We start from the raw sequence: 45157 nt of genomic DNA on the forward strand, positions 1-45157 counted from the left end.
CTGCGCGTGCAGTTCGGCCATCCGCCACTGGTTGAGGAACTTCCCGCCGCGCATGGTGTCGCGGAAGTGGACCTGCCAGTTGTCCCCGGCGTTCACATTGCCCATCGAGGCGGCGATGCCGCCCTCCGCCATCACGGTGTGGGCCTTGCCGAAGAGGGACTTGCAGATCACGGCGGTGCGGGCGCCCTGCTCACGCGCCTCGATGGCGGCGCGCAGGCCGGCGCCCCCCGCACCGACCACGACGACGTCCCATTGCTGGCGTTCGAGTTGCGGCATGTCAGAAGAACCTCGGATCGTCGATGGCGCCGGACGCGAGTAGGTACACGTAGAAGTCGGCGACGGCGACGCTGATCAGCGAGGCCCACGCCAGCAGCATGTGCCGGCCGTTCAACCGGCTCACCCAGCCCCACATGCGGTAGCGGACCGGATGCTTGGAGAAGTGCTTGAGCCGTCCGCCGACGATGTGCCGACAGGAGTGGCAGGACAGGGTGTACGCCCAGATCAGCACGATGTTGACGAGGAAGATCAGGGTCCCGAGGCCCATGTGGCCCCAGTCGTACTCCTCGTCGCGGAAGGTCAGCACGGTGTCGTAGGTGAGCACCCCGGCGACCAGCAGCGCCGCGTAGAAGAAGTACCGGTGGAGGTTCTGGAGGATCAGCGGGAAACGGGTCTCACCGGAGTACGCGCGGTGCGGCTCGGCCACCGCGCAGGCGGGCGGCGAGGCCCAGAATCCCCGGTAGTACGCCTTGCGGTAGTAGTAGCAGGTCAGCCGGAAGCCCAGGGGGAAGATCAGGATCAGCAGTGCGGGCGACAGGCCCCACCAGCTGCCGACGATCCCCCAGTCCGTGCCGGCCTTCATGGGGACGCAGTCCTCGGCCAGGCAGGGGGAGTAGAAGGGCGACACGTACGGCGCGGAGTAGTAGTCGGCGCCGGAGAACGCCCGCCACGACGAGTAGACGACGAAGGCGAGCAGCCCCGCCGCGGTCGCCGCGGGGGAGAGCCACCAGCGGTCGGTCCGCAGGTGGCGCGGGGCGATGGCGGCGCGCGACGGGCCGTGCACACCCGTTCGCGCGCCACCTTTCGGGCCCGAGGGCCCGTCCGTATGGACTTGTGATGGTTCGGTACCAGTGGCCAACGAAGGTCTCCTAGGGAGTGTCGTCAAAGTGGCGTCGTCCGCCCGTGAGGGCGGGCCCGGCGGGGTCTGGTGCGTGCGATCGCCAGGCGGAGGAAGGAGCCACTGCGGTGGGGGTACCTCCCGTGCCCGCAGGGCACAGGGGGCCATTGGTGACTGACGACAACGCCGCGTGGGGGTACCTCCCGCGCGTAGCTGCGGGGGAGGGCGTGCCAGGGCACGCCGGGCAGACGAGACTTTGACGACGCGACCTAGGGAGCGCGGCGGTCTCGGACGCCCAGCCCCTCGTCGTCGGAGTCCGTCCACAGCGCGGAGTCGTACGGCGCGTCCGGGATGGTCACCAGCTCCTGGCGGTCCCCGGCCCGGTCGGTGAGGCCGGTGCCGCGGGGCCGTCCACTCACGCCGCTGAGTCGGTCGACGGTGCGTTCCAGCTCTCCGACGCGCTGGACGAGGTCGTCGAGACGGCGCGAAATCGCGGTCAGGTCTTCCTGCTGGGACATGACGTGTCCTCACTTCCGCAGGGTGCGGTGGCGTCGCTCATGCGCCAGCGAGTGTTGCGCGTCACATCCCCGCTTGTGAAGGGACGTGCCGTGATTGCTGACGTACGGGCTACGAGTGCGCCCCTGGTTGTCTGGATCTCACTCCCTCCATTTTGTCGCTTCGTGAGCGTTTCGTTACGTATGTCGGTGGGCCGGCTGGGTGACCTTGTGCGCCGGTAGCGCCGTGTCGACGCCACCGTGTGCGCTGCGTCCACTTCAGTGGACCGGAATCGGTGTGATCGGTGTGATGATCGTGAAAGGTGGACCCATGGCCCAGGCCCGGACCTCCCAGACCTTCCGGTCCCGGACGCTGCGCTCCGTGGCCCTGCTGACCAGCTCGGTCCTCGCCGTGCCAGCACTCGCCGGGTGCGGCGCCGACGAGGAGGAGCTGACGGGGCGGGCCGCGGCCCAGGACATCGCGCAGACCGTGCGCCAGAAGGTCGGCGAAGGCGGCACCCTGCGCTGGGCCGTCGACGCCATGCCGACCACGCTGAACGCCTTCCAGGCCGACGCGGACGCCGCCACCGCCCGGGTCGCGCAGGCCGTGCTCCCGGCGCTGTTCACGCTGGACCCCAAGGGCCGCCCGCAGCGCAACCCCGACTTCCTGGAGTCCGCCGAGGTCATCGAGCGCGAGCCCAAGCAGGTGGTGCTCTACAAGCTCAACCAGAAGGCGGTGTGGAGCGACGGCCGGGAGATCGGCGCACCCGACTTCGTCTCCCAGTGGCGGGCGCTCAGCGGCCAGAACACCGCCTTCTGGACCGCGCGCAACGCGGGGTACGACCGGATCGAGGAGATCCAGAAGGGCGCCAACGACCTGGAGGTCCGGGTCACCTTCAAGAAGCCGTACGCCGACTGGCGCTCCCTCTTCACCCCGCTGTACCCCAAGGACGTCACCGGCGCCCCGAACGCCTTCAACGACGGCGCGCGCAACACCATCAAGGCCACCGCGGGCCCCTTCATCCTGGGCGCGGTGGACCGTAAGAAGAAGGACGTCACCCTGGTCCGCAACCCCCGCTGGTGGGGCGACCAGCCCAAGCTGGACGCGCTGGTGCTCAGCGCGGTGCCCCGCGACAAGCGGGCCGGCGCGCTGGCCAGCGGAAAGGTCGACGTGGCCGAGGTCGACCGGGCCACCGCGGACCGCATCGCGCTGGCCGTGCGGAACAAGTCCACCGGCGGCCAGCTGCCCGGGCACGGCCCCGCCGCGGCCCAGACCCCCGCCAAGGCGCTGAAGTCCTGGGCGCTCGCCAACGGCTCCGACGAGGAGGCCGCGGAGATCGCCCAGGCCGCGCGCGAACAGACCGCCGAGGCCATCGAGCGGTACGCGGTCGAGCAGGCCGGGCTGCGCGGCTTCGCCGTCCGCAAGACCCTGGAGCCCGCGTACACCCAACTCGCCCTCAACGGCGAATCCGGGCCGCTCGCCGACGACCGGGTGCGACGGGCGGTGGCGCGGGCGCTCGACCGCAAGGAATTGGCCGAGATCGTCCTGCGCCCGCTGGGACTGCCGGCGACCCCGCCCGGCAGCCACCTCGCACTGGAGGGCCAGCGCGCGTACACCGACAACAGCGGCGCGCTCGGCGAGCAGAACACCCAGGAGGCGCAGGCGCTGCTCGCGGACGCGGGCTGGACGCCCGGGGGCGCGGTCAAGAAGCCCGCACCGGCGAAGGCGGGGCCGAGCGGGTCCGCGTCGGCGTCGCCCTCCGAAGGGGCGGAGGACTCGTCGGACGGGAAGGCCCCCGGACCGGAGGCGGCGGCCGGCGCGGCGAAGAAGCGGCAGGACGGAGCCTCCCAGGACGGCCTGTACATCGTCGGCGACGAGGGCGCCGACGGGACGCGCGTCCTGGCGCCCGCGCCCGTGTCGTACGAGGACCTGTCCGTGCAGAGCCGGGTCATGGCGGCAGACGCCGAGGACGGCAAGGACGAGAAGGACGAGAAGAAGGCCCCGGGCAAGGGCGCCGCCGGTGCGTACGCCCCGGCCGGCACCGCAGCGCCCGTCGCCGCGGGCGGACGCGTCGGCAAGGACGGCAAGGCGCTCTCGCTGCGCTTCGTGCTGCCGTCGGGGCCGGGGTCCGAGTCGCTGCGGGCGGTCGGCGAGCGGATCGCGCAGATGCTGAAGCGGATCGGCGTCCAGACGCAGATCACCAAGGTCTCCGACGAGAGCTACTTCCGCGACCACATCGCCTCGGGCCAGTACGACCTCGCCCTGTACTCCTGGCCGGCCACCGCGTACCCCGCGACGGACGCCCGCCCCATCTACGCCAAGCCGGAGCCCGCGAGCGACGGCTCGCTGCTGGTGGAGCAGAACTACACCCGCGTCGGTACGGACTACATCGACCAGCTCTTCGACCAGGCGGCGGGGGAGCTGGACGAGGACGAGGCGCGCGACCTGGTGCGCCGCGCGGACGCGCGGATCTGGGCCGCGGCGGGCTCGATCCCGCTGTACCAGCGGCCCGAGCTGGTGGCGACGCGGCCGGCCGTGTTGAACGCGGGGGCGTTCGGCTTCGCGACGCCGCGGTTCCAGGACATCGGGTTCACCGTGGCGGCGGCGAAGAAGGCGGGTCCGCCGCCGGTGCTTCCGAAGCCGTCGCCCACGGGCGAGGCGGGCGCGGAGTCCGAGGACGCGTCCTCGGAAGAGGACGAGTAGCTTCCCGACCCGGCCGTGCGCCGCGCCCTGGGGGTGTGCCCCCAGGGCCCCCTGGACGTTTTCGCCGTTCCCCTGCGGAAGCCTGGTCGCTGCGGCCGGCGGCTGGCTCGCCCACGCCTGCGGCCCCAGCACCCTGGACACCCGCGCCGTTCCCCTGCGGCGGCGTTGGTCTCTGCGGCCCGGTGGCTGGCTTCGTAGGGGACGCCCGTCCGCGGTCCGCAGGTGCCCGACGAGGGAGGCGAACCGGGGGCGCTGGGCCCTGTGCCGCACGGCACAGCGCGGTGAGCTGGGCCAGCATGGGCCACCCCGTAGGGAGACCGTGAGGAAACCCCCGGGATACCCCAGGTAACGCATCGTGACCTCGGGGAAGCTCAGATGTCGCTCAAAAGTACTTGCTCGACTCAGGGGTGGCCGCAAGGATCGGAGACGGCCCCTTGACCCGGGCTCAGTGCCCACCCCACACCGCCTCGAAAACCTCCCGCTCCGGGCCTGGCGGCGCACCGGGAGGCCCCGGATCCCGCGGGCCCGTACCATGGGACGAGCCGTGGGCGTTCGCCCCGGCGGGCGTCAGAGGAAGCGCAGCCCTTCACGAACGCCGCATCCCACGATCGAGAGAAGCGCTAGCCAGCATGCCCACCCGCTCCGATATCCGCAACGTCGCCATCGTCGCCCACGTCGACCACGGCAAGACCACGCTCGTCGACGCCATGCTGAAGCAGGCCGGCGCCTTCGCCGCGCACCAGCAGGTCGACGACCGGGTCATGGACTCGAACGACCTGGAGCGTGAGAAGGGCATCACGATCCTCGCCAAGAACACGGCGGTGAAGTACCACCCGAAGGCCGGCGGCGCCCCCGTCACGATCAACATCATCGACACCCCCGGCCACGCCGACTTCGGCGGCGAGGTCGAGCGCGGCCTGTCCATGGTCGACGCCGTCGTGCTGCTCGTGGACGCCTCCGAGGGCCCCCTCCCGCAGACCCGGTTCGTCCTGCGCAAGGCCCTCCAGGCCCGGATGCCGGTCATCCTCTGCATCAACAAGACCGACCGCCCGGACTCCCGCATCGACGAGGTCGTCAACGAGACGTACGACCTCTTCCTCGACCTGGACGCCGACGAGGACCAGATCGAGTTCCCGATCGTCTACGCGTGCGCCCGTGACGGCGTCGCCTCGCTCACCAAGCCCGCCGACGGCACGGTTCCGACCGACAGCGAGAGCCTGGAGCCCTTCTTCTCCACCCTGCTGGAGTACGTCCCGGCTCCCGAGTTCGACGAGTCCGCCCCGCTCCAGGCGCACGTCACCAACCTGGACGCGGACAACTTCCTCGGCCGCATCGCCCTCCTGCGGGTCGAGCAGGGCGAGCTGCGCAAGGGCCAGAACGTGGCGTGGATCAAGCGCGACGGCTCCATCTCCAACGTCCGCATCAGCGAGCTGATGATGACCGAGGCGCTCACCCGCAAGCCCGCCGAGGTCGCGGGCCCCGGTGACATCTGCGCGGTGGCCGGCATCCCGGACATCATGATCGGCGAGACCCTGGCCGACCCGGAGAACCCGGTCGCGCTGCCGCTGATCACGGTGGACGAGCCGGCGATCTCCATGACCGTCGGTACGAACACCTCGCCGCTGGTCGGCCGCGGAGGCACCGGCAAGGGCGCCGACAACAAGGCCGCGGTCAAGGACCGCAAGGTCACCGCGCGCCAGGTCAAGGACCGCCTCGACCGCGAGCTGGTCGGCAACGTCTCCCTCCGTGTCCTGGACACCGAGCGCCCGGACGCCTGGGAGGTGCAGGGCCGCGGTGAGCTGGCGCTGGCGATCCTGGTCGAGCAGATGCGCCGGGAGGGCTTCGAGCTGACCATCGGCAAGCCCCAGGTCGTCACCAAGGAGGTCGACGGCAAGGTCCACGAGCCCGTCGAGCGGATGACGATCGACGTGCCCGAGGAGCACATGGGTGCGGTCACCCAGCTCATGGGCGTCCGCAAGGGCCGGATGGACAACATGTCGAACCACGGCTCCGGCTGGGTGCGCATGGAGTTCGTCGTGCCGTCCCGCGGTCTGATCGGGTTCCGCACGGAGTTCCTCACGAACACCCGCGGCACCGGCATCGCCCACTCCATCCACGAGGGCCACGAGCCCTGGTTCGGCACCCTCACGACCCGCAACAACGGTTCGCTGGTTGCCGACCGCTCAGGCGCGGTGACGGCCTTCGCGATGACCAACCTCCAGGAGCGCGGCGTCCTGTTCACGGAGCCTGGCACCGAGGTGTACGAGGGCATGATCGTCGGTGAGAACTCGCGCTCCGACGACATGGACGTGAACATCACCAAGGAGAAGAAGCTCACCAACATGCGCTCCTCCTCGGCCGACTCCTTCGAGGCGATCGTTCCGCCGCGCAAGCTCTCGCTGGAGCAGTCGCTGGAGTTCTGCCGGGACGACGAGTGCGTCGAGGTGACCCCGGAGGCCGTCCGCATCCGCAAGGTGAACCTGGACGCCCGGGAGCGCGCCCGCGCGGCCTCCCGCGCCAAGCACGGCTGATTTTCGCCCCTGCCGGCCACTCCGCCGGGTCCGCTCGCGGCCCGGCGGAACGGACACAAGCTGCCTAACGGGCATATAGCAACAAAGCAAACGGCTCGGGCGACCCCACAGGTTGGGGTCGCCCGAGCCGTTTGCTGATGTCCGGGCGGTGGAAGACTGGGTGACTGAAGCCCGATCAGGGGGTGGACGTCAAGGGGTTTTCCTACCGCGACCGTCCGACTATCGGGCGTAGCTCACCGGAAACCTGTATTAACAGTCCGTTTCGGGGGTGTCTGTCTGCGATCCCTTTGTCCGAATTTTGGGCCTCAAGGGCTGACTGATGTTGCCAAAACGAGATGCTTTAAGTGTGGTTTACGGCGTGAACTTACCCAATAGTTGGCTTCACTGAGCTCGGGTCAACGGGTCATGCGCTGTGGGGAGCGCCGACTCACGAGCACACTCGGGGCACTTGAGTGCGATCGCCGTCAGGGGTGTCGGCGCACCGCGTAACTCGACGTGTCCCTTATGCAGTGACAAGTGAACTCATGAGGAGGACCCCATGCGTGGTGCCATAAGCGCCGAATGGGTCGTGCGTGCGATAGTGATCCCCATGGGGGCTGAGCGATCGTGACGAGCTCAGCGCACACCAAGGACGCACAGACGTCCGTGGTCCTGGACGACGCGGAGATCGAGCCCAAGAGCCCGGCACCGCAGGCCAAGGACCCTGTCGGGCTCTCTCCCGGCCAGCTCATGTGGCGACGGTTCAAGCGCGACCGCGTCGGAGTCACCTCCGCGTGCATCGTGATCTTCTTCTTCGTGATCGCCGCCCTCGCGCCCGTGATCGCCAAGGTGTACGGCAAGAACCCGTACGAGCTCTACGGGCAGGACAACCCCGAGCTGCTCGACGAGTTCAGCATCCCGACCGGCACCTTCGGCGGGGTCACCGGCGACCACTGGTTCGGCATCGAGCCCATCCTGGGCCGCGACGTGTTCACCCAGCTGCTGTACGGCATGCGCACCTCGATCTACACCGCGCTCGCGGCGACGATCGTGATGGTGACGGTCGGCGTGCTGATCGGCCTGGTCGGCGGATACTTCGGCGGGAAGATCGACTACTGGCTCGGCCGGTTCACCGACTTCCTGCTGGGCTTCCCCAGCCAGCTGTTCTTCATCGCCTCCATGCCCGTCATCACGGCTGCGTTCGTCAGCCCCGAGGACGCCACCCCCACCTGGTTGCGTGCCACCGCGATCATCGTGGTGCTCTCGTTCCTCGGCTGGATGGGTCTGTCCCGTCTGATCCGCGCCGCGTCCCTCTCCCTGCGCGAGCGGGAGTTCGTGGAGGCGGCCAAGGTCGCAGGGGCTTCGCCCTGGCGGATCATCCGCAAGGAACTGCTGCCCAACCTGGTCACACCGATTCTCGTGCAGGCCACCCTGATGCTGCCCGCCACGATTCTCTCGGTGGCCTTCCTCTCCTACGTGGGTGTCGGGTTCGTCGAGCCCACCCCCGACTGGGGCCGGATGTTCGCCAACGGTGCGGACGTCTACGAGCAGGACCCGGCGTACATGTTCTTCCCGGGTATCGCGATGGTCGTCTTCGTCGTGTCCTTCAACCTGCTGGGCGACTCGGTACGGGACGCCTTCGACCCCAAGTCGGGACGCTGACCCTCCCACTGCGGACAGTTTGCCGCTCAGGCTCCGGTGCCGACCGGTCGAACGGCCGGCGCTGTTGGATCACTACGGACAGATAGGTCTCATCACCATGAGCATCTTTGGCACGCGCAAGGCGCGCGCTGTCGTCGTCGCCCTGGCGGCGGGCTCGCTGGCCCTCACCGGCTGCGGCAGCAACGACGGCGGCGACTCCAAGGACAAGGGCAAGAGCAAGGACGACGCGGCCAAGCAGTCCGCGGCCGTCAGCTTCGGCGACGCCAAGGCGTCCACCGGCCCCGCGACCCCCATCCCGGGCGCCAAGCCCGGTGGCACCATCGCCATCTACCAGGCGGACGACTTCTCCCACCTCGACCCGGCGCAGAGCTACGTCAGCGACGCGCGTCTGCTGGGCCGTCTGATGCACCGCGGTCTGACCCAGTACCAGGAGGACGAGAACGGCAAGCTGACGGTCGTCGGCGACATCGCCACCGACTCCGGTGTCTCCACCGACGGCGGCAAGACCTGGAAGTACACGCTGAAGGACGGCGTCAAGGACTCCGCCGGCAACGTCATCACCTCCGAGGACGTCCGCCACACCATCGAGCGCATGTACGCGCCGTTCATCACCGACGGCCCGCTCTACATCCAGCAGTGGCTCTCCGGCGAGGGCACCACCTACCGCAAGGCGCTCCCGGACGGCCCGTACAAGGGCGCGAAGCTGCCGAACGACGTCCTGGAGACCCCGGACGCCAAGACGGTCATCTTCAAGTTCAAGGACGCGCAGCCGGACCTCCCGCAGGCGCTGGCGATGACCGGCTACTCCATCGTCCCCAAGAAGGCGGACACCAAGGAGAAGTACGACACCGCGCCGGTCTCCCTCGGCCCGTACACCTTCGACGTCGCCAACTTCAAGCCGGGCAAGTCGGCGAAGCTGGTCAAGAACCCGAACTGGGACCCGAAGACCGACTCGGTCCGCCACCAGTACGTGGACGGCTTCAACGTCTCCTTCAACCAGGACGACGAGGCCCAGACCAAGGCGATCCACTCCGACCGCGGCGAGGCGGCCAACGCCATCCAGCTGACCGGCACGGTCGCCACGACCCAGGTCCGCAACGTCATGTCGGACGCCAAGGCCAAGGCCCGCACGATCCAGGGCTACCAGCCCTACGTCTGGCAGCTGAACTTCAACCTCGACCGGATGAAGGACAAGAAGGTCCGCGACGCCATCACCCTGGCGATGCCGAACCAGAACATCTTCCAGCCGGACGGCGGTGCCTACGGCGGCGAGGTCGCCACCGGTCTGCTCGCCCCGACGCTGCCGGGCTTCGAGAAGGACTACGACCCGTTCGGCAAGGCCAAGAAGCCCAACGGTGACATCGAGGCCGCCAAGAAGCTGATCAAGGAGGCGAACGCCGAGGGCCTGAAGGTCACCTACGCGTACGCCAACACCCCCAAGCGTCAGCAGCAGTCGGTCGTCATCGAGAACGCGCTGAAGAAGATCGGCCTGAACGTCCAGAAGAAGGAGATCGACGGCGCCACCTGGTACGAGCAGGTCGGCAAGGTCAACAACGGTCTCGACCTCTACATGACCGGATGGGGCCAGGACTGGCCGTCGCCGTCCACCGTCATCCCGCCGCTGTACGACGGCAAGCAGCTGCAGGACGGCTCCTCGGTCTACTCGCACATCAACGACCCCAAGGTCAACGACGAGATCGCCCGGATCAAGAAGATCACGGACCCGGCCGAGGCCCAGAAGGCGTGGACCGCGCTGCACCACGACATCGTGGAGCGCATCAACCCGGCGGCGCCGCTCTACTTCACCCGGTCGCTGCAGATCCAGGGTTCGAACGTCGGCGGAGCGCGCTACTCCAACGAGCTGAGCGCGATCGACGTGACGCGTCTCTTCCTCAAGAAGTAGTCACCGCCCAGCGCGCGGGCCGGCTCCGGGGGGTGCACACAACAGTGCGGCACCCCCCGGAGCCCGGGCCGTCCCGTTCGTCCCCCTAAGCCGCCGTCCTGAGAGCAGCGACCAGCCATGCTTCAATTCATCATTCGTCGGACGCTTGGCGCTGGCCTGATCCTCTTTCTGATCAGCGCGTTCACGTTCTTCATGTTCTTCGCCATCCCACAGGATCCAGCTCTGCTGGCGTGCGGAAAGAACTGCACCCCCGACGCCCTTGAGGTCATCCACAAGAATCTCGGCCTCGACGACCCGGTGCCCGTGCAGTTCTGGAACTACGTGGTCGGGATCTTCGCCGGTCGTGACTTCGCCGTCGGTCACTGCTCGGCCCCCTGCTTCGGCGTCTCCTTCGACAACCAGCAGATGGTCTGGGACACGATCCTCGACCGCCTCCCGCTGACCATCTCGCTCTCGGCCGGTGGCCTCCTGGTCTTCCTGACCGTCGGCCTGGGCGCCGGCATGATCGCCGCCGCGCGCCGCGGCACCGCGGTCGACAAGTTCTTCAGCGGCAGCTCGCTCGTCCTGTCGTCGCTGCAGATCTACTTCCTCGGCCCCGTCGTGATGGGCATCTTCGTCTACAGCAGCGGCCTGCTGGACAAGCCCGCGTACGTGCCGTTCTCCGAGGACATCGGCGGCTGGTTCATGGGCCTGCTGATCCCCTGGTGCGTGATGTCGGTCATCTTCACCGCCAACTACACGCGTATGTCCCGCTCGACGATGATCGAGCAGCTCCAGGAGGAGCACGTGCGCGCCGCCCGGGCCAAGGGCATGTCGAGCAAGTACGTCTTCTTCCGCTACGCCTGGCGCGGATCGCTCACCCCGATCGTCACCATCCTCGGCATCGACCTCGGCGCGCTCTTCGGCGGCGCCATGGTCACCGAACTCACCTTCGGCCTCGCCGGCCTCGGACGACTGGCGCGCGACTCGGTCATCGACAAGGACCTGCCGCTCACCATGGGCGTGATGATCTTCAGCGCCGCCCTGATCCTCTTCTTCAACATCATCGTGGACGCCCTGTACGCCCTCATCGACCCGCGCGTGCGCCTGTCCTAGGAGAACGACCGTGACCACTCTCACCAAGACCGAAGGTGCTCCGGCTCCGAACGACTCGAAGCCGTTCCTCTCGGTGCGCGACCTGAGTGTCCAGTTCTCCACCGAGGACGGCGTCGTCAAGGCGGTGGACGGGCTCTCGTTCGACCTCCAGCGCGGCAAGACGCTCGGCATCGTCGGCGAGTCCGGCTCCGGCAAGTCGGTGACCAACCTGACGATCCTGGGCCTGCACAACCGGAAGAACACCACCATCGGCGGCTCCATCGAGCTGGACGGCCAGGATCTGACGAACGCGTCGGAGAAGCAGCTCGAAACGCTGCGCGGCAACAAGATGGCGATGATCTTCCAGGACGCGTTGACCGCCCTGTCGCCGTACTACACGATCGGCCGGCAGATCTCGGAGCCGTTCCGCAAGCACACCGGCGCGAGCAAGAAGGAGGCCCGGGACCGGGCCATCGAGATGCTCGGCAAGGTCGGCATCCCCGACCCCAAGGCCCGGGTGGACGACTACCCGCACCAGTTCTCCGGCGGCATGCGCCAGCGCGCGATGATCGCCATGTCCCTGGTGTGCAACCCGCAGCTGCTGATCGCCGACGAGCCGACCACCGCGCTCGACGTGACGGTCCAAGCGCAGATCCTCGACCTGCTCAAGGACCTCCAGCAGGAGTTCGGCTCCGCGATCATCCTGATCACCCACGACCTGGGCGTGGTCGCGAACACCGCTGACGACCTGCTGGTGATGTACGCCGGGCGGGCCGTGGAACGGGGCACCGTGCGCGAGGTGCTCAAGGAGCCCCAGCACCCCTACACCTGGGGTCTGCTCGGGTCGATGCCGCGGCTGTCGGCAGGGGTGGACGAGCCGCTCCAGCCCATCCCGGGCTCGCCGCCGAGCCTGCTCAACCCGCCGACCGGCTGCCCGTTCAATCCGCGGTGCGCCCACGTCGACCTGGTGAGCGGCGGCCGGTGCACGAGCGAGCGCCCGCCGCTGCCGGACGGGCGCGCCGCTGCGTGCCACATTCCGGCGGACGCGCGGCAGCAGGTTTTCATCGAGAGGATTCAGCCCCGCCTGGGCTGACGGACCCGGCGACTGGGGTATGACCATGAGTGAGCACACCAAGACCACGGCGGCGACCGATGCGGCCCCGCAGCAGCGCGATCGGACGTCGTCCGAGCCGCTGATGCAGGTGCAGGGTCTGACCAAGCACTTCCCGATCAAGGGCGGATTCCCGATCAAGCGGGTCGTGGGCGCGGTCCAGGCCGTCGACGACGTCGACCTGGACATCTACCCGGGCGAGAGCCTCGGCCTGGTGGGCGAGTCCGGCTGCGGCAAGTCGACCACCGGTCGACTGCTGACCCGGCTCCTTGAGCCCACCGGCGGCAGGATCAGCTACCTGGGCCGGGACATCACGCACGCGAGCCGCAAGCAGCTCGCGCCGATCCGGTCCGAGATCCAGATGATCTTCCAGGACCCGTACGCCTCGCTGAACCCGCGGCAGACGGTCGGCACGATCATCTCCAGCCCGATGGAGATCAACGGGATCAACCCGACCGGCGGTCGGGAGAAGCGGGTCCGCGAACTCATGGAGTTCGTCGGGCTCAACCCGGAGCACTTCAACCGCTTCCCGCACGAGTTCTCCGGCGGTCAGCGGCAGCGCATCGGGGTTGCCCGGGCGCTGGCCCTGCAGCCGAAGCTGATCGTGGCGGACGAGCCCGTCTCGGCGCTGGACGTCTCCATCCAGGCGCAGGTGGTGAACCTGCTCCAGGACCTCCAGCGGGACCTGGGCATCGCGTTCGTGTTCATCGCGCACGACCTGGCCGTCGTGCGGCACTTCTCGCAGCGCGTCGCGGTGATGTACCTCGGCAAGGTGGTGGAGGTCGCCGACCGCGACTCCCTCTACAACCGGCCGCGTCACCCCTACACGCACGCGCTGCTGTCGGCGGTGCCGGAGGTGGACGTCGACGGGGACAAGAAGGAGCGCATCCGCCTCGCCGGCGACGTGCCCTCGCCGATCGCGCCGCCGTCCGGCTGCCGGTTCCGCACGCGGTGCTGGAAGGCGCAGGACAAGTGCGCGACGGAGGCGCCGCCGCTGGTGCAGCTCGACGGCAACCGGGACGGTCACCTGACGGCGTGCCACTTCCCGGAGGACCCGTCGACGGAGGCGCGCGCGGAGGACATCGTGCTGGACCCGGCGCTTGCGGCGCTGGAGGACGAGCAGAAGTAGCTCGCCGACGCGGTTCGGCCCGGCCCCGGTTGCGATGCGTCGCGCCGGGGCCGTTTGCCCTCCCGGCAGGTCGGCGAACTCACTGCGGGTGCGTCGCTTTCCGCGGCCCCAACCCCTCGCCGTAGCCCCGCGGGAGCGCTGTCCCCTGCGGCCCGGTGGGTGGCTTGTCGCGCAGTTCCCCGCGCCCCTGTTTCGCTCCGCCCGTCTGTCCCCTGCGGGATGTGTACGCGGTTTGCCCCTACGCCCGCAGGGCGTGGGCAATGTGGGGGCGCGGGGAACTGCGCGAGGACCACCCACCGGGCCGCAGGGGACAGCGCTCCCGCGGGGCTACGGCGGGTATGTCAGGGGCGCCGGGGAAAACCGGTTGAGGGGGCTCGTGGGGGCGCCCACAGTGGGGGGATGGACGCGCATAACGTACGGCCCGCCACGCTCGACGACGTCGCGGTCGTCACCGACCTCCTCAACGCCGTCGACGTGCTCGAAGTCGGGCGGCCCGAGACCGACCTCGTCTCCGTGCGGGCCGACTTGTCGCACCCGGACGCCGACCTGCCGCGCAATTCCTGGCTCGGCTTCGTCGGTGACGAGCTGGTGGTCTACGGGCTGCTGTGGGACGACTCCGGTGCCGAGCGCATCGACATGGACCAGTACGGGCTGCCGGAGCACCAGGACCTCGCCGAGGAGGTCATGGGGCTCATGGAGGCGCGGGCCGTCGAGAAGGCGGGGGAGAACGGGGCCGACCGGGCCGTGGTGCACCTCAGTGTGAACGTGAATCCGACCATGGACCTCGCCATGCTCGACCGGCGCGGTTGGAAGCCCGTCCGTCGCTACTACGTCATGACCCGCCAGCTCGACGCCGGCGCCGACGGCGCCCCCGTACCGCCGTCCGGGCTGACCCTGCGGGACTGCCAGGACGAGGCCGACCGCCGGATCGCGCACGCGCTGCTCCAGGAGACGTTCGCCGACCACTACGACCACCAGGACCGCTCGTACGCGCAGTGGCTGGACGACCTCGGCGAGCTGGTCGACTGGTCGAAGATGTGGATCGTCGCGCTGGACGGCGAGGACACCGCCGCCATGGTCACCTCGAACCACCGCAAGGCCCACGCCTGGGTCAACGCACTCGGCGTCCGCCGGCAGGCCCGCGGCAGGGGCGTCGGGGGCTTCCTGCTGCGTCACGCGTTCGCGACGTACGCCGCACTCGGCCGCGACCAGATCGGCCTCGGCGTGGACACCGCCAACGAGAGCGGTGCGCTGCGGCTGTACGAGGCGAACGGCATGGGCCAGCACTTCGCGGTGGACACCTGGGAGGTCACTCTGCCGGCTCCGCGCCCCGCCTCCGAGGGGTGACACCTCCACCGTTCGGGTGAGCTGACATGCGGTACGCACCGTTATGCGGTGATATTCGGTCCTAGGGCCTGTCTGGAGTTCCAGCGCGGGAGAAGGAGCGGCGACTGACGACAACGCCGGAGGTGGCGGTGCCGGGCGTCGCGACGCCGCGGGGGAACTCCAGACAGGCCCTGGATGACGGAGGGATCCAGGACCGAGGAGGCACCGGATGCGGGAAGCCGCGCACGCCAGCAGGATCGTCGCCGCGGCGGTCGTCACCCTTGCGGCGGCGACGCTGACGGCCTGCGGCGGCGGTGGCGAAGACCTCGGCAGCGGCCCCGACGGCGTCGTCCGCTCCTCCTGGGGCGACCCGCAGAACCCCCTGGAGCCCGCCAACACCAACGAGGTGCAGGGCGGCAAGGCCCTCGACCTGCTCTTCCGCGGCCTCAAGCGGTACGACCCGAAGACCGGTCGCGCCGACGACATGCTCGCCGAGAAGATCGAGACGACCGACTCGACGACCTTCTTCGTCACCGTGAAGGACGGCTGGACCTTCAGCAACGGCGAGAAGGTCACCGCCCGCTCCTTCGTGGACGCCTGGAACTACGGCGCGTACCTCAGGAACAACCAGAAGAACGCGTACTTCTTCGGCTACATCGAGGGGTACGACCAGGTCCACCCGGACAGCGGCGAACCCACCGCCACCACCCTGTCCGGGCTGACCGTCACCGGTGAGCGCACCTTCACCGTCAAGCTCAGCCAGAAGTTCTCCACCTGGCCCGACACCCTCGGCTACAACGCCTTCGTCCCGCTGCCCAGGACCTTCTACGACGACCACGCCGGCTGGCTCGCCAAACCCGTCGGCAACGGCCCGTACGCCGTGAAGTCGTACGTCCGCGGCTCCCAGATGTCCCTGCGCCGCTGGGACGGCTACCCCGGCCCCGACAAGGCCGTCAACGGCGGTGTCGACCTACGGGTCTACACCGACAACAACACCGCCTACACCGACCTCGTCGCCGGCAACCTCGACCTCGTCGACGACGTCCCCGCCGCCCAGTTGCGCAACGTCAAGAAGGACCTCGGGGACCGCTACATCAACACCCCGGCCGGCATCATCCAGACCCTGGCCTTCCCCTTCTACGACAAGCGGTGGAACACCCCGCAGGGGAACAAGATGCGCACCGGCCTGTCCATGGCCATCAACCGCGACGAGATCACCTCCCGGATCTTCCGTGGCACCCGCACCCCCGCCAAGGACTGGACGTCGCCCGTCCTCGGCGTCGAGGGCGGCTTCAGCGAGACCCTCTGCGGCGACGCCTGCACCTACGACCCCGCCCGGGCCAAGCAACTGGTCGCCGAGGGCGGCGGCATCCCCGGCGGCACGATGAAGATCTCGTACAACGCCGACACCGGCTCCCACAAGGAGTGGGTCGACGCCGTCTGCAACAGCATCAACAACGCGCTGGGCACCGACCGCGCCTGCGTCGGCAACCCCATCGGCACCTTCGCCGACTTCCGCAACCAGATCACCCAGTCCAAGATGAGCGGCCCCTTCCGCGCGGGCTGGCAGATGGACTACCCCCTCATCCAGAACTTCCTCCAGCCGCTCTACTACACCGGCGCATCCTCCAACGACGGCAAGTGGAGCAACGAGGACTTCGACCGGCTGGTGGACGAGGCGAACGCCGAGTCCGACACGGCCCGGGCCGTCCAGACCTTCCAGCGCGCCGAGGAGGTCGTCCGCGACCAGATGGGCGCCATCCCGCTCTGGTACCAGAACGGCAGCGCCGGCTACTCCCCGCGCGTCTCGAACGTCGCGCTCAACCCCTTCAGTGTCCCGGTCTACAACCAGATCAAGGTCGCCTGACGGCGCCGCCTCGGGAGCCCCCATGGGACGTTACGTGATCCGGCGTCTGCTCCAGATGATCCCGGTCTTCTTCGGCACCACCCTGCTGATCTTCCTCATGGTCAACGTGATGGGCGACCCCATCGCCGGACTCTGCGGCCAGATCCAGTGCGACCCGGCGACCACCGCCCAGCTCCGCGCCCAGTACGGCCTCGACAAGCCCCTGTGGCAGCAGTACCTGAGCTACATGGGCGACGTCTTCACCGGGGACTTCGGGACCGCCTTCAACGGACAGCCCGTCACCGAACTGATGAGGAACGCCTTCCCCGTCACCATCCGGCTCACCCTGGTCGCCATCGCCTTCGAGATCGTCATCGGCATCACCCTCGGCGTGCTCACCGGACTGCGCCGCGGCCGGCCCGTGGACACCGGGGTGCTGCTGCTCACCCTCGTGGTGATCTCCGTGCCGACCTTCGTCACCGGACTGCTCCTGCAACTCCTGCTGGGCGTCGAGTGGGGCGTCATCAAGCCCGCCGTCTCGCCCGGGGCGCCGCTCGACGAGCTCATCGTCCCCGGCCTGGTGCTCGCCTCCGTCTCCCTCGCGTACGTCACCCGGCTCACCCGCACCTCGATCGCCGAGAACGCCCGCTCCGACTACGTGCGCACCGCCAAGGCCAAGGGGCTGCCGCGGCACCGGGTCGTCACCCGCCACCTGCTGCGCAACTCCCTCATCCCGGTCGTCACCTTCATCGGCACCGACATCGGCGCCCTGATGGGCGGCGCCATCGTCACCGAGCGCATCTTCAACATCCACGGCGTCGGCTACCAGCTCTACCAGGGCATCGTGCGCCAGAACACCCAGACCGTGGTCGGCTTCGTGACCGTGCTGGTGCTGGTCTTCCTGCTCGCCAACCTGCTCGTCGACCTGCTGTACGCCGTACTCGACCCGAGGATCCGCTATGCCTGAGCAGCCCCCCGAGCGGTTCGACGAAGGCGGGGCCATCGCGCCGACCGGCGCGGGCGGCACCATGGACCTCGCCACCGCCGAAGGCGCCACGCTGGAGAAGACTCCCGGCGGGCCCCTCGGCACCGGTCCCGTCGGCAAGCCGCGCAGCCTGTGGTCCGACGCCTGGCGCGACCTGCGCCGCAACCCCGTCTTCATCGTCTCCGCGCTGATCATCCTCTTCCTGGTCGTGATCGCGATCTGGCCGCAGGCCATCACCACCGGCAGCCCCCTCGACTGCGACCTCGCCAAGTCCCAGGAGGGCTCCCAGCCCGGCCACCCCTTCGGCTTCGACGGCCAGGGCTGCGACGTCTACACCCGCACCGTGTACGGCGCCCGGGCCTCCGTCACCGTGGGCGTCTGCGCCACCCTCGGCGTCGCCCTCCTCGGCTCCGTCCTCGGCGGCCTCGCCGGCTACTTCGGCGGCGCCGGCGACGCCCTGCTGTCCCGGCTCACCGACATCTTCTTCGGCATCCCGGTGATCCTCGGCGGCCTCGTCCTGCTCTCCGTCGTCACCAGCACCACCGTCTGGCCCGTGATCGGCTTCATGGTCCTGCTCGGCTGGCCGCAGATCTCCCGCATCGCCCGCGGCTCCGTCATCACCGCCAAGCAGAACGACTACGTGCAGGCCGCCCGCGCCCTCGGCGCCGCCGACTCCCGCATCCTGCTGCGCCACATCGCGCCCAACGCCGTCGCGCCCGTCATCGTCGTCGCCACCATCGCCCTGGGCACGTTCATCTCCCTGGAGGCGACCCTGTCCTACCTGGGCGTCGGCCTCAAACCGCCCACCGTCTCCTGGGGCATCGACATCTCGGCCGCCTCCCCCTACATCCGCAACGCCCCGCACATGCTGCTGTGGCCCGCCGGCGCGCTGGCGATCACCGTGCTGGCGTTCATCATGCTCGGCGACGCGGTGCGCGACGCCCTCGACCCCAAGCTGCGCTGAGGAGTGCCGGCATGCTGCTCGAAGTACGCGACCTGCGCGTGGAGTTCCGCACCCGCGACGGCGTCGCCCGGGCCGTCAACGGGGTGAGCTACCACGTCGACGAGGGCGAGACGCTGGCGGTGCTCGGCGAGTCCGGCTCCGGCAAGTCGGTGACCGCCCAGGCCGTCCTCGGCATCCTCGACACCCCGCCCGGCCGGATCACCGCGGGCCGGGTCCTCTTCCGCGGCCGGGACCTGCTGGCGCTCGACGAGGCCGAACGCCGCAAGGTCCGCGGCGCCGAGATCGCCATGATCTTCCAGGACGCGCTCTCCGCCCTGAACCCGGTGCTCAGCGTCGGCGCCCAACTCGCCGAGATGTTCACCGTCCACCGCGGCCTGAAGAAGAAGGAGGCGCGGGCGAAGGCCGTGGAGCTGATGGAGCGCGTCGGCATCCCCGCCGCGGCCGAACGCGTCGGCGACTACCCGCACCAGTTCTCCGGCGGCATGCGCCAACGCATCATGATCGCCATGGCGCTGGCCCTCCAGCCGGCCCTGATCATCGCCGACGAACCCACCACCGCGCTCGACGTCACCGTCCAGGCCCAGGTCATGGACCTGCTCGCGGAGCTGCGCGACGAGTACGCCATGGGCCTGATCCTGATCACCCACGACCTCGGCGTCGTCGCGGACGTCGCGGACCGCATCGCCGTGATGTACGCCGGCCGGATCGTGGAGAGCGCCCCCGTGCACGACATCTACAAGGCCCCGGCCCACCCCTACACCCGCGGGCTGCTCGACTCCATCCCGCGCCTGGACCGCAAGGGCCAACAGCTCTCCGCGATCAGCGGCCTGCCGCCGAACCTGATGGCCGTCCCGCCCGGCTGCGCCTTCCACCCCCGCTGCCCCCTCGTGCGCGACGTGTGCCGCACCGACGAGCCGCCGCTGTACGAGGCGGGCCCGGGGCGGCACAGCGCGTGCCACTTCTGGCGCGAGGCGCTGGACGGCCGGCGAGGCTGGGGCGACCCGGCCGGCTCGGACGGCTCGGACGACCCGGCGGGTTCCTCGAACGGCGAGGAGGGACCCCGTGCCTGAAGCGATCATCGAAGTGCGCGACCTGGTCAAGCACTACCCCCTCACCCGGGGCGTCCTCTTCAAGAAGCAGGTCGGCGCGGTGCGCGCGGTCGACGGCGTGGACATCGACCTCTACCAGGGCGAGACGCTCGGCATCGTCGGCGAGTCCGGCTGCGGCAAGTCCACCCTCGCCAAGATGCTGGTCCACCTGGAGTGGCCCACCGCCGGCGTCATCCGCTACAAGGGCGAGGACATCACCAAGCTGTCCGGCCGTGCGCTCAAGGCGGTGCGCCGCAACATCCAGATGGTGTTCCAGGACCCGTACACCTCGCTCAACCCCCGGATGACGGTCGGCGACATCATCGGCGAGCCGTACGACATCCACCCCGAGGTCGCGCCCAAGGGCGACCGGCGCCGCCGGGTGCAGGAGCTGCTGGACGTGGTGGGCCTCAACCCCGAGTACGTCAACCGCTACCCGCACCAGTTCAGCGGCGGCCAGCGGCAGCGCATCGGCATCGCGCGGGGGCTCGCGCTGCGGCCGGAGGTGATCGTCGCCGACGAGCCGGTGTCCGCGCTGGACGTCTCCGTCCAGGCACAGGTGGTGAACCTGCTGGACCGGCTCCAGGACGAGTTCGGCCTCTCGTACGTCTTCATCGCCCACGACCTGTCGGTGGTCCGGCACATCTCCGACCGGGTGGGGGTGATGTACCTGGGGCGGGTCGTCGAACTCGGCCGGGACGAGGAGATCTACGACCACCCCACGCACCCGTACACCCAGGCTCTGCTCTCCGCGGTGCCGGTGCCGGACCCCGAGGCGCGCGCGCACCGGGACCGGATCATCCTGCACGGGGACGTGCCGTCGCCGGCGCACATCCCGTCCGGCTGCCGCTTCCGCACCCGCTGCTGGAAGGCGCAGGAGCGGTGCGCGCTGGAGGTGCCGCTGCTGGCGGTCCCCGCGGAGTTCCGCCTGGCGTCAAAGGGCCCCGCGCGGCATCCGTCGGCGTGCCACTTCGCGGCGGAGCGCCAGGTGGTCCCGCCGGAGCCGCCGGAGTCCGCGGAGCCGCCCGAGCAGCCGGAGGCGCCGAAGTCATCCGAGGGGTGACGCCGATTTACCTGCGGGCAACGTCCCCGACGCGCTTCCGATATAAGCGCGCGCCAAGCTCTCCCCACGGCCGTGCGGGTGCCGTCCCCGGCCGGGACGCTCCTCTGACGCGCCCCGGCCGGTCGTCCCGCCGCAGGGCTACCCCCCCAACGTCCTCCTGAGGAACGCCACCTGCACACGGAGGAGGTTCTCCGCGACCTCCTCCTGAGGGGTCATGTGGGTCACGCCGCTCAGGGGGAGCACCTCGTGCTCGCGTCCGGCGGCCAGGAGGGCGGAGGAGAGGCGGAGGGTGTGGGCCACCAGGACGTTGTCGTCCGCGAGGCCGTGGATCAGCATCAACGGCCGCGCCGGCTCCCGCGCCCCGCTCAGCCCCTCGTCCGTCACGACCGAGTTCGCCGCGTACACCTCCGGCTGCTCCTGCGGCGTCCCGAGGTACCGCTCCGTGTAGTGCGTGTCGTACAGCCGCTGGTCGATCCCCGGCGCACCCGAGATCCCCGCGTGGAAGACGTCGGGCCGCCGCAGCACCGCGAGCGCCGCCAGTGATCCGCCGTAGGACCAGCCGCGGATGGCGACCCGGTCCAGGTCCAGCGGAAACGTGGGGGCGAGCGCGTGCAGGGCCTCCACCTGGTCGTCGAGGGAGTGCAGGAGCAGACGGTCCTTGATCGACTTCTCCCACGCGGGGGAGCGGCCCGGCGTGCCCCGCCCGTCCGCGATGACCACCGCGAAGCCCTGGTCGGCGAACCACTGCGAGGTCAGGTACGGGTGGTGCGCCGCGTACACCCGCTGCCCGTGCGGGCCGCCGTACGGGTCCATCAGCACCGGCAGCGGGCCGTCCGCCTCCCGGTGGCCCGTCGGCAGCAGCACCGCGCAGGGGATGCGCTGCGGCCCCGCCTCGCACAGCCGGGGCCGCGCGGTGATCACCGGCTGCTCGGCGTACGAGGCGACCGTCGCCACCTGCTCGCCGTCGCGCAGCACCTGGAAGGTCGAGCCCGCGACGTCGGGCCTCGCGGAGGTGAGCACGGTCACCGCGCCCGCCCGGACCGCGGTGTGCACCCCCGGGCCCTCGGAGACCCGCTCCACGCCCAGTTCGTTGACCCGGTACACATGGACCTCGCCGATCTCCGGCTCCGTCGCCTCCTCGCCGGCCGACGCCGTCACCAGCACGTCGTCGTCGCCGATGTCGAGGACCGCCCGCAGGTGCAGCGTCGCCGTGGTCAACACCCGGTCCCCGACGGTCAGTACGCGCGCCCCGCCCTCGTCGGCGATGCGGACGAGCCGTCCGTCGGACGCCCGGGCCGGCACCCCGGGGAAAAGTTCCAGCCAATCTGGATCTTCGTCGACGTGGACGGTCCGGGTCGCCCCGGACTCGGTGTCGACGGTCAGGCACCGCTGGGTGCGTTGGTCGCGCGCCTGGACGAGCAGCAGGGGCGCCCCGGCGTCCGACCACTGCACCCGGGCGAGGTACGGATGGCGCGCCCGGTCCCAGACGACCTCGGTGCGCTCGCCGTCCAGGCCGATCAGGAAGAGCCGTACGTCCGCGTTCGGCGTGCCGGCGAAGGGGTACGCGAAGGGCTGCGGCTCCCGCTCCGGGTGCGCCGGATCCGACAGCCACACGCGCTTCACCTCCCGCTCGTCGACCCGAGCCACCAGCAGCCGGTCCGATGCGGGCGACCACCAGAAGCCGCGCGGTCGCCCCATCTCCTCGGCCGCGACGAACTCCGCGAGACCATAGGCGACCTGGTCCTCCTCGGGCGCGGCGAGCACCCGGTCGCCCTCGCCGCCCACCTCGGCGACGCGCAGCGCGCCGCCCGCCGCGTACGCCACGTACCGGCCGTCGGGCGAGGGCCGGGGGTCGATCACCGGTCCCCGTACGGGGAGTTCCCGGGACGTCCCGGTGGGGAGTTCCGTTGTGAACAGACGTCCGGACAGGGCGAAAGCCGCCAACTCTCCGGCCGCGTCCAGCGCGTAGCCCACGATGCCCGCGGCCCCCTCCCGGCTGCGCTCCCGCCGGGCCCGTTCCGCCGTCGACAGCCGCTCCGCCGCACCGCCGAGCAACGTCCGCGGATCCGCCACCAGCCGCTCCACCGGCGGTGCCGCGCCCTTCGCCGTACCCCCGGGGTCCCGGGATCCCGCCAGGTCAAGCGTCCACAGCCCGCCGGCGGGATCCGTGCCGGACGCGGATCGCAGGAACACCACCCGTGATCCGTCCGGTGCGACGGTGAACGCACGGGGCGCACCGAGCGCAAAGCGTTGTGTACGAGCGAACTGGCGGGGAAAAGAAAGCTTGTTCCGCTTGGTCATGTGACCGAACCTAGCGGGCGTGCGCCCCACGTGCTGCCGTGCACCAACCGATGCGTGGGCGTGGATAGTTATGATCCGTAGCGCGAGGTGGGTAGGAACCATCTGGCACATGCGACCTGCCCGTCCCGACCGAGTCTCTGTGGAGGTGAACCGCCGTGGCACTCTCGATTTCGGCGGTGGTGCTGCTGGCGATCGTCGTCTTCCTGCTGATCCGGAAGTCCGGGCTCAAGGGCGGGCATGCGGTTGTCTGCGTGTTGTTCGGTTTCTTTCTCGCGAGCTCGTCCTTCGAGCCCACGATCACCGACCTGACGACGAGCGTGGCCGACATGGTCGGCGACCTCAAGTTCTGACGGTCCGACCACCGGCGTCCGCACGAGCCGTCGTCCCGGCGGCTCGACCCGGACTCCCCCTTCACCTCCGACGCGGGTGCGGGACCACCACCCCCGTAGCCATGCTGATCCGATGGCCGGAGGATCACGTTCCGCGGCGGCGGTCCGGCCTTCCCTCGTAGGCTGTGTGCATGACGGACCTTCCCACCCGTCGTCTGCTCCTCGTGCACGCGCACCCGGACGACGAGTCGATCACCAACGGCGCCACGATGGCCCGCTACGCCGCCGACGGCGTGCAGGTCACCCTGGTGACCTGCACGCTCGGCGAGGAGGGCGAGGTCATTCCGCCCGGCCTCGCCCATCTCGCCGCCGACCGCGACGACGCGCTCGGGGCCCACCGCGTGGGCGAGCTTGCCGCCGCGATGAAGGAGCTGGGCGTCACCGACCACCGCTTCCTGGGCGGGCAGGGGCGCTACCGCGACTCCGGGATGATGGGGCTCGCGCAGAACCGCCGCGAGGGCGCGTTCTGGAACACCCCGGTCGACGACGCGGCGCCGGACCTCGTCGAGGTCATCCGTTCCGTACGACCGCAGGTCCTGGTGACGTACGACCCGAACGGCGGCTACGGCCACCCCGACCACATCCAGGCCCACCGGGTCGCGATGCGCGCCGTCGAGCTGGCGGGGGAGCGGGCCTTCCGCCGTGACCTCGGGGAGCCGTGGACCGTCGCCAAGGTGTACTGGACCCGGGTGCCGCGCTCGGTCGCCGAGGAGGGCTTCGCGCGGCTGCGGGCGCAGGGCGTGGAGTTCCCCGGGGTCGCCGCGCTGGACGACGTCCCGGGCGTGGTGGACGACGCCGTCGTCACCGCGGAGATCGACGGCCGCGCGTACGCCGGGCAGAAGGCGGCGGCGATGCGCGCGCACGCCACCCAGATCGCCGTGGACGGGCCCTTCTTCGCACTCTCCAACGACCTGGGGCAGCCGATCTTCACCACCGAGTACTTCGAGCTGGCCGAGGGCCGCTCGGGCGCGCCCGAAGGGCAGCGGGAGCACGACCTGTTCGCCGGGATCGCCACCGGGGGCCCGGCGAGCGCGGCGGTGTCGGCGTGAGCGGGGGCCCGGGCGCCGGGCTGGCCCGCGACTGGACGACCCACCGGCCCCGGCCGGGCCGCGTCGCCGCGTACGTCGGACTCGTCGTCCTCGGTGCGCTCGTCGGCATTGCGGGTTCGCTGGTGCAAGCGGCCTGGCTCCCGGTCGGGTTGCTGCTCTCGCTCCTCGGATCGGCGGGGCTCTTCTACGGTGCGCGGGAGGCCACGGGCAATCAACTCGGCGTGCTGTCCGCGGCCGTCGGCTGGCTGGTGGCGATCGTGCTGCTCAGCATCGGACGCCCGGAGGGCGACGCCCTCTTCGGCGCGGGCGTCGGACCGCTGCTCTTCATCCTGGGCGGCATGGCGGTCGCTGTGATGTGTGCCACCTTGGGGCGACCCTTGCAACCGGGCGGCCGTTCCGGTCGACTTGAGGAGTAGCGGGGCGGTAGGGGGTGTCTTGTCGATCAGGCTGGGCTCGCGTGCCCTGGCACCATGCCTCGCCGCGTTGTCGTCGGTCGCCGAAGCTCCGTGTCGACTCTCCCCCTGGGCCTGGCGGCCCGGGAGGTACCCCCATCCTCCGTCTTGCGATCCACGGCACCAGACCCCGCTCGCTGATCCAGCCTGATCGACAAGACACCCCCTAGCGGGACCCGATCGAGTGGGTCCGGGAAGAGCCCGACCGAGTGCCCGGCCCCCGATGTGGTGGGCCGCACGGCGCCCGCCTGCGACCCGTCGGAATGAGGCTTTCCACAGTCGTGGGGTGAGCGTCAGCGGCGGCCAGTATGGTGGTGCGCGCCGCCGAGCCGCCCTCAGCACGTGGAACACAGTAAGAAGCGGGCGGCGAAGCCAACCGGGAGATCCTGCTTTGAGTCGTGAAACTGACAGTTCGTCCTCCGGGCCTCAGGGGCGCGGCGGAGCCGCGTACCCCTCGGGGACACCGCCGTACGGCTCGCGCCGCTACGCCGGCGCCGACGGCGAGCCGAAGCCGGACGCGGCCAAGTCCGAGCCCAAGACCGAGACGACGATCACCACCCGCATCCGCATCAACATCCCCGGGTCGCGGCCCATTCCGCCCGTGGTGATGCGCAAGCCCGTGAACGAATCGGAGTCCGCGGCGCCCGCGCCGGGAGCCGGTGGGGAGGGCGAGGCGGAGCGCACCGCGGCGATGCCGGTGTTCGACGCGGCGGCGCCACCGCCACCGCCCGCGCCCGCCCCGGGCAGCGAGCCGCGGCCCGACGCCGGCGGCCCGGAGCCCACCAGCGACTGGTTCGCACCGCGCAAGTCCGGCACCAACGGCGCCGGGCTGCGGGTGCCCACGGGCCCGCCCGGGACGCCGGTCGCGGGCACGACGACCGGCGGGGCGAACGGCTCCGCCGGCGCACCGCCGCGGAGTTCCCTGAGCGACCTCGGGGGTGGTGCGGCGGCTGGCGCTGCCGCCGGAGCCGGTGCGCCCGCGCCCGGTCCGCAGACGCCGCCGTTGGGCGTCCGCACGCCGTCCGCCCCCGGAGCGGGCCCGAAGGGGCCCACGACCGGCCCCGCGCAGGGCACCATGCCGGTCGCCCCGGGCACCGGTGCTCCCCGGATGTCCGACGACACGGCCGTACTGACGCCGCAGAAGCCCGCGCCGGTGCCGGGCGGCGCCCCCGGTACGGGTCCCGGGGGCAACGTCTCCGGCGACACGCTCACCAGCGGGGTGCCGGTCGTCAAGCCCGGGCCCTCGGGCTTCCCCGCGGGCCCGGCCGGCGCCGCGGCAGCCCCCTCCGGCGCGGCCACGCCGCCGTCGAAGCCGTCGGGCCCCTCCGGTGCGCCTTCCTCCCCTTCGTCGCGTCCCGCGCCGCCGCCGGTCAAGAAGAAGGGCCGCTCCAAGCTGGTGCTCGTCGGAGTGGCGGCCGTCGGGGCGGTCGGCGTCGCCTACGGCGCCGGGCTGCTGCTGAACCACTCCGACGTGCCGAAGAGCACCACCGTCCTCGGCGTCGACATCGGCGGCGGCACCCGCGAGCAGGCCGTCGGCAAGCTCGACGGCGCCCTCGGCAAGCGCGCCGCGGCCCCGCTGAAGCTCTCCGTCGGCGGCAAGGAGGTCGAGCTGGCCCCGGACAAGGCGGGCCTCTCCCTCGACAGCCAGACCACCGTGCGCAACGCGGCCGGCAGCGACTACAACCCGGTGTCGGTGATCGGCTCGCTGTTCGGCGGCGAGCGCGTCGCCGAGCCCGTGATCGTCGTGGACGAGGAGAAGCTCCGCGCCGCCCTCACCGACCTGGCCGGCACGGCCGGCTCCGCGGTCGAGGGCACGATCAAGTTCGAACCCGGCGAGGTCGTCCTCGTACCGGGCAAGGCCGGCAAGTCGCTGGACGCGGACCGCTCGCTGACGATGGTGCAGGACGCGTACCGGGCCCAGGTCGAGAAGGGACAGCCGGGCGTCGTCGAACTGCCCGTCGCCGAACGCGAGCCGTCCATCACGCAGGCGGAGCTGGACCGCGCGAAGAAGGAGTTCGCCGACCCCGCGATGTCCGGGCTGATCACGGTCAGGGCGGGCGGCAAGGCGATCGACTTCGGCCCGCAGAGGTCCCTGCCGAAGATCCTGTCGATGAAGGCGATCGACGGGAAGCTGGTGGAGGTCTACGACAAGGAGGCGATCGCCGAGCTGGTGGGCGGTACGTTCCAGGGCGTGATGATCACCAAGGGCGACGGCAAGCAGCACCAGCTGGGCCCCGGCGACATCGCCCAGGCGATGGGCCCGGCGTTGCGGGGCAAGACCCCGCAGGAACGCACGGTCGACATCAAGCTCAGCTAACCCCACGCCCCGGGCCCGGGCCGCGCGCCACTGCGCGTGCCCTGGCTCCGGGGCGCCGTGGTTCCCCGGGGCCCGCAGAGGCGAACGCTCCCGCAGGGAAACGACGCTTGCGTCCAGGAGCGCGGGCCCGTCAGCAGGGCGCAGAAGGCAAGGCAACCCGCAGGGGGAGCCGCGCCGGCCGGCTAGTTCAGACGGGCGCGGGCCGCGCGGGCGCGGGTGCGGAGGGAGTCCGCGGTGGAGGGGTCCACGGCCGCCACCACCTCCGCGTACGCCTCCAGCTCCACCGCACCCCGCAGGAACTCGCCCCGCTGGACCAGGAGTTCCGCCCGCTCGTAGCGCAGGCGCGCCGGGTGGGAGGGGAGCGCCAGGGAGAGGTCCACCGCCCACAGAGCCACCGCCGACTGCTCCGGGCGGGCCGACGCCCAGGCCCGGATGTTGTTCAGCACCCGGCCCACCACGTCCAGCACCGGCGCCGGCTGCAGCGTCGAGGCGTCCGGCGGCACCCCCGTCGCGCCCGCCATCATCAGCGCGGCTTCCGGGCCCGTCAGCACCCGCCCGCCTGCGAACGGGTCCGCGAGCACTTGGTCCTCCGGCGGGCCGAAGCCGACGACGAAGTGCCCGGGCAGCGCCACCCCGTACACCGGCGCCCCCGCGCGCCGCGCGACCTCGACCCAGACGATCGACAGCAGGATCGGCAGCCCGCGCCGCCGCTCCAGGACCTTGTGCAGCAGCGAGGAGTCGAGCCTGCGGTAGTCGGCGGGGGTGCCGTGGAAGCCGTGTTCCTCGCCGAGGAGCCGTTCCAGCGCCGCCGCCCACGCGCGCGGCGTGTGCAGGCCGTACGGGAGCTGCCCGGCCAGCCGGTCCAGTTCGATCTGTGCCGCGTCCACCCCCGCGTCGTCCAGCGACGGATCGGCGGCCTGCCCCAGCAGCAGGCACAGCAGTGCGAGGTCGGGCCGCTCGGCCCGGGCTTCGGCGGCGAACGCCTTTCGGAGGCCGCCGAAGCCGGGGCCGTCCGGCTCGTCACGCATCGGAGGGGCCCTCCGGCGCGTGGTAGTGGTGGTAGCTGTGGTGCGTGGTGAAGCCCATGCCCTCGTAGAGGGCGCCCGCGCCCGCGTTGTCCGCCTCCACCTGGAGCCAGGCCGCCGACGCCCCCTCCTCCAGGGCCCGCCGGGCCAGCGCGGTCATCACGGCCGTGGCCAGCCCCTGCCGGCGGTGCGTCGGGTCCACCTCGACCGCCATGAAGCCGGCCCACCGGCCGTCCACCACGCACCGTCCGATCGCCGCCGGCACGTCCCGTCCGTCCGCGTCCGTGCCGGGCACGGCCGCGAACCACACCGAGGGGCCGCCGGCCAGCACCTTCAGCACGTGCGGCCCGGGCTCGGCGGACCGCTGGTAGCGCCGCAGCCAGCCCGGCCCCAGCTCGTCGAACGAGCGCGCCAGGGCCACCCGCGCCACGTCCGCGTCCAGGTCCCCGACCGGCGCGAGGCCGGCGATCCGTACGTCCGCGGACACCTCGCGCCGCCAGCCGCGCTCCTCCAGATCCGCGCAGAGCACTTCCTGCGTGCCCGCGGCACCGGTCGCGGCCTGTACGTACGCCGGCAGCCCCCGTTCCCCGTACCACTCGCGCACCCGCGTCAGCGCCCGGTCCAGGGGGACGCCGGGGTCGCCGAGCGCCAGGGCCGAGTTCGCCCGCCGGGTGAAGCCGCTGGAGGGGCCGGAGCGGGGTCCGCCCGGCGCTTCCCGGTACGCGGCCCGCAGCCGCCACTCGCCGAGCGCCTCGCTCTCCACGGGCGGCCAGGCCCGCGCCCCGGCCCGGGTCAGTTCGACGAAGTCCGCGGCCGGCAGTCCGCGGCGCCGCGCGGGGGCGGCCGGCACCACCTTGCCCGCCGCCAGCTCGCCCTCGGGCACGCGCACCGACCGCCCGTCGCGGCGAGTGATCACCAGCACACCCTCGTACCACGATGTGAGAACGCCTACCGTGTCGGTGAACGTCCCATCGCCGCCCGAGGGGTCGACAAAGCGCCTAATGGATACTCGTTTACCCACGTCAAGAGGTGTAATACGGACTTTGAGGCGACCGGCGCCGGCAATTTCCACTGCTATGTGTGCCCCTCGTGTTCGGATCGTCTCCAGGAACGGAGATACTAGGGGCGGGCATCGACGACGCCGCGCTCCCGCGCAAGCCAAGAGCCCTACCAAGGAGGAACGACAGCGTGACCTACGTCATCGCGCAGCCTTGTGTCGACGTCAAGGACAAGGCATGCATCGAGGAGTGCCCCGTCGACTGCATCTACGAGGGCTCCAGGTCCTTGTACATCCACCCGGACGAATGCGTCGACTGCGGGGCCTGTGAGCCGGTCTGCCCCGTCGAGGCGATCTTCTACGAGGACGACACTCCGGAGGAGTGGAAGGACTACTACAAGGCGAACGTCGAGTTCTTCGACGAGCTGGGCTCTCCCGGCGGCGCCTCCAAGCTCGGCCTGATCGAGCGGGACCACCCCTTCATCGCCGCGCTGCCGCCGCAGAACGGCTGATCCACCGGCGAGCGAGCCGATCCCTGCCGGTCCCGTACGGTCGACGTCCGTACGGGACCGTTGCGTTTCTCCTGCGCCTGCACGCCCAGGCTCAGCTCCGCCCCGTCCCCGTCCCCGTCCCCGGCCCTCGCTTCGCACGTACGAGAAAGAGACCGCCCGTGTCCGCAGCTCCGTCAGCACCGTCAGCCCCTCCGGGCCCCTCGGGGTCCCCGCGCGTCTCGGCGCGCCTGCCCGTCTTCCCGTGGGACAAGCTGGAGCCGTACAAGGCGACGGCCGCGGCCCATGCGGACGGCATCGTGGACCTGTCCGTGGGCACCCCCGTGGACCCGGTCCCCGAGGTGATCCAGCAGGCCCTGACCGGTGCCGCGGACTCCCCGGGCTATCCGACGGTGTGGGGCACCCCCGCGCTGCGGGACGCGCTCACCGGGTGGGCGGAGCGACGGCTCGGCGCGGTCGGGCTGACGCACGCGGGCGTGCTGCCCGTCGTCGGCTCCAAGGAACTGGTGGCCTGGCTGCCCACCCAGCTCGGGCTGGGCCCGGGCGACGTGGTGGCGTACCCGCGGTTCGCGTACCCGACGTACGAGGTCGGCGCGCGGCTGTGCGGCGCGACCCCCGTCGCGTACGACGACCCGACCCAGCTGGACCCCGCCACGCTGAAGCTGCTCTGGCTCAACTCCCCCTCCAACCCCACCGGTCGCGTCCTGGCCAAGGACGAGCTGGTCCGGATCGTCGCCTGGGCGCGGGAGCACGGCGTCCTCGTGGTCAGCGACGAGTGCTACCTGGAACTGGGGTGGGAGGCCGACCCGGTCTCGGTGCTCCACCCGGACGTCAGCGGGGGCACGTACGAGGGCGTCGTCGCGGTCCACTCGCTCTCCAAGCGCTCCAACCTGGCCGGCTACCGGGCCGCGTTCATCGCCGGTGACGCCGACGTGCTCGGCGAGCTGCTCCAGATCCGCAAGCACGGCGGCATGATGGTCCCCGCCCCGGTCCAGGCCGCCACCATCGCGGCGCTCGGCGACGACGCCCACGTGGCGGAGCAGCGGCAGCGGTACGCGGCCCGCCGCACCGCGCTGCGGGCGGCCCTGGAGGGCCACGGCTTCCGGATCGAACACAGCGAGGCGGGGCTCTACCTGTGGGCGACCCGCGACGAGCCGTGCTGGGACACCGTGGCGCACCTCGCGGAGCTGGGCGTCCTGGTGGCCCCCGGCGACTTCTACGGGCCGGCGGGGGAGCGCTTCGTCCGGGTGGCGATCACGGCGACGGACGAGCGCGTGGCGGCGGCGGTCCAGCGGCTGACCGCGTAAGACAGGCCCTGGGGTCGGTCGGCGTTCCGCAGACGGGGAAGGGCCCGGGAGCGTGTGCTCCCGGGCCCTTCTTCGCCACTGCCGCAGGGTCGCCGTCAGCCGAGCGGCAGCCCCTGGGTCGGCAGGCCGCCGCCCAGGGAGCCGGGGGCGAGGCCGCTGTTGCCGAGCGAGTCGGTCGCGGCGCCCGTGGTCTCGCCGAGCAGGCCGCCGGCGCTGCCCGCGGCGTCGCCCGCGGTCTCCTGCGCGGCCGGGGCCGCCTTCTTGCCGGCTCCGCCGAGCGCCTTGCCCGCGGCGGGAACGGTCTGCTCGACGGCCTTGCCGCCGGTCGTGCCGGCCAGCCCGGTCGTCTGCTGCGCCGCGCCGTCGACCGCGCCGCTGACGCCGTTCGCGTCCAGCGCCGTCAGCCCGCCGAGCGGCGCGGCCTGCCCGAGGTCCACGGCGCCGGCCGTGCCGGCCGCACCGAGGACGGGGGCTGCGCCCGCCGCGACGAGCAGCGCGGCACGGGCGATCCGGCGGGTCAGGGGGAGGGACATGATGCTCCTTGAGACGAAGGTTGGGGACGGGAGGGCACGGGGTCGTGCTGCCCAGACAACCGCTCAGGGGGGCGGGGAAGTTGCGGTGCGCAAAGGTAAAGAGTTGGCAATGCGTCGCATTATCGTCCCTGGCTGAAAACGGGCAAACGGTGCACGGCCTGACCTCGTGCTGAACCGTCACTTCCCGGCGTTCCCTAGGGAATCGCACGGGAGCACCCCACGGCGTCCGTGCGTCACTCGGGGCCATTGGAGTGACCCGGTGGAACTACGCCCTGCGGGGGACGGCTCGCATCAGCGTGCGAGTCGGATCCGTACCGATTCCTGCGCTGCGCGAGCGCCCGGGACCTCCGCGCCGGCCGCCGTCGTCCCGTCCGTACCGGACGGCGTGGACTCGCCCGAGCCGTCCTTGCGCCAGCCCTCGCCGGAGTCCTTCGCCCGCCAGACGCGGCCCCCGAACACCACTTCCTCGATGCCCAGTTCCTCGGCGCGCGCCACGGCCCAGTGCGCCAGCTCCCAGCCGCGCTGCTCGCCCGAACCGAGGGCCGCCGGCCGCACCGGCACCGACAGCACCGACGAGGCGGCGCCGCCCGCCGGCCCGTCCGCGGCCTTGAGGCCGAACGCGCGCGTCAACTCCTCGCGCACCCGCGCCGGATCGCCCGCCGCCTCGACGCCGCTGCGCGGCGTGCACGTCAGCGAGGCGCCCGAACGGCCCGTCAGCGCCGAGGCCAGCAGCGCCGCGTTCGGCTCGTGCTTCGCGTACGCCTGCGGGAAGCCGCTGCGCTGTACCTTCTGCGCGGCGACCGTCAGCGGCAACCGCGAGTACCCCGGCACCTTCTCCAGGCCCTCGTAGAACTTCCCCGCGGAGTACACCGGGTCCATGATCTGCTCGGGGGTGCCCCACCCCTTCGACGGGCGCTGCTGGAACAGCCCCAGCGAATCCCGGTCGCCGTGCTCGATGTTGTACAGCGTCGACTCCTGGAGCGCGGTCGCCAGCGCGATGGTGACCGCCCGCTCGGGCAGCCCGCGCGTGGTGCCGACCGCCGAGATCGTCGCCGCGTTCGACGCCTGCTCCGTACTCAGCTCGTACGTCGGACCGTCCCCGCCCGACGCACGCACCGTGCAGCCGGGAACCGAACTCCCCGTCGACTGCTGCACCACGATGTAACCGATCAGCGCCAGGAGGGCGGCGGAGCCGGCGGCGACCCGCACGGCACGACGGCCGCGCCGGCTGGAGGAGGCGGTTTCGGACACAGGCACACCGTACTAGGCGAACCGTCTCCGCAGGTCCCGGGTGGGTTGATGGCCGGAAACCGATGTCACAGCCGCCCGTCGGGCGGCGCGCCGCACCGCCCCGCGGGCCCGGCTAAGGTCGTTCCCATGTCGCCCACCGCGCTCGACCTCTCGCTCGCCGGCCCCGCCCTCACCGCCGCGCTCGTCGACTTCCCCTCCGTCAGCGGAGAGGAGAAGCCCCTCGCGGACGCCATCGAGACGGCCCTGCGCGCCCTGCCCCACCTCACGGTCGACCGGTACGGCAACAACGTGGTGGCCCGCACCCACCTGGGGCGTTCCGAGCGGGTGGTGCTCGCCGGGCACATCGACACCGTCCCCATCGCGGACAACGTCCCCTCCCGGCTCGACTCCGACGGCGTGCTGTGGGGCTGCGGCACCAGCGACATGAAGTCCGGCGTCGCGGTCCAACTCCGCATCGCCGCCACCGTCCCCGAGCCCAACCGCGACCTCACCTTCGTCTTCTACGACAACGAGGAGGTCGCCGCCCACCTCAACGGCCTCGGGCGGATCGCCGACGCCCACCCCGACTGGCTGGCGGGCGACTTCGCCGTCCTGCTCGAACCCTCCGACGCCGAGGTCGAGGGCGGCTGCCAGGGCACCCTGCGCGTCCTGCTGAGGACGACGGGGGAGCGGGCCCACTCCGCGCGCAGCTGGATGGGCACCAACGCCATCCACGCCGTCGCGCCGATCCTCGCCCGCCTCGCCGCGTACCAGCCGCGCCGCCCGGTCATCGACGGCCTCGAATACCGCGAGGGGCTCAACGCCGTGCGCATCGACGGCGGGGTCGCCGGCAACGTCATCCCCGACGAGTGCACCGTCGCCGTGAACTACCGCTACGCCCCCGACCGCAGCGAGGAGGAGGCCCTCGCCCACGTCCACGAGGTCTTCGCGGACTGCGGCGTCGCGGAGTTCGTCGTCGACGACCACTCCGGCGGGGCGCTGCCCGGGCTCTCGCACCCCGCCGCCGTCGCCTTCATGGAGGCCGTCGGCGGCACGGCCCGGCCCAAGTTCGGCTGGACCGACGTCTCCCGCTTCAGCGCGCTCGGCGTGCCCGCGGTGAACTACGGACCCGGCGACCCGCTCTACGCCCACAAGCGCGACGAGCACGTCGTCGTCGACCGCATCGCACAGTGCGAACAGCGGTTGCGCCAGTGGTTGACCGGCTGACCGAACTAGGCTGGAGCGAGCAAAGAGGTTCGACGTTCGGCGGAGGGAGCAGGTCATGAGCAACCCCGGAGGTTCTCGCGACTGGGAAGAGCAGCGTCAGGGGCCGGTGCTGCGTCGCCGCGAACAGGTCCAGGCCGGCACCACGGACCAGCGCCTGCTGGACACCGAGGGCGACTCGCAGTGGGTGCACACCGACCCCTGGCGCGTGATGCGGATCCAGTCCGAGTTCGTCGAGGGCTTCGGCGCGCTCGCCGAACTGCCCAGCGCGATCAGCGTCTTCGGCTCGGCCCGCACCCTCCCCGGCACCCCCGAGTACGAGGCCGGCATCCAGATCGGCAAGGCGCTGGTCAACGCGGGCTTCGCGGTGATCACCGGCGGCGGGCCGGGCGCGATGGAGGCCGCCAACCGGGGCGCGCGGGAGGCCGGCGGCATCTCCGTGGGCCTCGGCATCGAGCTGCCCTTCGAGCAGGGCCTCAACCCGCACGTCGACATCGGCGTGAACTTCCGCTACTTCTTCGTCCGCAAGACGATGTTCGTGAAGTACGCCTCCGGGTTCGTGGTGCTCCCCGGCGGCCTCGGCACCCTCGACGAGCTGTTCGAGGCGCTGACGCTCGTCCAGACCGGGAAGGTCACCCGCTTCCCGATCGTGCTGTTCGGCTCCGAGTACTGGAGCGGGCTGGTCGACTGGCTGACGAACACCGTCGTGGCCCAGGGGAAGGCGTCCGAGCGGGACACCCTGCTCTTCCACGTGACGGACGACATCGAGGAAGCGGTGAACCTGGTCACCAAGGAGACCGGGCGCTGAGGAGGAGCGGTACGACGGGACGGCCGGGTGCGCGCACCCGGCCGTCCCGCGTCACGCCAGGCCCCGGCGCGCCACCCGCGGCTCCCGGTGGCCGCTGATCGCCCGCACCATCTCCAGCACCTGCCGGGTCTCCGCGACCTCGTGCACCCGGTACACCTGCGCCCCCAGCCACGCCGAGACCGCCGTCGTCGCCAGGGTGCCGATCAGCCGCTCCTTCACCGGGCGGTCCAGGGTCTCGCCCACGAAGTCCTTGTTGGAGAGCGAGACCAGCACGGGCCAGCCGGTGTCGACCATCTCGTCCAGCCGGCGGGTGGCCTCCAGCGAGTGGCGGGTGTTCTTCCCGAAGTCGTGCCCCGGGTCGATCATGATGCCGTCGCGCCGCACCCCGAGGGCGACCGCACGCTCCGCGAGGCCCAGCGTCACCTCCAGGACGTCGGCCATGACGTCGTCGTACGCGATCCGGTGCGGCCGGGTCCGCGGCTCCACCCCGCCCGCGTGCGTGCACACCAGCCCCGCGCCGTACCGGGCGGCGACCTCGGCGAGCTTCGGGTCCACCCCGCCCCACGCGTCGTTCAGCACGTCGGCGCCGACCTCGCAGACGGCCTCGGCGACGTCGTGGCGCCAGGTGTCGACGCTGATGACGACGGACGGGAAGCGCCGCCGCACCTCGGCGACGAAGCCCACGGTGCGCCGGATCTCCTCCTCGGCCGTGACCTCCTCGCCGGGGCCGGCCTTGACCCCGCCGATGTCGATGATCGCCGCGCCCTCCGCCACCGCCTGCTCGACGCGGGCGAGCGCGGGCTCGTCGCGGAACGTGGCGCCCCGGTCGTAGAAGGAGTCCGGCGTGCGGTTCACGATCGCCATGATCACCGGCTCGTGCTGGTCAAAAGCACGCTCTCCCAACCGCAGCATCGGCACTTTCCCCTCGTCGGTGGTCCGGCTGTGACGTGTCAAGGGTCCGGCTGTGACCTCAGGATCCGCCGTGTGGACCCTAAGCCATCGTGACGTGGCACGATCTGCACGGGACGGTTTCCGCTCAGGGAGGGTCGCTCGTGTTCTTGTTCCTGGCCATCGCGATGGCCGTGGTCGTCGGCGCGGTCACATTGGCCGTGGTCGGCGGCGGTGACAGCGCCGCCCTGCCGGAGGTCGCCCCCGAGCAACTGGTCGACCCGCTGCCGGCCACCCGTCCGGTGGGGCGCGCCGACGTGGAGGCGCTGCGGCTGCCGGTCGCCCCGCGCGGCTACCGGATGGCGGACGTCGACGACGTCCTCGGCCGGCTCGGCGCCGAACTCGCCGAGCGGGACTCCCGGATCGCCGAGTTGGAGGCCGCGCTCGCCGGTGCGAAGGCCACCGCCGTCGGCGGCCCCGAGATGTTCGCCGAGCCGGGTGCGGAGGGCGCCGGGTCGAAGGCCGGCACCCCGGCGCTCGCCGACGCGGACGAGGAGCGCGACCGATGACCGCGGGCGGCCCGCAGGCCGGACCCGACGGCAAGCTCCGCTGCCCCTGGGGACTGTCCACCGACGACTACCGGGCGTACCACGACGACGAGTGGGGGCGCGCCGTCCACGGCGACGACGCCCTGTTCGAGCGGCTGTGCCTGGAGGCGTTCCAGTCCGGGCTCTCGTGGATCACCATCCTGCGCCGCCGGGAGGGCTTCCGCCGCGCCTTCGCCGACTTCAAGATCGCCGAGGTGGCGACCTTCACCGAGGTCGACCGCGAGCGCCTCCTCGCCGACGAGGGCATCATCCGCAACCGTGCCAAGGTGGACGCCACCCTCGCCAACGCCCGGGTGCTCGTCGACTGGGCGCCCGGCGAGCTGGACGCCCTGATCTGGTCGCACGCGCCCGACGGGGCGACCCGTCCGGTGCCGGTGACGCTCGCGGACGTCCCCGCGGTCACGGACGAGTCCACCGCGCTCGCGAAGGCCCTCAAGAAGAAGGGCCTGCGCTTCGTCGGCCCGACGACGGCCTACGCGCTGATGCAGGCGTGCGGCCTGGTCGACGACCACCTCCAGGGCTGCATCGCCCGCGGCCGTCCGTGAGTCGCCTCCGCGGGGCTGCCCCGGGTCAGCCGGATCACCGGCCGAGGTAGCGGGGCTTCTCCTTCGCGACGAAGGCCCGCACCGCGATGCCGTGGTCCTCGGAGGTGCCCGCCCGCGTCTGGAGTTCGCCCTCCTTGGCCAGGGTCTCCTCCAGCGAGTGCGCGGCGCCGTGGGCGAGGGACTCCTTGATCGCCGCGTACGCCACCGTCGGCCCCTGTGCCAGGGCCCGGGCGGCGGCCAGGGCCTCGGCCGCGAGGTCGTCGGCCGGGACGACCTTGCTGGCGATCCCGAGGTCGTACGCCTCCTGCGCGGACAGGGTGCGCGGGAAGAGCAGCAGGTCCGCCGCGCGGCCCTGGCCGACGAGCCGGGGGAGGGTCCAGGACACCCCGGAGTCGGCGGTGAGCGCGACCCCCGCGAAGGCGGTGGTGAACTTCGCGGTGTCCGCCACGACCCGGTAGTCCGCGGCCAGGGCGAAGCCGAGGCCCGCGCCCGCCGCGACGCCGTTCACCGCGGCGACGACCGGCTTGGGCATGGTCGCCAGGGCCCGCACCACCGGGTTGTAGTGCTCGGACACGGTGGTCATGGTGTGCTGCGTGCCGGTCGTGCGGTCCTCCTCCAGCAGCGCGATGTGCTCCTTGAGGTCCTGGCCGACGCAGAAGGCGCGGCCGTTCGCGGCGAGCAGCACGGCCCGCACGGCGGGGTCGGAGCCCGCCGCCGCTGCGGCGTCCCGCAGCGCCACCTTGGTCTCGACGTTCAGCGCGTTCATGGCGTCGGGCCGGTTGAGCGTGATCGTCGCGAGTCCGTCGGTCACGTCGTACAGCACGGAGTCGGCCATCTCGGGTCCCCTTTGCGGCTCTCTCGGGTCGTCTGCCGGGTCGTCTGCGTCGCTGGTGGCTTCTTCCCGGTCTCCCGGGTCCTCAGCTCAGCACGGCGGAGATCCACTGGACAGGGGTACGCGCTGTGACCTGGCTCAAAGAAAACCTTCGGCGGCCACCGGGCACATGCGGACCCGGCCCCGCCCCGAGGGCTGGCGGAGTATTGCAGGTGGATCGCCGAATTGGGTGGTTTTGGGAAAGCGCGTTGCCTAAGCGATGCCGACCGATGTTGGTCATCGGGTCCCGGCATGCGGGATAATGACCTGGAAGCAATGTGTTCGATGCCGTGACGAGCGCCTGCCCAGGCGCAGGTCGGTAGACGATGAGCTGGTTTCAGGAAGGGGAACGAGCATGGCGGCCATGAAGCCGCGGACGGGCGATGGCCCGCTCGAGGTGACCAAGGAGGGGCGGGGCATCGTCATGCGCGTTCCGCTCGAAGGCGGCGGTCGGCTCGTCGTCGAGCTGACCCCGGACGAGGCCGACGCGCTCGGCGACGCCCTGAAGAAGGTCGTCGGCTAACGCGAGCCACCCCAGGACCGGCCCACCGCCCCGGCACCCCAGGGTGCCGGGGCGGTGGTGTGTCCGGCACCAGTGCGCCGCGGCTCAGCCCCGGCGCACCGCGCACAGCAGGCCGTCGCCCACCGGCAGCAGCGACGGCACCAGCTCCTGGCTCTCGCGGACCGCGCGCAGCAGCTCGCGCAGCCGCAGCACCTCCGCGGGCTGCGCCGCCGAGTCGACCGTACGGCCCCGGGCGAAGACGCCCTCGAAGCAGACGATCCCGCCGGGGCGCAGCAGACGCAACGATTCGGCGAGGTAGTCCAGGCACTCCAGCCGGTCGCCGTCGCAGAAGACGAGGTCGTACCCCCCGTCCGCGAGGCGGGGCAACACGTCCAGGGCGCGCCCGGGAATGAAGCGGGCGCGGTTACTGGCGAATCCCGCCACCTGGAAAGCCTGCTTGGCGAACTGCTGGCGTTCCGGTTCCAGGTCGACCGTGGTCAGCACTCCGTCGGGGCGCATGCCCTGGAGCAGATAGACGCCGGAGACGCCCGTTCCCGTACCGATTTCCGCTACCGCTTTCGCGTCCGCCGTGGCCGCCAGCAGACGCAGCGCGGCGCCGGTGCCTGGCGACACCGAGGGGACGCCAGCCTCCCGGGCCCGGTCGCGGGCCCAGCGCAGCGCGTCGTCCTCGGCGACAAAGGCGTCGGCGAACGCCCAGCTTGTCTGCCGGTTTGCGGTAATGGGCCTCTCCTGTCCCCGTAGTTGAACGCGACGTTGACTGTATCCGCTGCGGGTGGGAACCCGCAGATGGGACCGCGCGTTAGAAGAAAGGGCGCGACAAGGCGCGACGGGCCGATGTCGAGAACGGGCGGGCGAGGGACCAGCGGAGAAGCGTTCGGAGGAAGAAACCGGGGGGACGGATGGATCGGGCAGGTAAGCGGGATCCAAATTCGCGTAAAGATTCTTATCCGGAGCTAACGGACGGAGTGGCTATGGTAGGGGCTCCGCTGGACACCACCAGAGCCGACAGGGGAGGTGCGGCTGCACCTGCGGATCGGAAGGGAGCGCTTCGCCGCTTCCTCATCAGGTCACCGGGTGAGCCGAAATTTGTGACCCACAATGCTGACCGTTCCACCGCCGCCACCGCCGCAGCCACCGCGACCTTCGCATCGGATGCGGAATCGCAGGCGTGGACGCCCCCCTCCTGGGAGGAGATCGTCAGCACGCACAGCGGCCGCGTCTACCGCCTCGCCTACCGTCTCACGGGGAACCAGCACGACGCCGAGGACCTGACCCAAGAAGTCTTCGTCCGCGTCTTCCGCTCCCTGTCGACCTACACCCCCGGCACGTTCGAGGGCTGGCTGCACCGCATCACCACCAATCTCTTCCTGGACATGGTCCGCCGCAAGCAGCGCATCCGCTTCGACTCGCTCGGCGACGACGCGGCGGAGCGACTGCCGAGCCGCGAGCCGTCCCCGCAGCAGGCCTTCAACGACACGCACTTCGACGCAGACGTCCAGCAGGCCCTGGACACCCTCGCGCCGGAGTTCCGCGCCGCCGTGGTCCTCTGTGACATCGAGGGCCTGTCGTACGAGGAGATCGCCGCGACCCTCGGGGTCAAGCTCGGCACCGTCCGCAGCCGGATCCACCGCGGCCGTTCGCACCTGCGCAAGGCCCTGAAGCACCGCTCGCCCGAGGCGCGCGCCGAGCAGCAGCGCGCCCTGGTGGGGGCGGTCGGGCTCGCAGGGGAGGGCGGGCCGGCGTGAGCGGATCCAGCCCCATCTCCCCGACCCCCGCCGAGCAGCACCTCGGGGATCGGCTCGCAGCCCTGGTCGACGGCGAGCTGAAACACGACGCGCGGGACCGGGTCCTCGCCCATCTCGCCACCTGTCCCCGCTGCAAGGCCGAAGCCGACGCCCAGCGCCGACTCAAGGACGTCTTCGCGCACGCCGCGCCCCCGCCGCCCTCCGAAGGGCTGCTCGCGCGGCTCCAAGGGCTGCCCGGAGGCCCGGGCGTGCTCGGGGGCTCCCGGGACGACGACGAGACCGGCGGCCCGTTCGGCGGGCGCATGGGGGACACCGAAGCCCTCTTCGGAGCGCTGAGCCCGTCCGCGGGAAGACCGGGCGTCCGCCGCCCGGGAGCCTTCGGATACGTTCCCGGGCCGCATCCGGCCGCCCACGGCCCGGCGCTGCCCGGCGGCCCGGGGCGTCGCTCTCCGGGGCCGGCCCCGGCGCCGGCGCCATCGACTGGGTTTCGGATCCATGAGGTCGGTCGTCAGGACGCCGACCGCTCGCTGTGGCGCGGCCGGCGGTTCGCCTTCGCGGCGGCCAGCGCGGTCTCCTTCGCGGCGATCGCCCTCGGCGCCTCGCTCCCGCTGGACTCCACGTCCTCCTCCGGCTCCCGGGCCGGCGGCCAGGGCGGCAGCACCACCCCGCTGCGGGCCCCCGTGCCCAACGGCACCCCCGGCACCGGCGCCACCCCCGGCAGCGGGCTGGGTGCCGGTGCCAACGCCCCGACCACCGCCGCAGCGGCCCGCGCCGCGGAGTACGAGCGGCGGCGGAGCGGTGGCGCGGGGTCCACGAGGTCCGAGGAGCGCACCACGTCGGGTCTGGTCCCGCTGGCCACCCCGGCGCCGCTCAGCCTGGCCTCCCACCCCTCCCGCTCCGTGCTGTACTCGGCGTTCCCCGCCTTCAAGGTGCCCCCGCTGATACGTCCCACGGGCAGCGCGCTCCAGCTCTCCAGCGTCCCGGGCCTCGTCGCCCAGGCGACGCCCTCGCCCACCCACCTGGTCGCCCCCTCCCCGGGGCCCGGGCCACAGCACGCCCGCTGACGCACTCCTTCGGGGCTGCCCTCAAGCGCAGCCCTGCAAGGGGATTCGCAAACCTGGTTGAATCTCTGGAGGCGTGCGCGTGGGCGCCGCGTAATCGGCATTTGCGGGGAGAGCATGGACGACGGGAAGCCCACCCGACCCAAGGCGAAGTGGTGGAGTCGGCCCGGCGCGGGCCAGGAGACTCCCCCCGAGCCCACGGGGCAGCCGGCGGCACCCGAGTCCACCCCGCCGTCGGCGCCCCGGCCCGGGGCGCCGACGCCCGGACAGCCCGCCGACGCGGTCCCCGCCGAGCCCGGCCCGACGACCGAGCCGGTCGCCGGTGGCGTCCCGGCGCAGCCACCCCGGCCGTTGCACCAACCCGACGCCTACAGCACCCCGCCGTACGGCGGCCCCGGGCCGTGGGCACCCGCGCCGCCCGTCCAGCGGCCCGTACCGACTCCCGCGCACGGCACGGCCGTACCCCCGTCACCGGCCGCGGCCCCGCCGGCCGGTGCGGACGCCGGCGCCCCGCCTCCTCCGGCGCACCCCACCGCGCATCCGACGACGGACGGCGCCGGGTTCACCCCGCCGCCCCACGCACCACCGCAGCAGCCGCACACGGCCCCGCCCCAGCAGCCGGTCGTCCCGACGCAGGCCGCGCCGCAGCCGGCCTCGCAGTGGCTCCAGTACGACCCGTGGGGCGCCCCTGGGGCCTCCGGAGCGCCCGCGGCGCCGCTGACCCACCCCGGCGGCCCCGGCCGCCGCAAGAGCGGCCGTGGCCCGCTGGTGGCCGGCGCGGTGCTGCTGGCCCTGGTCTCCGGCGTCATCGGCGGCGGCATCGGCTCGTACACCGAGCGCAACGGCGGGTTCGGCAGCGATCTGATCCAGCTGGACCAGTCCCCGAAGGACAGCGGCGGCCGGGCCCCCGACAGCGTCGCCGGCATCGCCGCCAGCGCCCTGCCCAGCGTGGTCACCCTGCACGTCAGCGGCGCCGGCGAGCAGGGCACCGGCACCGGCTTCGTCCTGGACAAGCAGGGCCACATCCTCACCAACAACCACGTCGTCGACCCCGCCAGTGCCTCCGGCGAGATCACGATCACCTTCAGCAGCGGCGAGAGCGCCCGCGCCACCCTCGTCGGCAAGGACGCCGGCTACGACCTCGCCGTGGTCAAGGTGAAGGGCGTCGCCGGCCTCACCCCGCTCCCCCTGGGGAATTCGGACAACGTCCGCGTCGGCGACCCCGTCGTCGCCATCGGCGCCCCCTTCGACCTCCAGAACACCGTCACCTCCGGCATCATCAGCGCCAAGGAGCGCCCGATCACCGCCGGCGGCGAGCGCGGCGACGGCAGCGACGTCAGCTACGTCAACGCCCTCCAGACGGACGCCCCGATAAACCCCGGCAACTCCGGCGGCCCGCTGGTCGACGCCAAGGCCCGGGTCGTCGGCATCAACAGCGCCATCCGCGCCGCCGACACCGGCGACGGACCCAAGGGCGGCCAGTCCGGCTCCATCGGCCTCGGCTTCGCCATCCCCATCAACCAGGGCAAGCGCGTCGCCGAAGAGCTGATCAACACCGGTAAGGCCACCCATCCGGTGATCGGCGTCAACCTGGACCTGAAGTACGACGGTGCCGGCGCCCGCGTGGCCGAGAAGAACAAGGACGACAGCCCCACCGTCGTCCCCGACGGCCCCAGCGCCAAGGCCGGCATCCGGCCCGGTGACGTGATCACCGAGGTCGACGGCCAGAAGGTGAGCGGCGGCGAGGAACTGATCGTCAAGATCCGGGCCCACCGTCCGGGCGACGAGTTGGAGCTCACCATCGAGCGCGACGGCAAGGAGCTGACGAAGAAGCTGACGCTCGGCTCCTCCGAAGCCGGCTGACCCCCGGCACGGGCGTGGGAACCGACGCCGGCGCACCGGTCGGCGTACGGCCCGTGAACAGCGGATGTACGCCGCGCCGCGCCGGCGATCACCCCGTCCCGGCACGTGACGCACGGAAGTTCCGCCGGGTACCGTGGTTCGGGTCCGGACCCGTTTTGACCCACGGCCCACGGAGAACACGAGGAGCAGCAGGGTGTTCAATGACATAGGCGTACTGGAGCTGGTGGCTCTCGTCGTGCTCGCCGTGCTCATCTTCGGCCCCGACAAGCTCCCCAAGGTGATCCAGGACGTCACCCGCACGCTCCGGAAGATCCGCCAGTTCTCCGACAGCGCCAAGGAGGACATCCGTGAGGAACTCGGCCCGGAGTTCAAGGACTTCGAATTCGAGGACCTGAACCCGAAGACGTTCATCCGCAAGCACCTCAACGAGAACGAGGAACTGCGCGAGCTGAAGGAGCTGGGCAGCTCCTTCGATCTCCGCAAGGAGATGAACGAGGTCGCGGACGCGGTCAACGGCACCAAGTCTGCGGACGCCGAATCCGACGCGGACCGGGCTGTGCCCGCCGCGGTCGCGGGCCCGTCGGACGGCACCCCGGACCTGCTCAAGAAGTCCACCGGCACCACCACCGGCACCCCCGACCTGCTCAAGAAGCCCACCGCCGGCACTCCCGACCTGCTGAGGAAGCGCGAGCCGGCCGAGCAGACCACGCGTCCGCCCTTCGACGCCGACGCCACCTGAGAGACCCCTCCGCCCCGCCCGACGGGCCCGTTCCGCCGGATGCCACGGGCCGTCCCCCGCGCGGGCGGTCCCCGGCCCGCCCGCGTCCGCAGTCGGGTCGTATCCGCCTGCTGACCCCGGTCAATCCCTGGGAGTTCGAGCGGGGTGGTTATTCTCTCCATCTGTCAGGACGCGAGGACGCCCGAGGGGGGCGGGTCCGCTCCGGACCTCGGACACGGAGGAAGGCGGCCGGGTAGATGGAGACGACGAGTCGGGAGGCGGACCAGACCGCGGACGGGCCGACACCGGCCTTTCACGGACGGCGCACCCTCGACGACTACGCCCGTGCGTCCTTCCCCTGGTACGGGCTCGACGAGGCGTTCACCGGCCCGCGCCGGCTGATGCAGGTCGCCGCGGCGGCCGACGGCGTCGTGCAGCACGGCTCCCTGGGCCACGGCGACGCGCCGTCGATACGGTCCGACGCCGCGGTCACCCTGCGGGAGCGCTTCGCGGTGGTCGTCACGGTCGCCGCCAGCCCGGTGCGCCGCAGCGGCGACGGCACGGGCGTCCTGGACGCCACCACGGTCTCCTCCGCGGCCTGGCTGGCCGGCTCCGGGCTGCTGGCGCACACCTGGCCGCCCCAGCTGGACCACGCGCTGCGGGACGACTGGCTGGACCAGCAGACCGAGACGGCCTTCGTCCTCGCCGACGACCTCGACGGGCCGGAGTGGTCGCAGCTGTCGCTGCCCGTGAACGGCGAGCCCATGCCGTTCCACTACCGCGAGACGGACTTCGGCTGGGTGCTGGCGGGCTCCACCGGCAGCACGGGGGGCCCGGGAGTGCACCTCGGGGCGTACGGGCGGGGGATGAGCGCGTACGGCCTCGGCTTCGCGGTCGTGCACGACCTCGCGCCGTACGAACAGGGCGCCGTGGACTGAGGGCGAGGGCCTGTCGGCCGTCCCACGTCCCGGAACGCAACCGGGGGCGCCGCATCCGACGCCCCCGGCTCCGTACGCACGGACGTGAAGAGCCCCTAGGGCGTGTCTTACGGACCTTGCTGGGCTCGCGTGCCCTGGCACCATTCCCCCTGGGCCTTCGGCCCGGGAGGTGCCCCCACTCCGCGTTGTCGTCGGTCGCCAATGGCCCCCTGTGCCCTGCGGGCACGGTGGTACCCCCACCGCATTGGCTCTCCCCCTGGGCCTAGCGGCCCGGGTGGGGGCG

The 45157-nt window shown here is 71.6% G+C and carries 40 protein-coding genes (1 of these 40 only partly in view); 29 read left to right on the plus strand and 11 right to left on the minus strand.

Features of this window, described 5'->3' with window-relative positions:
* The 3 genes from AB0E05_RS10540 to AB0E05_RS10550 all read right to left on the minus strand — a co-directional run.
* Positions 1-276, minus strand: the 5' end (the start) of a protein-coding gene (locus AB0E05_RS10540) for a fumarate reductase/succinate dehydrogenase flavoprotein subunit (protein ID WP_361961445.1). 1668 nt of this gene lie to the left of the window's left edge; only the first 276 of its 1944 coding nucleotides appear in the window; its start codon is at positions 274-276; its stop codon lies beyond the left edge, outside the window.
* A 1-nt stretch (position 277) separates the two neighbouring features.
* The gene (locus tag AB0E05_RS10545; protein ID WP_361961447.1) at positions 278-1060 is read right to left on the minus strand and encodes a hypothetical protein; all 783 of its coding nucleotides are present in this window, start codon (positions 1058-1060) and stop codon (positions 278-280) included.
* Between the two features lie 323 nt (positions 1061-1383).
* Positions 1384-1632, minus strand: a complete 249-nt coding sequence (locus AB0E05_RS10550) for a hypothetical protein (protein WP_361961449.1) — start codon at positions 1630-1632, stop codon at positions 1384-1386.
* Between the two features lie 307 nt (positions 1633-1939).
* Between AB0E05_RS10550 and AB0E05_RS10555 the strand changes: the two genes are divergently transcribed.
* The 13 genes from AB0E05_RS10555 to AB0E05_RS10615 all read left to right on the plus strand — a co-directional run bounded on the left by AB0E05_RS10555 (position 1940) and on the right by AB0E05_RS10615 (position 20973).
* Entirely contained in the window at positions 1940-4312 is a 2373-nt protein-coding gene (locus AB0E05_RS10555) for an ABC transporter family substrate-binding protein (RefSeq protein WP_361961451.1), read from the plus strand.
* A 629-nt stretch (positions 4313-4941) separates the two neighbouring features.
* Positions 4942-6843 carry a translational GTPase TypA gene (gene typA, locus AB0E05_RS10560; RefSeq protein WP_361961453.1) on the plus strand — a complete coding sequence of 634 codons (1902 nt, stop codon included), beginning with the start codon at positions 4942-4944 and terminating at the stop codon, positions 6841-6843.
* Positions 6844-7509: 666 nt separating this feature from the next.
* Complete coding sequence (locus AB0E05_RS10565; RefSeq protein WP_361961542.1) at positions 7510-8484, plus strand: ABC transporter permease; 975 nt, start codon at positions 7510-7512, stop codon at positions 8482-8484.
* A 97-nt stretch (positions 8485-8581) separates the two neighbouring features.
* Positions 8582-10387: an ABC transporter substrate-binding protein gene (locus tag AB0E05_RS10570; protein ID WP_361961454.1), complete on the plus strand. Its 1806-nt coding sequence runs from the start codon at positions 8582-8584 to the stop codon at positions 10385-10387.
* A 117-nt stretch (positions 10388-10504) separates the two neighbouring features.
* Entirely contained in the window at positions 10505-11482 is a 978-nt protein-coding gene (locus AB0E05_RS10575; RefSeq protein WP_361961455.1) for an ABC transporter permease, read from the plus strand.
* Positions 11483-11492: 10 nt separating this feature from the next.
* The gene (locus AB0E05_RS10580) at positions 11493-12554 is read left to right on the plus strand and encodes an ABC transporter ATP-binding protein (RefSeq protein ID WP_361961457.1); all 1062 of its coding nucleotides are present in this window, start codon (positions 11493-11495) and stop codon (positions 12552-12554) included.
* A gap of 25 nt (positions 12555-12579) precedes the next feature.
* Complete coding sequence (locus tag AB0E05_RS10585; protein ID WP_361961459.1) at positions 12580-13701, plus strand: dipeptide ABC transporter ATP-binding protein; 1122 nt, start codon at positions 12580-12582, stop codon at positions 13699-13701.
* Positions 13702-14100: 399 nt separating this feature from the next.
* Positions 14101-15048, plus strand: coding sequence for a GNAT family N-acetyltransferase (locus tag AB0E05_RS10590; RefSeq protein WP_361961461.1), 948 nt, complete (start codon positions 14101-14103; stop codon positions 15046-15048).
* A gap of 208 nt (positions 15049-15256) precedes the next feature.
* Complete coding sequence (locus tag AB0E05_RS10595; protein ID WP_361961463.1) at positions 15257-16894, plus strand: ABC transporter substrate-binding protein; 1638 nt, start codon at positions 15257-15259, stop codon at positions 16892-16894.
* Between the two features lie 22 nt (positions 16895-16916).
* Positions 16917-17840 (plus strand): ABC transporter permease, encoded by a 924-nt coding sequence (locus AB0E05_RS10600; protein WP_361961465.1) that lies wholly within the window; start codon positions 16917-16919, stop codon positions 17838-17840.
* Entirely contained in the window at positions 17833-18822 is a 990-nt protein-coding gene (locus AB0E05_RS10605; protein WP_361961467.1) for an ABC transporter permease, read from the plus strand. Before AB0E05_RS10600 ends, AB0E05_RS10605 begins: the two co-directional genes overlap by 8 nt.
* 11 nt (positions 18823-18833) lie before the next feature.
* The gene (locus AB0E05_RS10610; protein ID WP_361961469.1) at positions 18834-19892 is read left to right on the plus strand and encodes an ABC transporter ATP-binding protein; all 1059 of its coding nucleotides are present in this window, start codon (positions 18834-18836) and stop codon (positions 19890-19892) included.
* Entirely contained in the window at positions 19885-20973 is a 1089-nt protein-coding gene (locus AB0E05_RS10615) for a dipeptide ABC transporter ATP-binding protein (RefSeq protein WP_361961471.1), read from the plus strand. Before AB0E05_RS10610 ends, AB0E05_RS10615 begins: the two co-directional genes overlap by 8 nt.
* 138 nt (positions 20974-21111) lie before the next feature.
* On the opposite strand, the gene AB0E05_RS10620 is transcribed toward AB0E05_RS10615, so the two are convergent.
* A complete protein-coding gene (locus AB0E05_RS10620) occupies positions 21112-23274 on the minus strand; it encodes a prolyl oligopeptidase family serine peptidase (protein ID WP_361961473.1) in 2163 nt (720 codons plus the stop codon).
* Positions 23275-23429: 155 nt separating this feature from the next.
* Between AB0E05_RS10620 and AB0E05_RS10625 the strand changes: the two genes are divergently transcribed.
* From AB0E05_RS10625 to AB0E05_RS10640, 4 genes are all read left to right on the plus strand, one after another.
* A complete protein-coding gene (locus tag AB0E05_RS10625) occupies positions 23430-23624 on the plus strand; it encodes a hypothetical protein (RefSeq protein WP_361529667.1) in 195 nt (64 codons plus the stop codon).
* Between the two features lie 170 nt (positions 23625-23794).
* Positions 23795-24712: an N-acetyl-1-D-myo-inositol-2-amino-2-deoxy-alpha-D-glucopyranoside deacetylase gene (mshB, locus tag AB0E05_RS10630; RefSeq protein ID WP_361961476.1), complete on the plus strand. Its 918-nt coding sequence runs from the start codon at positions 23795-23797 to the stop codon at positions 24710-24712.
* Positions 24709-25128 (plus strand): DUF6113 family protein, encoded by a 420-nt coding sequence (locus tag AB0E05_RS10635; protein ID WP_361961478.1) that lies wholly within the window; start codon positions 24709-24711, stop codon positions 25126-25128. The genes mshB and AB0E05_RS10635 overlap by 4 nt, the downstream gene beginning before the upstream one ends.
* Before the next feature lie 427 nt (positions 25129-25555).
* Positions 25556-27481, plus strand: coding sequence for a peptidoglycan binding domain-containing protein (locus AB0E05_RS10640; protein ID WP_361961480.1), 1926 nt, complete (start codon positions 25556-25558; stop codon positions 27479-27481).
* A 182-nt stretch (positions 27482-27663) separates the two neighbouring features.
* Here AB0E05_RS10640 and AB0E05_RS10645 read toward each other — a convergent pair whose 3' ends face one another.
* Positions 27664-28509 (minus strand): transglutaminase-like domain-containing protein, encoded by an 846-nt coding sequence (locus AB0E05_RS10645; protein ID WP_361961482.1) that lies wholly within the window; start codon positions 28507-28509, stop codon positions 27664-27666.
* Positions 28502-29578: a GNAT family N-acetyltransferase gene (locus AB0E05_RS10650; RefSeq protein WP_361961484.1), complete on the minus strand. Its 1077-nt coding sequence runs from the start codon at positions 29576-29578 to the stop codon at positions 28502-28504. Before AB0E05_RS10650 ends, AB0E05_RS10645 begins: the two co-directional genes overlap by 8 nt.
* A gap of 116 nt (positions 29579-29694) precedes the next feature.
* On the opposite strand from AB0E05_RS10650, the gene fdxA reads away from it, so the two are divergent.
* Positions 29695-30015 (plus strand): ferredoxin, encoded by a 321-nt coding sequence (gene fdxA / locus AB0E05_RS10655; RefSeq protein WP_003985062.1) that lies wholly within the window; start codon positions 29695-29697, stop codon positions 30013-30015.
* Positions 30016-30173: 158 nt separating this feature from the next.
* Positions 30174-31319 (plus strand): succinyldiaminopimelate transaminase, encoded by a 1146-nt coding sequence (gene dapC, locus AB0E05_RS10660; RefSeq protein WP_361961486.1) that lies wholly within the window; start codon positions 30174-30176, stop codon positions 31317-31319.
* A gap of 95 nt (positions 31320-31414) precedes the next feature.
* Here dapC and AB0E05_RS10665 read toward each other — a convergent pair whose 3' ends face one another.
* Both AB0E05_RS10665 and AB0E05_RS10670 read right to left on the minus strand, forming a co-directional pair.
* Entirely contained in the window at positions 31415-31852 is a 438-nt protein-coding gene (locus tag AB0E05_RS10665) for an ATP-binding protein (protein ID WP_361961488.1), read from the minus strand.
* Positions 31853-32143: 291 nt separating this feature from the next.
* A complete protein-coding gene (locus AB0E05_RS10670) occupies positions 32144-33103 on the minus strand; it encodes a hypothetical protein (RefSeq protein WP_361961490.1) in 960 nt (319 codons plus the stop codon).
* A gap of 126 nt (positions 33104-33229) precedes the next feature.
* Between AB0E05_RS10670 and dapE the strand changes: the two genes are divergently transcribed.
* Both dapE and AB0E05_RS10680 read left to right on the plus strand, forming a co-directional pair.
* On the plus strand, positions 33230-34309 hold the full coding sequence (gene dapE, locus AB0E05_RS10675; RefSeq protein WP_361961492.1) for a succinyl-diaminopimelate desuccinylase: 1080 nt from the start codon (positions 33230-33232) through the stop codon (positions 34307-34309).
* A gap of 55 nt (positions 34310-34364) precedes the next feature.
* Positions 34365-35114 carry a TIGR00730 family Rossman fold protein gene (locus AB0E05_RS10680; RefSeq protein WP_361961495.1) on the plus strand — a complete coding sequence of 250 codons (750 nt, stop codon included), beginning with the start codon at positions 34365-34367 and terminating at the stop codon, positions 35112-35114.
* Between the two features lie 51 nt (positions 35115-35165).
* Here AB0E05_RS10680 and folP read toward each other — a convergent pair whose 3' ends face one another.
* Complete coding sequence (folP, locus tag AB0E05_RS10685; RefSeq protein WP_361961497.1) at positions 35166-36026, minus strand: dihydropteroate synthase; 861 nt, start codon at positions 36024-36026, stop codon at positions 35166-35168.
* 140 nt (positions 36027-36166) lie between these two features.
* On the opposite strand from folP, the gene AB0E05_RS10690 reads away from it, so the two are divergent.
* Both AB0E05_RS10690 and AB0E05_RS10695 read left to right on the plus strand, forming a co-directional pair.
* Positions 36167-36571 (plus strand): DivIVA domain-containing protein, encoded by a 405-nt coding sequence (locus AB0E05_RS10690; RefSeq protein ID WP_361961499.1) that lies wholly within the window; start codon positions 36167-36169, stop codon positions 36569-36571.
* Positions 36568-37155 (plus strand): DNA-3-methyladenine glycosylase I, encoded by a 588-nt coding sequence (locus AB0E05_RS10695; protein ID WP_361961501.1) that lies wholly within the window; start codon positions 36568-36570, stop codon positions 37153-37155. Before AB0E05_RS10690 ends, AB0E05_RS10695 begins: the two co-directional genes overlap by 4 nt.
* Positions 37156-37189: 34 nt before the next feature.
* Here the strand turns inward: AB0E05_RS10695 and AB0E05_RS10700 are convergent, their stop codons facing one another.
* Positions 37190-37990 carry an enoyl-CoA hydratase-related protein gene (locus tag AB0E05_RS10700; protein ID WP_361961503.1) on the minus strand — a complete coding sequence of 267 codons (801 nt, stop codon included), beginning with the start codon at positions 37988-37990 and terminating at the stop codon, positions 37190-37192.
* A 391-nt stretch (positions 37991-38381) separates the two neighbouring features.
* Here AB0E05_RS10700 and AB0E05_RS10705 point away from each other — a divergent pair, with 391 nt between their 5' ends.
* A complete protein-coding gene (locus tag AB0E05_RS10705; RefSeq protein WP_003966491.1) occupies positions 38382-38549 on the plus strand; it encodes a DUF3117 domain-containing protein in 168 nt (55 codons plus the stop codon).
* 84 nt (positions 38550-38633) lie between these two features.
* Here the strand turns inward: AB0E05_RS10705 and AB0E05_RS10710 are convergent, their stop codons facing one another.
* On the minus strand, positions 38634-39335 hold the full coding sequence (locus AB0E05_RS10710; protein ID WP_361961544.1) for an O-methyltransferase: 702 nt from the start codon (positions 39333-39335) through the stop codon (positions 38634-38636).
* Positions 39336-39520: 185 nt separating this feature from the next.
* Between AB0E05_RS10710 and sigE the strand changes: the two genes are divergently transcribed.
* From sigE to AB0E05_RS10735, 5 genes are all read left to right on the plus strand, one after another.
* Positions 39521-40294, plus strand: a complete 774-nt coding sequence (gene sigE / locus AB0E05_RS10715; RefSeq protein ID WP_361529622.1) for an RNA polymerase sigma factor SigE — start codon at positions 39521-39523, stop codon at positions 40292-40294.
* Complete coding sequence (locus AB0E05_RS10720; protein WP_361961506.1) at positions 40291-41358, plus strand: zf-HC2 domain-containing protein; 1068 nt, start codon at positions 40291-40293, stop codon at positions 41356-41358. Before sigE ends, AB0E05_RS10720 begins: the two co-directional genes overlap by 4 nt.
* Positions 41359-41472: 114 nt before the next feature.
* Entirely contained in the window at positions 41473-43218 is a 1746-nt protein-coding gene (locus tag AB0E05_RS10725; RefSeq protein WP_361961508.1) for a trypsin-like peptidase domain-containing protein, read from the plus strand.
* Positions 43219-43411: 193 nt separating this feature from the next.
* On the plus strand, positions 43412-43957 hold the full coding sequence (locus AB0E05_RS10730) for a sec-independent translocase (RefSeq protein WP_361961510.1): 546 nt from the start codon (positions 43412-43414) through the stop codon (positions 43955-43957).
* A 236-nt stretch (positions 43958-44193) separates the two neighbouring features.
* Positions 44194-44874 carry a hypothetical protein gene (locus AB0E05_RS10735; RefSeq protein ID WP_361961512.1) on the plus strand — a complete coding sequence of 227 codons (681 nt, stop codon included), beginning with the start codon at positions 44194-44196 and terminating at the stop codon, positions 44872-44874.
* Positions 44875-45157: the final 283 nt, after the last annotated feature.

The organism is Streptomyces sp. NPDC048057, from assembly GCF_040653095.1.
In the GTDB taxonomy this organism is placed as follows: Bacteria; Actinomycetota; Actinomycetes; order Streptomycetales; family Streptomycetaceae; genus Streptomyces.

Excerpts from the sequence above, each read along its gene's own strand:
- AB0E05_RS10665 (WP_361961488.1), bottom strand. The coding sequence starts at position 31,852 with ATGTCCCTCCCCCTGACCCGCCGGATCGCCCGTGCCGCGCTGCTCGTC.
- AB0E05_RS10645 (WP_361961482.1), bottom strand. The coding sequence starts at position 28,509 with ATGCGTGACGAGCCGGACGGCCCCGGCTTCGGCGGCCTCCGAAAGGCG.
- AB0E05_RS10600 (WP_361961465.1), top strand. The coding sequence starts at position 16,917 with ATGGGACGTTACGTGATCCGGCGTCTGCTCCAGATGATCCCGGTCTTC.
- dapE (WP_361961492.1), top strand. The coding sequence starts at position 33,230 with ATGTCGCCCACCGCGCTCGACCTCTCGCTCGCCGGCCCCGCCCTCACC.
- mshB (WP_361961476.1), top strand. The coding sequence starts at position 23,795 with ATGACGGACCTTCCCACCCGTCGTCTGCTCCTCGTGCACGCGCACCCG.
- AB0E05_RS10585 (WP_361961459.1), top strand. The coding sequence starts at position 12,580 with ATGAGTGAGCACACCAAGACCACGGCGGCGACCGATGCGGCCCCGCAG.
- AB0E05_RS10700 (WP_361961503.1), bottom strand. The coding sequence starts at position 37,990 with ATGGCCGACTCCGTGCTGTACGACGTGACCGACGGACTCGCGACGATC.
- AB0E05_RS10590 (WP_361961461.1), top strand. The coding sequence starts at position 14,101 with ATGGACGCGCATAACGTACGGCCCGCCACGCTCGACGACGTCGCGGTC.
- AB0E05_RS10570 (WP_361961454.1), top strand. The coding sequence starts at position 8,582 with ATGAGCATCTTTGGCACGCGCAAGGCGCGCGCTGTCGTCGTCGCCCTG.
- AB0E05_RS10575 (WP_361961455.1), top strand. The coding sequence starts at position 10,505 with ATGCTTCAATTCATCATTCGTCGGACGCTTGGCGCTGGCCTGATCCTC.
- AB0E05_RS10555 (WP_361961451.1), top strand. The coding sequence starts at position 1,940 with ATGGCCCAGGCCCGGACCTCCCAGACCTTCCGGTCCCGGACGCTGCGC.
- folP (WP_361961497.1), bottom strand. The coding sequence starts at position 36,026 with ATGCTGCGGTTGGGAGAGCGTGCTTTTGACCAGCACGAGCCGGTGATC.
- AB0E05_RS10605 (WP_361961467.1), top strand. The coding sequence starts at position 17,833 with ATGCCTGAGCAGCCCCCCGAGCGGTTCGACGAAGGCGGGGCCATCGCG.
- AB0E05_RS10705 (WP_003966491.1), top strand. The coding sequence starts at position 38,382 with ATGGCGGCCATGAAGCCGCGGACGGGCGATGGCCCGCTCGAGGTGACC.
- AB0E05_RS10725 (WP_361961508.1), top strand. The coding sequence starts at position 41,473 with ATGGACGACGGGAAGCCCACCCGACCCAAGGCGAAGTGGTGGAGTCGG.
- AB0E05_RS10595 (WP_361961463.1), top strand. The coding sequence starts at position 15,257 with ATGCGGGAAGCCGCGCACGCCAGCAGGATCGTCGCCGCGGCGGTCGTC.
- AB0E05_RS10620 (WP_361961473.1), bottom strand. The coding sequence starts at position 23,274 with ATGACCAAGCGGAACAAGCTTTCTTTTCCCCGCCAGTTCGCTCGTACA.
- sigE (WP_361529622.1), top strand. The coding sequence starts at position 39,521 with ATGGTAGGGGCTCCGCTGGACACCACCAGAGCCGACAGGGGAGGTGCG.
- AB0E05_RS10695 (WP_361961501.1), top strand. The coding sequence starts at position 36,568 with ATGACCGCGGGCGGCCCGCAGGCCGGACCCGACGGCAAGCTCCGCTGC.
- AB0E05_RS10610 (WP_361961469.1), top strand. The coding sequence starts at position 18,834 with ATGCTGCTCGAAGTACGCGACCTGCGCGTGGAGTTCCGCACCCGCGAC.
- typA (WP_361961453.1), top strand. The coding sequence starts at position 4,942 with ATGCCCACCCGCTCCGATATCCGCAACGTCGCCATCGTCGCCCACGTC.
- AB0E05_RS10680 (WP_361961495.1), top strand. The coding sequence starts at position 34,365 with ATGAGCAACCCCGGAGGTTCTCGCGACTGGGAAGAGCAGCGTCAGGGG.
- AB0E05_RS10550 (WP_361961449.1), bottom strand. The coding sequence starts at position 1,632 with ATGTCCCAGCAGGAAGACCTGACCGCGATTTCGCGCCGTCTCGACGAC.
- AB0E05_RS10735 (WP_361961512.1), top strand. The coding sequence starts at position 44,194 with ATGGAGACGACGAGTCGGGAGGCGGACCAGACCGCGGACGGGCCGACA.